We start from the raw sequence: 55,677 nt of genomic DNA on the forward strand, positions 1-55,677 counted from the left end.
TTGTCGCGGCCACGAACCATCCGCAGTTGCTGGACAACGCGCTGTACCGGCGATTCGACACGGTCATGGATTTCGTGCTCCCCGATGACGCGAATGCCCAAGCGGTTATCAAGAACCGTCTGGCGCTGTTTCACATCAGCAATCTGAGCTGGCCGCGGGTGCTCACAGCGGCTCGCGGACTCAGCCACGCCGAGATCGCGACGGCCGCAGAGAACGCCGCAAAACATAGCGTCCTCGCCGGCCGAACAAGGATCCTCACGAGCGATCTGATTGCGGCCCTCGACGAGCGGCCTCGTCTCACCGGTCAACGCAACCAGAGCGTGTAGGCGGCATGGCTGAACGTGACCGTCCGCACATCGTTGTGCCTGGGCTACCGCGCTCCGAACCCTTCACCATTCCTACGGGCGGCGGCGGTACCGATGGTTCCGGGTTCTCGGGGGATCGAGGTCGACACGGCTCGACCCTCGTCCAGCAATATGAAGCCGCGCTGGCGGCTCCGGTCGACGCGCCCGAAGTCTCGGGGACCTACATCTCGTTCCTCTCCTTCCCCGGCCTCGAACTGGCCCTGGAGAGCCTGGATGTGCAGCGCTCCGGCGAGCAGCCCGAGCTTGTCGCCGTCCGGGAGGCCGATTCTGTGGACGGTCCCGTCCAGATTGCGACTGTCTATGTCCCGGATGGCAAGAAAGAGTATTTCCTCAAGAAGTTGACTCAGTACGTCGAGTCATCCGGCGAGGACAAGGCGCGCAACGCCGCCCTAGTGGACGGAATCCAGGCCATCCGCCGGGCTACGATTCGGGAACTCTGGACCGACTCCGACGGGACCTACCCCACTGACCCGTCTGAGACTAGATGGTGGGAGGTGTGGCTGCGCAAACGCGACGGCAATGAGCTGCGCCGGTTCACCGAGTTCGTCGCCGCGCACGGCCTCCGCACCAGCGACCACTACCTCGGGTTCGGCGAACGAACCGTCGTGCTGCTGTACGCCACGGCGGATCAGCTCGCTGAGGCGTTTCACACGCTGGACGACATCGCCGAACTGCGGCAACCTCACGCCGTCGCAAGCTTCCTCACCGAACTGCCCGCCGCGGAACAGGCCGAGTGGGTCGAGGAGCTCCGTCAACGGCTTCGTCCGGCATCAGCTGGCGCTCCCGTCGTGTGCATCCTGGATACGGGTGTGCAAGACGGGCATCCGCTGCTGGCCGACTCAATCGCCGCCCCAGACCTCCATGTGGCAGATCCGTCATGGCAGCCTCCGCCCGTGCATGGGCACGGGACCGAGATGGCTGGGCTCGCTCTCTACGGCGACCTCCACGGCGCCGTGCTCGACTCGGGCGTGGTCGAACTCCGTCACCGCCTCGAATCCGTGAAGTTCCTGCCCGACAGGGGAGACAACGATCGGGACCTGTACGGCGCCATCACCGCTCGCGCGGTCGACCAGCCCGAGATCCAAGCCGTAGGCCGCCCACGGGTGTTCATGCTCGCCGTCACAGCGCAACGCTCGAGACCCGTCGCCGGTCAAGAAGATTCAACGGCGGTCCTTGAAGCAGGCAAGCCCACATCCTGGTCCGCATCGATCGACGCGTTAGCATTCGGCCGTGCCATCGACGACACCGACCCCAAGTTCACCTACCTCGATCGCGATGAACCCAGACGACCCAGACTGTTCGTCATCTCCGCGGGCAATGTCCGCGACGTCGTCGGCACCGACGACCACCTCAGCCGCAGCGACCTCGAACCAGTCGAGGACCCCTCCCAGTCCTGGAACGCACTGACCGTCGGTGCATATTCTTCCCACGACGACATGTCCGGGGCACCTGCCGGTTTCGCCGGCTACCAGCCCATCGCCCCGCGAGGCGAACTCTCCCCGGTAAGCCGTACTTCTGTCCTGTTCGACCGCAAGAAGTGGCCCTTCAAACCAGACGTCGTTGCCGACGGCGGAAACGTCGCCGCCTCACCGGACAAGACCGACGTGGACACCCCGCCCAACCTCGCGCTCCTGACTACGCGCTTCCGCACACTCGGCGAAGGCTTCTTCACCACAACTCGCGATACCTCCGCAGCCACCGCCTCCGTCGCCGCGATCGCCGCTGACATCTACGCCGCGTATCCCGGTCTGCGCCCTGAAACCGTGCGTGCGCTGATCGTCCACTCTGCGGAATGGACCGATCCCATGCGAGCGCGCTTCGACGCTGAATCGAGTAAGACAGGGCTCACCTCGCTCCTGCGCCGCTACGGGATGGGCGTTCCTGACTCGGACCGGGCTCTGTACAGCGCCACTGATGCACTCACGCTCGTCGCTGAAGCGCGCATTCACCCGTACCAGCGTGACGGTTCGAACAGCGCGGGCAAGACACGCGAGATGAGTCTCCATGAGCTGCCATGGCCGATCGAGCAGCTCGAGGAGCTCGGGGCCGCGAAGGTTCGGATGCGCGTGACTCTCTCGTACTTTATCGAGCCGAACCCCTCCAGCCGGGGATGGACCGGTCGCTACATCTATCCCTCTCATGGACTTCGGTTCGCGACCCGGCGACCCGAGGAAAGTGTGGACTCGTTCCGGCAACGTATCAACACTCGCGCCCGCATCGACGGCGAGAAGCCGCCGAGCCTCGACACCGAAGCAGGATGGCTGTTCGGCAGTAACCAACAGCAGGCTGCAGGCTCGCTCCATACCGACATCTGGTCCGGAACCGCCGCCGCCCTCGCCAGCAAGGGAGCCATCGCCGTCTATCCGGTCGCAGGCTGGTGGAAGAACCGCGCCAAGGACGACCAAAGTGATCAGGGCGTCGACTACTCCCTAATCGTTAGCATCGAATCACCCGAGGTCGACGTCGACCTGTGGACCCCCGTCTATCAGCAGGTCCAGCCGACTATCGAGATCACCACCTAACGCCAGCACGACCATCGGCCTGCAACGAGGGGGACAGAAGGGGGACCGCAACGTGTGCAAGGAGAGCAAGGAGAGCAAGGGCTGATGCCGAAAGTCGGCGAAAGTAGGCTGCTGCAAGGGCAATGAGGCCGATGGTCCTACCTGGGGGTCAAGGAGGTTCAAATCCTGTCATCCCGACTAGAACGGGCCGAGCGACGGGAGCTGCTGCCGGCATCCGTCGAAGCGCTTGCCAAGGTACCGGCGCCCGTCGAGCGCATGCAATATGGCAACCCGAATGGCTTCGACCTCGTGCTCGAATGCTCGGGCCACGACGGCGCAGCGCTCGCAGCGACGCGGATCGTTCGCGCCGGCGGCGAAGTCGTGCTGATCGGTGCACCGTGGATGCGGCGCACCGACGCCACGGCGCATGACGTCTTCACTGAGGTGTTCCACCGCTACGTGACACTGCGTAGCGGGTGGGAGTGGCAGCTGCCGGCCCGGCCGTCGCCGTTTGTGCACGGCAGCATGAGCGACAACGTCGAGCAGGCGATGCGGTGGCTTCGGGACGGCACGATTGACGTGGACGCGCTCGCTGATCGGCGCTCGCCGGCCGACGCGCAGGAGGTCTACAACGCCCTCGCGGGTGGTACGGCGCCGTTCCTGACCACCGTTTTCGACTGGACGCAGCCCGACTGAGCGCCCCCTGTTACTGCCGCAGAATCTTTGAGAGGGGCCTGCCCTTGGCGAGCTCGTCGAGGTGGTGGCGCTTGTTCATATGGCCCCTGTCGCCCAGGCGCTCAGCGATATATCGTTGAGTATCGTTGACGATCAATCAGGAGGACATCATGGGCACCTCGTTCAAGGCCGGCGGATTCGGCGGCGGCAACCCCGCCGAGGGCATGTGGCACACCATGGAGCAGGTGCGCTCGGAGTTTGAGAAGCGTGTCGGCCGGCGCATGGGTCGGGGCGACGTGCGGGCGGCGGTGCTCGCGCTTCTCGCCGAGAAGCCGATGCACGGGTACCAGATCATCCGCGAGATCGAGGAGCGCAGCGGCGGCAGCTGGAAGCCGAGTGCGGGGTCTGTCTACCCGACTCTGCAGCTGCTGGCCGACGAAGGGCTCATCAGCTCCGAGGAGTCGAACGGGCGCAAGACCTACGCGCTGACCGACACCGGCCGCGAGGAGGCCTCCAGCGCTGAGGCCTCCGTGCCGTGGAAGACCGACGAGAACGAGGGCACCGGCTTCACCGTGCTGCCCAAGGCGGGTATGGAGCTCGCGCACGCGGCCGCCCAGGTGCGCCGCACCGGCTCGCCCGAGCAGATCAAGCAGGCCGTCGCGGTGTTGGACGACGCGCGCCGCCAGCTCCACTCGATCCTCGCCCAGGACTGACCGAGGTGCCGCCGGTCCGTCAGGGTCGAGAGCCTTCGCCGGGCACCAAAGGCACGCGCGCCAGGTACCGCCGCATCCTTCGATTCGCCGGTTGGCAGCTCGCCGTCACCTGGTGGTACGAGCTGTTCTTGCCGCGCATCGGGCTTGCGCGGGTCGCCGAGCGCACCCGAGAGAAGCGGATGCGGCGCTTTGCGCGCCGTTTCCACGCCCTCGCCGTCGAGCTTGGTGGCCTCATGATCAAGGTCGGCCAGTTCATGTCCTCGAGGCTCGACGTGCTGCCGCCCGAGATCACGGCCGAACTGGAGGGGTTGCAGGACGAAGTTCCGCCGGTGCCGTTCGCCGAGATCCGCGCGCTCGCCGAGGCGGAGCTGGGGATGCCGCTGGAGCGGGCGTTCGAGTCGGTCGATGAGACGGCGGTGGCCGCGGCATCCCTCGGCCAGGCTCATCGAGCCGTGCTGGCGCCGGCAGACGCGGCGGAGACTGGCCTGAGACGGGCCGTGATCAAGGTGCAGCGGCCGGGAATCGGCGCCATCGTCGACGTGGACCTGGCCGCGCTGCGCAGGGTCGCCCGGTGGCTGACCCATGTGGGCGTGGTCGCCGACCGTGTGGACGCGCCGGCGCTCGTCGAAGAATTCGCCCACACAAGCCTGCAGGAGATCGACTACCTGCACGAGGCCGCGAACTGCGAGCGTTTCGCTGCCGACTTCGCCGACGACGAGCGCATGGCGGTGCCCGACATCGTCTGGGAGCGCACCACCCGACGCGTTCTCACGCTCGAAGACGTGACAGCCATCAAGATCACGGATGCGCAGGCTCTGCGCGCCGCAGGAATCGACCCGGCCGAGGTCGCCCCCGTCTTCGCGGAGGTCATGTTCGACCAGCTGTTCACCAACGGCTTCTTTCATGCGGACCCGCACCCCGGCAACATCTTCGTCACGCCCGCGGCGGACGGGGCCGACGGCCGCCCGTGGAAGCTCACGTTCATCGACTTCGGCATGATGGGCGAGGTCACCGCCGAGACGCGCCGAGGGCTGCGGAAGCTGCTGATCGCGGCGGCGTCGCGCGACGGCAGGGGCCTGGTGGGCGCCATGCGCGAGGTCGGCGTGCTGCTGCCCACGACCGAGACAGCCGAGCTGGAGCGGGCCATGACCCAGCTGTTCGCCCGATTCGGTGGCATGGGGTTCGCCGAGCTGCGCGAGGTGGATCCGCGCGAGTTCCGCGACTTCGCACTGCAATTCGGCCACGTGGTGCGATCGCTACCGTTCCAGATGCCCGAGAACTTCCTGCTCGTCATCCGGGCGATGTCGCTCACCTCCGGCGTGTGCAGCGCGCTGAACCCTGTCTTCAATCTCTGGGACTCGGTCGAGCCGTATGCAGCGCAGCTCCTTCGCGACGAGCGCGCCAACGCGGCGCGCGACTTCGCGAAGCAGGCCGTGGAGATCGGCGGCATCGTCGTGCGCCTGCCGAAACGGCTGGACGCGCTCGTCTCCAAAGTCGAGGACGGTTCGTTCGCTGTCGCCACGCCGAAGCTCGACAAGTGGGTCGCCCGGCTCGAACGCGTCGCGCGACGGCTCGTGGGTGCGACGCTGTTCGCCGGCCTGCTCATCGCCGGCGCCGTCGTGAGCGGCGCCCACGCGGTATTCGGCACGGTGCTGATGAGCGTGTCGGTCCTGCCACTGCTGTACGCGCTGTTCGCGCCGCGCCGCAATCGCTGACGGAGCACGTAGAGAAGATTCTGCGCCTCGCGGCTGTTAGCCGTCGGAGCAAGAAGGTAGCGGGTGTGCGTTAGCGAGCTCGTCAGTGCATGGAACGCAGTACCTGATCCATTGCCGTCACCAGTCGATTGGCCGCCTTTACAAGATCGGCGGAACGACCGTCAGCGAGTATTCCGGAGGAGTACTGCGTCTCCGTCTTGGTGTCGATTAGCCGTCGCAGCGACGGGGCAACAGCTTTGCCTGGTTTTGTCGAATTCAGAAGCGTGACGGCCTCGGCATGATCCTGCCCCGCTGCGCGCTCACTGAGAACTGCGCCGCAAATAGCGTCCGCAGCCGCGATTCCAGCGAGCACGGCGAGAGAGCCGATCACATTGCCTGTGGTGGAGATTCCCGCGTCCTCGCCGAGATCCGCGATAAGCATTGCGGCTTCGAGGAATGCGTGTGCGTGCTGAGCGCGGATCTGCGTCTCCGCCTTTGTCATCGACCGCGTTCGTGGAGTCATGTTGCGCGGGGATTCAGAAGTCGCTTGATTTCGACACCGGTCAATGAGCGTGCGTCGGTTCTGAGGGAGTGAATTAGCGGCGCGCCGTTCCCGATCAGCCGGTCCAACTCGGCGCGGGTTAGTGCAAACAGCTGGGCCCGATTACCGGTGAGCCTGCGAACGCGCTCTGCGGCCGCGTCGAGGATGTCGGCCTGCCGTTCCTCCGGGACGTCGTCGTTCCAGACAATGAGTATGTCGATATCAGAATGAGGACCGGCCTCGCCGCGGGCAAATGAACCGTAGAGGGCGGTACCTGCCGCATAATCGTTGACGATATCGCGAAGAATTTCGGCGACGCGCTGCTCCGTCACTGCAGACAGGGCCAAGATTTGCTCGATCGGCCCCCACATCACGTGATCGCGGTTCGCCTCGTAGACATTTGCTGAACCGACCGATCGCACGGAGGCCAATCCGATGCTGACGGCGTCTTCTAGGATGCGCTGTGTAGTTCGCAGTGTCTTCACGCCACTCAGCTGATGGATGCGACGACCAGAGGCGGGTTCTGCGAGGACGAAGAGCCGGTGGAGCACGCGCGCGCGATCCTCGCCGAGCACGGCATATTCCGGGTGAGAGAGATCCATTGTCTCCTCCAGGGGACGATTCGTCGAGCTAGCCGACTACATAATGCATCACGTGACTACATATTACGTCACCCGTTTGGCGCGTTGCAATGGCGCGAGCGGCGTTGTGGCGCCAAAACGGAACACATCTCGTCATGTAGTGCATCTGATACAGTAATAGACGTGAATCCTACGAGCGTCACGACGCCACACGGCGACGGGAGGGCCTTCGCAGCAGACCTGTTGCGGGGTCATACCGACACGATCGTGCTCGGCATACTCCGCGGCGGAGACAACTATGGCTACGAGATCCATAAGGCGATTCGGGATGCGGCCGGCGGCGACCACGAGATCAAAGAGGCCACCCTCTACGCCACCTATCGCCGGCTACAGCGAGACGGCCTCGTGGAATCGTACTGGGGAGACGAGACCCAGGGTGGTCGACGCAAGTACTACCGCATCACGGATGCCGGCCAGGCGGTCTTTCACAACAACGTCGCCGCCTGGGTGGCAACGCGGCGAATCATCGATTCGCTGCTTGGCGCGCGAGACCCGATGGAAGGACACGGGCAATGACTGACGAGACCATTCGCTCCACCGGCGGTGACGTTCACCGTCTGCTCGACGAAGCCTTCCTCGGTATCGAGATGACGGCCGATGCGCAGGATTTGAAGGAGGAGGTTCGGGTGAACCTGCTCGCTCGGATCGCCGAGCTGGCGGCCGGCGGGCACAGCCCGGATGACGCCGCGGTTCGCGCGCTCGAAGAACTCGGCGATATCAGAGAACTCCTCGGCGCGTCGGCTGCGGCAACCGCGACGGTACCACAGGGGTGGGCCGAAGCGGTCGAGAGACATCGAGTGCGCATCAAGCCCTCCTCCGTTGTCGGCGCGGGTATCGCTGCTTTGGCGGCAGCGGTGGGGCTCGTGGTTGCACTGCTAGGCGCGAGCAGAGCCCTTCCCCTGCCTGTCGGCGTGTTGTTCCCCCTGATTGGTATCGGCGCGACGGGCGTCGCGTGGATCGTCGGAGAGGCACTTGCCCGCGAGACGACCACGAAGCATCCGATGCCCATCAAGCGAACGAGCGGCTACTTCTTCGCAACGCTGCTTGCGGCCTACGGGCTCGGTGTCGGAGGGCTCATCGCGCTCCACGCAATTCCCCTCTGGGCGACCGCTCTGGCGGCGCTCGGCGTCGTGGCGGGGCTTGTTCTGTTCGCGATCCTCGGCGCGACACAGACGAACCGACGCAAGGCATGGGTGCGCATGATGCGGCGCGGTCGCCCGCGGCTGACGCGCCGCTTCGCCGACGAGCCTGAGGTTGCCGTTCGGTTCGGCATTTATACGACGGTAACGTGGGCCGTTGCGTTCGCCGGATTCGTGATGCTCGGCGCCACGATCGGCTGGGCGTGGTCGTGGCTCTGTCTGCTCGGCGGGTTCGTGGTGATGATGCTCACGATCGCGCGGATGCTGTTCCGTTCGATCTGACAACCAGGCCGACCGCGGTCACGATGCGCTGGCGCTGGCCGCCGGAATGGATGAGGTCTGCGCCGTCGACGGTGAGCTGGCTCGGGTAGCTGCGCAAGGCATCCGTCACGGTAGGCAAGTGTTGTGGAAGGTCGAACCACTCGGCATCGGCGGTGGGGGAGAGGGCGAGCTCGGCGAATGGCACGCCGAGTTCGCGGCAGGCGGCGACGGCGGCGTCGTGGACGCGAACGTGGTCGGGGTGGCCGTAGCCGCCTGACGCGTCATCGCCGATGACGAGCCGGGGCTCGAGGGCACGGATGGCCGCCACCATGTCTGCGACGACCTCGTCGAGTCGGGTGGCGGTGAGTGCCTGCGCCCCCACGTCGGCGGCGGGGCCGGCGAGCCCCGGTCGCAGCCAGCGCATGCCGGAATCCTTGTAGCGTCGTGGCGGGAGCCCGGCCGCCCGTGCCGGGGGAGTACCGAGCCACAGCCGCTCGCCGATGCCGAGCCGATCGCACGCGAGATCTCGCTCCCGCTCGCGCTGGGCGACAAGCTGCGGAGTGCCGACCAGCGACTGCAACGGCCCCGCGACGACCTCGCCCTGCTCGCCGCGGGTCGCCGTGAGCAGCGACACCGCCGCGCCGCGTTGCACGAATTCGGCGATGAGCGCCCCGCTCGCAATGGTCTCGTCGTCGGGATGCGCGCAGACGACCAGCACGCTGGCCGCCTCACGCACACTCACGAGCCGGGATCCTCCTCATCGTCGAGTCGTATACAGACAGCAGTCGCTCGGCCGAGCGCTTCCAGGTCGCGCGGACGGCCAGTTCGCGGCCGGCCTGGCCGAGGCGTGTGGCGAGTGCGTCGTCGTCGAGCAGGCGTGTGAGCGCCGCCGCCCACTGTCCGGGATCGCGCGTGTCGAGCACCGTGCCAGTCACCCCGTCGTGCACGGCCTCATCGAGGCCGCCACTCGCGGTCGCTAGCACCGGCACACCGCAGGCGGAGGCCTCCAGGGCGACGAGTCCGAACGTCTCGGAATGCGACGGCACGAGCACCGCGCGCGCCGTCGCGAACAGCGTGGCGAGCTGCTGCCGCGTCAGCGGGCCAGCCCAGCGAACCGTGACGCCGCCTCGGCTGGCACGCTCATGCAGGGTGTCGGCATAGTCGCGGTACTCATCGGCCGCCTCGCCGGCGACCACGAGCGACGGCCGCCTCGCGTCAGCCATGAGAGCCAGCGCATCGATGGCAAGCTCCAGGCCCTTGAGCGGGTGGATGCGCGCGGCCACGGCGACGTGGCCGGGCCGCGCATGCGGCGCGCCCTGCGGCCGGAACAGGCGCGAATCGACGCCCGGCTGCACGACGAAGACCCGATCAGCCCCCGCGCCGAGCCGGTCGACGGCAATGCGCGCCTCATAGTCGCTCACTGTGGTGACGGCATCCGAGTGCGCGGCGAGGTGGGCCTCGCCCGCCAGCCGGCCGGGCGATTCCGCTCGCTCGCCGGCGCTGAGCGGTGTCTCGTTCGCCGCAGCGATGCTGTGGAAGCTCTGCACGTGCGGGATGCCCCGGTGCCGGGCAACGGGCAGCGCGGCCATGCCCGAGAACCAGTGGTGCGAGTGCATGAGATCGAAAGGCCCCAGCCTCTCGAGGCCCTGCCGGAAGGCGACAATATGCTGCTCGTGCTCGCCCTTGCCGATGAAACGGGCGGGGCCGGCGGTGATGGCGTGCAGGGTGAGGTGCGCGGCGAGGTCGGTTGTGTCGGGCGAGGCGCCATCCGTTCGTCGTGTGATGAGGTGCACATCGTGCCCCAGCAGGGCAAGCTGCCTGGCCTGTTCGAGGACGACGACATTCATTCCGCCGGCGTCGCCGGAGCCCGGGGCGTGGGATGGAGAGGTGTGCATCGAGACGATGCCAATACGCAGAGGCATTTGCCTTCAGCCTACCGAGGGAACGCGCACGTGGCTTCGGGATCCGGCCTTGGGCTGCTCCTTGACGGGCGCCAGCGACGGTTACAGGCGCACGACCAGCTTCTGGGCGGAGACGCCGTGGCGCAGGCGGTCGAGCGCGACCGGGATCTGCTCGAGGCCGTCTCCGACGACGACCGCTTCGGGCGCAGCGCGGTAGGTGCCGCTTGCGAGAGCGGCGGGAAGGTAGTGCGCGTAGATGCTCGGCCCGACGGCGTTGTTTCGCAGGGTCCCGCCCCAGACGCCGGTGGTGTGCACGCCGCGCCGCCGCCGTGCCAGGAGCTGGAGGCGGATCGCCGCGGTCGGCTGCGCGCTCGTGAGACGACGCGGGCCGGATGCTGTGCTGGCGACCGCAAGCGTCGGTGCGAGCGAGCCGGAGCCGATCGCGTACGCGCCGGCGAGCACGTCGTCGCCGAGTGCGGCACGCAGTCGGCCGACTGCGTCGGGAGCGGTGCGATCGATGGCCGCGGCGGCGCCGAGGGAGCGCAGGTAGCCGAAGTTGTGCGGTGAGCATGTGGCGATAACCCGGTACCCGGCCGCACGGGCGAGTTGGATGGCGTTGCTGCCGACGCTGGTTGAGCCACCCCAGATGAGCACCGTCTCGCCGCGCTCGGACGGGTTGAGCGTGGGCAGCGGCAGGCCCAGGTGGTCCGGCTGAAACAGGCCGGTTGCCGCAGTCGAGAGCGCCAGCGGCAGCACGCATGCCTGCTCGAAGGGCAGATCGTCGGGAATCGGCGACACCATATGCTCGACCAGCACCACGTAGCGCTGAAAGGCGCCCTCAGCTGCGCGGTTTCGATCCTTTTCGACGCCGACCGCCATACCGAGAACCCGGTCGCCGACCTGGAGTCTGCCCACTCCCGCTCCGGTCTCCACCACCTCGCCGGCCACGTCGCTGCCGATGATCGCGGGGAATCGCAGCCATGGCAGGGCCAGCCGGTAGCCGATTCCGGGCAGGCCATCGATCGGATTGACCGAGACGGCACGCACCCGCACGACCACCTCGCCCGGGCCCGGCGGCGTATACGGCGGGTGGCCGACCTCGAACCGTGTGCCCGGCTTCGGCAGCCAGAGGGCGAGATTCTGCGGCGTCACGCCAGCGCCTCAGCGAGCACGTATTCGCCACCGCAATCCTCTGCCAGCGACGGGCCGAAGAGCGCCGCCGGCGTGTATGCCCCCGGGTGGCCCTGACCCGCCAGCAGCCGGTAGGCAACCTCAGACGCCACCGCCGCCGTGAATTCGCTGGCGGCCGGCAGCCGCAGCCACCCCTCGCGAGCCTCGCCGTTCGCCCACTCGGCACGCGCGTGCCCCCACGAATGCTCTCGCGGCTTCGGGCGATCGGGCAGCATCACGGCAGCGAGGCGGCGCGCGACAGAGCGACGCAGCGGTCCGACGTGCAGAAGAGGCAGAACTGCCGGAAGCAGCACCCGAGCGGCTCGGCCGGATGGGGCTTCGCTGGAGGCCGTGTCGACGAATCGCGCACGAGACGCGTTGTGGGCGGCGAGCAGCTCGCCGAGCGGCATCAGCGCGGTGGTCACGGCGTCGCCGTCGGGTGTCGTCAACTGCAACGGCCGGCTGAGAATGCGGGCGCGCGCGAGTCGGCCATCCGTGATGCGTCTGCTCTGGAACCGGCCGCCGCCGCCCACCCCGGGCAACCCCTCGACGAAGGATGCGGCGAGTGCCTCGCCGAGCCGGCCCGCGGTGCTCTCCATCGAAGGGATCATGTCGACGCGCACGCGCTCGGCGGGCGGACGACCCTCGGTGAGCCAGGTCACGACGCTTTCCGTGGCCGTGACGCCGAAGCCGGCACCCGTGACGAGCGTGTGGCCGAGCCGGCGGGCGGCCTCGTCGCGCCCCAGCAGCTGCGTGAAGGTCGAGATGTCGTTGGCGATGTCGCAGTAGTGGCCTGCTTCGAGGGCGGCGTCGGCGATCACCGAGCCGGTGTGCTGGAAGGGGCCGACGGTGTTCACAACGACGGCGGGACCATCGCGGCGGATCGCGGCCGCCATGTCGGCCGGGGTTGCCGCGACGACCGCACGCGCACCCAACTCGCGGGCGAGAGGCTCGAGTCTGGCCTGGTTTCGCCCGACGAGCACGAGGGGCGCGTCTCGGCCGGCGAGCAGGCTCGCAACACGGGCACCCGTGCGCCCCGTTGCTCCGAGCACCCAGATTTCGTTGGACATGTCGTGACTCCCTCTCGCCGCTGTGATGACACGTTGTGTCGTTGCCGACGATAGCATGACATGGGGTGTCATCGGCTAGGCTGGAGAAATGGGGAGATGGGTGCCGGATGCGCGTGGTCGCCTCGAGCGCGCAGCGCTGGAGCTCTTCACCGAGCAGGGCTTCGCCGAAACCACGGTGCCGCAGATCACCGAACGGGCGGGGCTGACGACTCGAACCTTCTTCCGCTACTTCGCCGACAAGCGCGAGGTGCTTTTCTCGGGCGAAGACGACATGCGCGAACAATTCGCCGAGATCGTGCGAAGCGCGCCGCGAGGACTGTCGCTCATGGAACTCGTCGAGCACTGTCTCGTTGAGGCGGCGACCGCCATCTTCGAGCCCCGGTTTGCGGTGATGCGCAGTTGGCGATCGGTCGTCGCGACCGATGATGGTCTGCGTGAGCGCGAGCTGCGCAAGCAGCAACTTGCTTCGGAGAGTGCGGTGGAAGTGCTGCGCGAGCGCGGTCTCGATGAGCCGACGGCCGAGATGATCGCACGGTTGGCGAGCCTGGTGCTGCAGACGGCGCTGTCGGGTTGGGTCGCGCAGGCGACCGAACAGAAGCACCTCGCCACGTTCGTTCGCGAGTCGCTCGTGCAGCTGCGCTCGATCGTCTCGCCCGCTGACGACGCAAAAAGTATCTTGACATCAAGATAAATTGTGGCAGAGTCATAAGTGAAGTTAGGTAACCCTGACCGCCCGATTGGGGCGCGGCTACCTGCTCAGAATCGCGGGTCGCATCATGACCGAAGTCCAGGATTTGGCGCGCTTTGTCGGCGGCGCATCGTTCGATGATCTCAGTGCCGACGCGGTCGCTCAGCTGAAGATCCGTGTGCTCGACACTCTCGGTGTCGCCATCGGCGCGCTCGATGCTGAGCCGATCATCGCCATCCGCACGCTCGTCGATGATCTTGGCGGCGCACCGCAGGCCGCGATGATCGGCGGCGGGAAGACATCGATCGATCGGGCGGCCTTCGTCAACGTGTCGCTCAGTCGCTATCTCGACTTCATGGACGCCTACCTCGCCAAGGGAGAGACCTGCCACCCGTCCGACAACCTCGGTGCCGTGCTGGCAGCGAGTGAATCGGTCGGCGGTACAGGAAGGGAATTTCTGACAGCGCTTGCCGTGGCCTACCAGGTGCAGGCGCGGCTGTCTGATGTCGCCCCGGTGCGGGCGAAGGGATTCGACCACACCGTACAGGGTGCGTACGCGAGCGCCGCTGGTGTGGCCAAGGCACTTCGGCTGACTGAGGCGCAGACCGCGAATGCGATCGCGATCTCGGGAACCGCCAATAACGCCCTCCGGGTGACCCGCACCGGCAATCTAAGCAACTGGAAGGGCCTGGCCTACCCGAACACGGCCAAAGAGGGCACCTTCGCGGCGCTGCTGGCCTCTCGCGGCATCACCGGCCCAGAACTCGTCTTCGAGGGCAACAAGGGCTTCAAAGACTCCATCGCGGGACCGTTCGAGATCGACTGGTCGACAGAGGATCTCGAGCGGGTGAACATGACGATCGTCAAGAAGCACAACGCCGAGATTCACTCGCAGTCCGCACTCGACGCGGCCATGGACATCCGCTCGCAGCCCGGGTTCGACGCGGCGCTCGTTCAGACGGTGCGGTTGCGCACGTTCGACGTGGCCTACTCGATCATCGGGGGCGGTGAGGAAGGCGACAAGCACAGCGTGCGCACCAAGGAAGAAGCGGATCACTCGCTTCCGTACCTGCTTGCCGCGGCGCTGCTCGATGGGCGAGTCACCCCGCGCAGCTTCGCCCCGGAGCGGATACGCGCGGAGGACATCCAGCGTTTGCTCGCCGTGGTGGAAGTGCGCCCGGACGATGGATTCTCCGCTCGCTTCCCTGCGGAAATGCCCGCGAGCCTCGAGGTCATTCTGTCCGACGGAACCGTGTTGCACTCGACGCAGAACTCGTACGAGGGTTTCCACACCGACCCGATGAGCTGGAACGTGGCACGCGCAAAGTTCGATGCCGTCGCCGGTCGGTTCGCCGACCCCCAGCTGCGTGAGGAGATCGCCGCCGTGGTGCGCGACCTTGATCACCACACGGTGCGCGATCTCTGCCAGTTGCTCGGCCGTGTCAGCACGCACCAACTCGAGCGCTGAATCGGCCGCCAGCTTCCTGCCCCACACGGCATTCACGAAGAGAAAGAAGGTCACACCATGACCATGACCACAAGCCCCGTCACCAGCCCCAGGAACTCTGAGGCCGGGCGGGCCGTCGCACCCCGCAGTGCCAACGCGATCGCGCAGGATGTCGCATTCAACTTCATTCCCCGCGCCTATCGGCCCCAAAAGCCGCGCACGCTCGGCATCACCGAGGTACGAGGGCCGTACTACTCCACCTACGGCATGCGACACCTCGCTGACGTGCTCGAGACTGCCGGCCAGTGGGTGGACGGTGTGAAATGGGCCGGCGGGTCGTTCGCCCTGCTTCCTCGCGAGCAGGTGCGTGCATTCAGCGACCTTGCCCACGAACATGACGCGTACATCTCCTCCGGCGGCTGGCTGGAGACGGTGCTGCGCTACGGACCGGACGCGGTCGACGCGTATCTGAAGGAAGCCAAGGAGGTCGGTTTCGACGTCATCGAGATCTCGGCCGGCTTCATCTCCGTGCCGACCTCGGGCCTGTTGCGGTTGATCGAACGCGTGACGAAGGCTGGGTTGAAGGCTAAGCCCGAACTCGGCATCCAGTTCGGCTCAGGCGGCGACTCGGGCGAGGCTGAACTGGCCGCAGAGGGCACGAAGGACGTCGGCGATCTCATCGCTCGCGCCAACAAGGCTCTTGAGGCCGGCGCCGACATCATCATGATCGAGTCGGAGGGCATCACAGAGAACGTGGTCGAGTGGAACACCCGGCCGGTAGCGGAGATCATCAACGGCGTCGGGCTCGAGCACGTGATGTTCGAGTCGGCAGACCCGCCCGTATACGAGTGGTACATCAAGAACTATGGCAACGAGGTGAACCTGTTCGTCGACCACAGCCAGATTCTGCAGCTGGAAGGGCTTCGACAGAACCTCTGGGGCAATAAGTCCACGTGGGGCCGCATCATCAACCCAGCCCCGCTGACCTACTAGAACGAGGGTCGCGCGGTATCGCCGCCGCTCAGGCGGCGTGCTGCACGATCAGGTCCCTCAGCCGCCCCGGCGTCTCGAGCTGCGGCAGGTGGCCGGCCGTATCAATGACCTCCAGCCTCGCTCCGGGAATGAGCTCGGCGTAGTCGCGACCGTGGTCAGGCGTGACGATGCGATCGGCGGCTCCCCACACGACCAGCGTGTGAGAGCGGATGCTGTCGATCCGATCCACGAGCGTGGCGTCTGCCATCGTCGTGCCCCCGTACGCGAGCAGCGCCGCGCGATTGCCTGCCATCGCGGCCCGCGCCGCAGCGGGCAGCGCGTCGAGGTCAAGACGGAACTTCGACGGCTCGTAATACGACAGCTCGCCGACCTCGGCCATGCTCAGGGAGAAGAAGTCGACGATGGGATGCTCTGCGTTGACCAATCCGACGGCATCGACCACAACCAGACCGGTGACCCGAGGCGAGTTGTGCGAAGCAATCTCGGCGGCGAGCCAGCCGCCGATCGAGTTGCCGACGAGCAGAACATCGTGGGCATCCAGTGCATCGAGCAGGCCGAGGTACGCGACGGCCAGCGTGCGGATGCTGTCGAGCCCCTCGGGCCGAGAGGTGCCCGCGAACCCGGGGTGTGTCGGAACGACTACCCGGAATCCGCTCGCGGCCAGGAGCGGCGCGAACGGCGCGACCGACTGCGGTCCAGCCCCGCCGTGTAGGAGGAGAACGGTTCGACCCGCCCCGTATTCGGAGAGGGCGAAATCGATGCTGCCGGCGGGGGAGTCGCTGCGCAGCATCCGCGATTCTGGTTCTGTCATTGTCATGGCCTCACCATAGCTAAGCATGTTGAACTAAGCAAGATGAGTTTATCGATTAGGCTGGCCTCGTGGATGGAAAAGAACTGCGGGACGCGGGGCTCGCGATCAAGCGAGTGCAGGCGCGGCACCACAAGGAACTCGACGCGCGCCTGCGCGCCCTCGGCCTGACGCTCGTGCAGTGGGATGCTCTGCGTCACCTCGACGAGAACCCGGATGCGTCGCTGCGCGACCTCGCGAACCTCACGTTCCAGAGCGAGCAGGCGTTCGGCACGCTCGCCACGCGCATGGTGAGACGCGGGCTGATCGAGCGAGTCGACGGGCCGGGCCGCGCCATCCGTCACCGCATCACCAAGACGGGTGCGGCCGCGCTCGTTGAGGGAACGGCGGTGGCCACCGCGGTGGTGCGTGCGTCGTTTGCGCCGCTGAGTGACGACGAGGTGCGAACCCTGAAGGCGCTGCTCGAACGGCTCGCGACGAGGTAGCGGCGAGGCGCTCAGACGGGCGGGGGCGTCTGGGAGCGGGCGGTCGCGACCATGCGGGCCTGCGGGTCCAGCTTGCTGAGCAGCTTGGCTGAGATCGTCGAGAGCTGGGTCAGTTCCTCGGCGGTAAGGGTGTCGATGACGATGCTGCGCACCAGGTCGACGTGCCCGGGCGCCGTTGCGACCACCTTCTGCCAGCCGTCTTGGGTGAGGGTGACGTTGGTGGCGCGGCGGTCTTCCGGGCACGGCTGGCGCTTCGCGTATCCGCGCTTCTCGAGGTTCGAGACGACTCGCGAGAGGCGGGCCAGGCTCGCCGTCGTGAAGCCCGCAAGCGCCGTCATTCTCATGGTTCGCTGCGGGGCCTCGGAGAGCATTGCGAGCGTGAAGTACTCGAAATGAGTGAGCTGCGCGTCCCGTTCCAGCTGTGCGTCGAGCGCCGCCGGGAAGAGTTGCAGCACCGCGACGAAGCGGGTCCAGACGACGAGCTGCTCGTCGTTCAGCCATTTCGCGTCGGTCATGCAGCGATTCTACTCGAAAAGTTGTAGCTACAACTAAATCACGCTATATTACTTGTAGATACAACCAATGGACACCCGTTTAGCGGAAATCGAGAAGGAGACCCCATGACTGCAGTGAGCATCATCGGAACCGGCGCAATGGCGAACGCGATCGGCGGCGTTCTCGCCGGCGGCGGTGCGACCGTCGAATATATCGGCCACTCCGAGAAGACCGACACCGTCTCGGGCGAGATTGTCGTTCTCGCGGTGCCGTACCCGGCCGTCTCCGGCATCATCGCCCAGTACGGCGACCAGCTGTCGGGCAAAATCGTCGTCGACATCACCAACCCGCTCAACTTCGAGACGTTCGACTCGCTGACCGTGCCGCAGGGCAGCTCTGCCGCGGCCGAGATCGCTGCCGTGCTTCCCGAATCCCGGGTGCTCAAGGCGTTCAACACCACGTTCGCCGCAACGCTTGGTGCGAAGAAGGTCGGGCCGTTGCAGACGACGGTGCTGATCGCGGGTGACGATGCTGAGGCCAAGTCGGCTCTCTCGGCGCTCGTCGCGGCAGGCGGAGTTGCCGCCATCGACGCCGGTTCGCTGCGTCGCGCGCACGAGCTCGAGGCGCTCGGATTCCTGCAGCTGACCCTCGCTGCGGGCGAGCAGATCGCGTGGACCGGTGGGTTCGGGCTCGTACGCTGATCGGCACGCGCCCCGCGCATCCGTAATCGGCCGCGCATCCGTAATCGGCCGCGCATCCGCAATCGGCCGCGCATCCGTAATAGGCCAGGTAATCGGCCAGGAAGGCAGACAATGAACACAACGACGGCAGAAGAAGAGTCAATGACGAAGCGAGACGTGATCAGCGCCGGCACCAGCATGAGTGCCGTCACGCTCAAGGTCGCCGACCTCGATGCGATGACCGCGTTCTACCGCGACGGCGTCGGGCTCTCGACGCTCGCGCAGGCCGGCGACAGCGTGGTACTGGGCTCCGCCGGGCAGCCGCTCGTGATTCTCGAGCACTCGCCCCTGCTGAAGCACGCCGCCGAGGGCGCGGCCGGGCTCTTCCACACGGCCCTGCTCTTCCCAAGCCAGGCAAGCCTCGCCCGTGCCCTCTATTCGGTCGCCACCAAATACCCCGGCGCGTTCACCGGCAGCTCCGACCACCTGGTCTCCGAGGCGCTCTACTTCGACGATCCCGAGGGCAACGGCGTCGAGCTCTACTGGGACCGGCCACGCAGCACCTGGCAGTGGAACGGCAACCACGTCGCCATGGACACCCGCTACCTCGACCCGAACGCCTTTCTCCAGGCCCATTTGACGGATGCCGCTGCCGGCGCCCTTCCCGCCGGCGCGACCGTTGGCCACGTGCACCTGAAGGTCGGCGACATCGCCAGCGCCCGCGCGTTCTACGCCGACACCCTCGGCTTCGAGGTTACCGCCGAGTTCGGCGCGCAGGCGCTGTTCGTCTCGGCCGGTGGCTACCACCACCATCTCGGCATGAACACGTGGCAGAGCAGGGGAGCGCTCGACCGCTCGCCGGCCCTCGGGCTCGGTCAGGTCGCCATCGAACTCCCGGATCTCGACGACGTGGGCGCTCTTCGCGAGCGGCTGTCGGCTCAGCGCATCGCGGTGCGTGACGACGGCCGAACGCTGCGCTTCGACGACCCGTGGAAGAACGAGATCGCCGTCAGCGTACGCTGAGAACCCAGGAGAGGGGCCGGCATGAAGGCATCGACGTCGACGGTGGAGGCGGCGCGGGCCGTGCTCGGTGGGCAGCAGGGGATTGCGGCGTCGCAGGAGGACCTCTATCGCGATCTGCACGCGCATCCCGAACTCGGCAATCACGAGACCCGCACGGCATCGAAGGCGGCCGCGTTGCTCCGCGAGTGGGGCTACGAGACGCACGATCGGATCGGCAGCACAGGAGTGGTCGGGATGCTGCGCAACGGCCCGGGCCCGGTGGTTCTGGTACGAGCCGACATGGACGCGCTGCCCGTGAAAGAGGAGAGCGGCGTGCCGTACGCCAGCACGCAGACCGCGACGGATGAGAACGGGGCCGAAGTGGCGCTCTCACACGCGTGCGGGCACGACGTTCATGTGTCGGCGCTGCTCGGCGCCGCGCGCCTGTTCGCGGAGTCGAGCGACCGGTGGGCGGGCACGCTGATCGCGCTGTTCCAGCCGGCCGAGGAGATCGCGAGCGGGGCACAGATCATGCTCGACGGCGGGCTCGCCGACCTCATTCCGACGCCCACCGTCGCCCTCGCGCAGCACGTGCTGCCGATTCCCTCGGGAACCGTGGGAACCCGTGTCGGGCCCGTGCTCACCAGCGCCGACAACCTGCGCATCACGGTGTTCGGCCGCGGCGGCCACGGGTCGGCCCCCAACCTCACGGTGGATCCCGTGGTGCTGGCCGCCATGATCGTGGTGCGGCTGCAGACGGTCGTCTCGCGCATCGTACCGCCGGGGGAGCTCGCGGTCGTGACGATCGGCAGGCTCGAGGCGGGCTCCAAGAGCAACATCATCTCGGATCGGGCGACGCTGGAGCTGAACATTCGTACGTACAGCGACGCCACGCGGCAGACGATCGTCGACGGCATCGAACGCATCGTGCGGGCCGAGTGCGCGGCATCCGCTTCACCGAAACCGCCCACCTTCGAGTACTACGAGCACTACCCGGTGACGGTCAACGACGCAGGCGTGACCGCGACCGTCGCCGCCGCGTTCTCGGAGTACTTCGGGCCGGCCGCGACCGAACTCGCGCAGCAGACGGCGAGCGAGGACTTCAGCGAGATTCCGGATGCGCTTGGCGTGCCGTATTCGTACTGGGGCGTCGGCGGGGCCGACCCGGAGGCATATGCCAGGGCGAAGGCGGCAGGGACGATCGAGCAGGACATTGCCTCGAACCACTCGCCGCGGTTCGCGCCGCCGATCGAGCCGACGCTGCGCACGGCGACGGCGGCGATCGTCGTCGCCGCCACCGCATGGTTGGCTGCCTGAGCGCGCGTAGTCTTGGCATGCCACGGAACGGAGTAGTGCGATGCCCGAATTCGGAACGATCAGCCATCTCGACCTGACGGTCTCGGACGCCGAGAAGAGCGCGGCCTGGTACGTCGAGACGCTTGGCCTGAAACGCGCGCGACGCGCCGACCTCGACAATCGCATCATGATCGTGCTCGTGCACCCGGCGACTGGCCTCGTGATCGGGCTGAACCAGCACAACGAACCCGCCGCCGACCGCTTCGACGAGCGTCGGCCCGGCCTCGATCACGTCGGCTTCTCGGTGTCGGAGCGCGCGGAGCTCGATGGCTGGGAAGAGCGGCTGAGCGAACTCGGAGTCGACCATTCGCCCGTGACCGACGCACCCTCCGGCTCTGGCACGGCCCTCGTGTTCCGCGACCCCGACAACATTCAGCTCGAGTTCTGGTGGACGAGGCCGCGCGGCTGAGACGGGGCGGTCAGCGCGGCGCGGTGCCGAGCACGGCGTCGACGAGCCTGGCCGAGGCCTGAGTGTCGGCGGGGGAGCGGCTGAGGGCGCGCAGGATGACGGCGCCGAAGAGCGCCTCACCCATCTCGGCGAGTGGCGCATCCGGCTGCAGTTGTGAGGCCTCGACCGCCTCCTGCAGGCGGTTGATCACCGACGAGGTGGCGCCGAGGCTCTCGTGCAGGCGGCGTCCCACGTCGACGTTTTCCGCGGCCGCGGCGATGAGGGACCGCAGTAGGTCCTCGCCGCCCGGCTGCTCGAGCACGCGGAAGATCGCCTGCAGCCACGCGAGGATATCCGCTCGAACGTCACCCGTGCTCGGCACGTTGAAGCGGTCGGGCAGAATGAGGCCCTCGAGCAGGCAGTCGGAGACGAGGGCACTCTTCGAGGGCCACCAACGGTAGATCGTCTGCTTGCTCACGCCGGCCTCGGCCGCGATGCCCTCCATGGTGAGCTGGTCGTAGCCGCGTGTCTGAAAGAGCGTGGCGGTCGCGCCGAGAATCGATGCGCGGGCGGCCTCGCTGCGCACCGGCCCCTGGCGATGCTCGGACATGCTCACATCCTACGTACATCTTTCTAGATGAGACGCTGCGTATGATCTTTTCCGGAGATCTTCGAGAGGATTCGCAGTGGCTGAATTGCTGTACCGCCTTGGCACGTTCGCGGCACGTCGAGCGTGGGTGATCATCGGTGCGTGGGTCGTCGTGCTCGCCATTGCCGCCGGCGGGTTCCTCGTCGGCTTCAAGGGGCTCTCCTCAAGCTTCGACGTGCCAAACACCGCCTCGCAGGAGGTCATCGACACCCTTCAGCACAGGCTGCCCGACTTCAGCGGCGCCTCAGGCACCGTCGTGTTCACCACCGACAACGGCTCGGCGCTGAATGCCGAGCAGAAGAACGAGATCGGCGACCTGATCGCCGACGCGGATGACCTGCCCGACGTCGCGACGGTCGTCAACCCGTTCACGGCCGAGCAGCAACGTGCCGACCAGAAGCAGCAGCTCGCGGCTGGGCGGCAGCAGATATCCGACGCCAGGGCGCAGCTGTCGGCCGGCGAGGCGCAGCTTGCGGCGGGTGAGCAGCAGCTCGATGCGGCCCAGGCGCAGCTGGACCAGGCGAGGGAGGGCGCGAATGGCGCGGGAGCGGCATCCGCTCGGCTGGATGCTGCGCAGCACCAGCTCGACGACCAGCGCTCGCAGCTCAACGAGAAGAAGTCGGAGCTCGCCGACGGCAAGAAGAAGCTCGAGGCGCAGAGCACGAAGCTTGAGAACGGGGCGACGCTGGCGTCGCTGTCCAAGGGAATCCGCGTGGTGTCGAAAGACGGTTCGACCGCGCTCGTGAACGTGGCGTTCACCAAGCCGCGGCTCGAACTCTCGGAGGACGCCAAGCAGGCCGTCGTCGACCACTTCGAGTCGAAGCCGATCACGGGTGTCGACGTGTCGTTCTCGACCGAGATCTCGCAGGGCGTGCCCCAGATCTTCGGCGTTGGCGAGGCGACCGGTGTGGTGTTCGCGGCGATCGTGCTGATCGTGATGCTCGGCTCGATCGTGGCCGCGGTGCTGCCGCTGGTCACCGCGATCGTCGGCGTGGCCATCGGCGTGGTCGGGTCGCTGGCGTTCTCCGGCGTCGTGCAGATGGCCTCGGTGACGCCGGTGCTCGGGGTGATGCTGGGGCTCGCGGTGGGAATCGACTACTCGCTGTTCATCATAAATCGGCATCGAAAGCAGGTGCTGCAGGGCGCGGACGTGCACGAGTCGATCGGGCTCGCGAACGGCACGGCGGGCAACGCGGTGGTCTTCGCCGGCACCACGGTGATCGTGGCGCTGCTCGCCCTGAACGTCACCGGAGTGCCGTTCCTCGGGCTCATGGGCACGGTGGGGGCGGTGTGCGTGGCGGTCGCGGTGCTGATCGCGATCACGCTCACGCCCGCGCTGCTGGGGCTCGTCGGCACGCGGCTGCTCAGTCGCCGCGCTCGATCGCGCATCGGGCACGAGAGCATGAAGCCGCCGGTCGTGCGGCCGATGTCGACGGTGCGGGCGGTCGTGACCGTGCTGGTGAGTGTGGTGGCGCTGCTGATCGTGGCGATGCCCGCGCTGTCGATGCGGGTGGGGCTGCCCGATGGGTCGACGGAGCCGGAGGGTTCGGCGTCGTACCGGGCGTTCACCGTGACCGAGCACGAGTTCGGGGCGGGGGCGAACGGCCCGCTTCTCGTGACGGCGACGCTGCCGCACGGCCTCGACAAGGATCAGCAGCTCGCGGAACAGGTGACGATTGCGCAGAAGCTCGCGGACCAGCGAGATGTGGACGCGGTCGCGCCCATCGCGGTCTCGGAGGACGGCAGGCTCGCCGCGTTCCAGGTCGTGCCTGCTCACGGGCCGAACAGCGTGTCGACCGAGCATCTCGTGCGCGACCTGCGCGATCTGCCGCAGATCTCCGACGGCGTCACGCTCGGTGTGGCGGGCCAGGCGGCCATCAACATCGACATCTCTGAGGCGCTGTCTGACGTGCTGCCCATCTATCTGGTTGTGGTGGTCGGTCTCTCGTTGCTCATCATGATCCTGGTGTTCCGGTCTCTGCTCGTTCCGCTCATCGCGACCGGCGGATTCATCCTGTCCCTGTTCGCGACATACGGCGCGACGGTTGCGGTGTTCCAGTGGGGGTGGTTCGCGAACGTGCTCGGCATTCACAGCACGGGGCCGATTCTAAGCTTCCTGCCGATCATCCTCATCGGCATCCTGTTCGGCCTCGCCATGGACTACCAGCTGTTCCTGGCCTCGGGTATGCGGGAGGCGTACGTGCACGGGTCGGAGGCGCGGCTCGCTGTGATGCGCGGCTTCCGGGCCGGACGCTCGGTCGTGATCGCGGCCGGCCTCATCATGGTGTCGGTGTTCGGTGGCTTCGTGTTCTCTGAGTCGACCATGATCCGCTCGATCGGCTTCGGGCTGGCGTTCGGCGTGCTGCTCGACGCGTTCGTCGTGCGCATGCTGCTCATGCCCGCCCTCATGCATCTGCTCGGGCGGGCGGCATGGTGGCTGCCGAGGTGGATCGACCGCATCCTTCCCAACGTCGACGTGGAAGGCGCGGCGCTCGAGAGGCGGCACCAGCACTTCTAGCTGCGGTGCGGCGCGGCGCGGGGCGGCGTGCGGCGACCGGCCAGCCGGTCGAATCGGTGACGACCGTCGACCCTCGCCCCGCAGCCCTGCTATGCGTCGGCCCGGGAGAACCGGCCGGCGTGATCGGTCGCGAACAGGGAGAAGCTGGTGGCGGGCCGGCCCGCAATGCGTTCGACGTCGGGGCTGGTCCAGTCGGAGTCGCCGTGAGCGAAGAGCTCAAGTGCCTGCGCGTTGGCGTGTGCGACGGGCGTCGGCAGGCCCAGCTCGACCATTGCGGCCTCTTGCTCTTCCGTGGTGATGCGCCGGTGGGTGATGGTGCGGCCCAGAATCGTGGTGAGTTGGTCGGCGACGTCGTCGTAGGAAACGCGTGCCGGCCCGCTGAGCCGATACGTCTTCCCGGCGTGTTCGGCGGGTGAGGGAGCGATGACTGCCGCGACCGTGGCGACGTCGCGGGCATCGACCATGCCGATGCGGCCGTCGCCGGTGGAGGACGTGAACTCCGAGTTGGCCGCAATGGCGGGTGCCAGGGCGAGGAGATTTTGCATGTACGCGTTCGCCCTGAGCAGCGTGTGCGGAATTCCAGACTCCGCTAGTGCCACCTCGATGCGGTAGTGATCCCGGCGGCGCTGGATGGGCGAGTCTGGCGCGGCGTCGCTGGTGATCTTCGTCACGTGCGCCACGCCGGCCTTGCGTGCGGCATCGATGACGGCGATCTCCTGCGCTGGCACGGCCGGCGATACCAGCACGGCCGACTGAACGTCGGCGAGCGCTTCGGCTATCGAATCAGGCTGGTCGAGGTTGCCGCGGAATAGCTCGATTCCGGCGGCCGCGAGATCCTGGTGCGCCTCTGGGCTCCGAACAATGACGCGCACGGGCTGGCCTGCCGAGGCAAGGATCCTAGCAGTGTGAGCGCCGACCTTCCCGGCCGTGGTGACGAGGATCATGACGGGGCCCCGATCGCGGTCGCGGTCTCGGTCGCGAGTCGGGCGAGGGCGCTGTCGACCTCATCCGGTCCGTGCAGGCCGATCGAGGCGCTCGGCGCCGTGCTGGCCGTGATCGCGACGGCCACCTTACCGACATCGCCCGCATCGACCGCACCCTCCGCAAGGCGGGTGGAGACCGGCCCGAGGACGAGGGAGAACACCCGCCGAGATTCTCCGGCCTCGGCGGCAGCGACGCGCTGCATCATCAGCAGTGCAGCCTGCTCCATGCTCACCAGGCCGCTGCCGGGAACGGGCCAGGTCGCAGAGTCGCCCACGATGATCGTGTAGGCGCCCTGGTCGTTCAGGCGCGGAAGTGCCGCACGCAGCACCGCCATGTGCGTGGTTGCCAGGCCGGTGAACGCGGCGTGCCAATCGTCCTCGGTGATCTCAGCAAGAGTTCGCCCCTGCCACCACCCCCCGATCGGCGCGACGACGGAATCGAGGCCGCCACGGAAGCGCACGATCTGATCGACAAGGTCCTGTGCTCCGGCGAACGTGGTGTAGTCGTGCACGATCAGATGCAGATGCTCATCGGCGATCCGGCCCAGCAAGGCGCGGAACTCGTTCGCCCGCTCCTCTGACCGCGTGGGAACAATCACCTCTGCGCCTGCCGCGAGGAACGCGCGTACGACGCCTTCTCCAACCGCCCCGGTGCCACCGGGCACCAGGACCCGGTGACCGATAAGTTCGGGTGTCTTCCAGTGGGCTTCACTCATCGGGTCTCCAAACCTCGAATCCGCTTCGTTGTATCCAGCAACGTTGTGCTCGACAACGATAACACATTCGTTGCCGGTAGCAACGGTTATGATGGCGGCGTGGCTGATAACGACGCGACCCAACCCCCGGCCCGACTGCGGGCGCTCCTGAGTTGGCAGGTGAACAAGGCCGACATCGTCGGAACACGACTGACCGGGGCACGGATCCCCGCGACGGGACGGGCCGACTTCGCCGTCTTGGCCGCTCTGGAGGAATACGGGCCCATCAGTCAGGCCGACCTCGGCCGCCGACTGGGCCTCGACCGCAACCGCATAAATGGCATTACCACGCGCCTCGACGACAACGCCCACATCAGCCGTACGACCGATCCTGCCGACCGTAGGCGCAACGTTGTCACGATCACTCCCAGCGGGCGGCGCTACCTGGAGGAGTTGCAGGCGGCAACTGATGTCGCGCAGGCAGAGCTCGCCATGAAGCTTTCCGCCGCGGAATCCGAGCAGTTGCAAAAGCTGCTGGAAAAGCTCCTCGATGCGCACCCTGGCCTGCCCGGATAGCGCGTGGCCTGGCAGGTGAGTGTGGCGAATTGGCGCGCCGGGCGATAGCGACGACCGCCGACGAGTCTCGAGGACCACAGCTGTGCTCGGCCTTGCGCGGCGCGTGTCGCGACGTAGCATGGGCGGCGAATGCACCAGCACGCACGCCCGCGTCGGTGCCGACGAAAGGCGGGAAAGCCGTGTTCGTGAAGAAGCTCATCGTGACAGGCACGCTCACGGCTGCGACGGCACTCGTCGGGTCGGTGGCGAGCCGCGGGGTCGACAGCCGCTGGTATCGCAAGCTGAACAAACCGTCGATCCAGCCGCCGCGCGAGGTGTTCCCCATCGTCTGGACCACCCTCTACACAGGCATCGCTCTGGCCTCCGCGGGAGTGCTGACCGCCCGCAAACGGGCCAAGGCGGCAGCGCGAGCCCTGAACGCGGCGAATGCGGCGCTCGCCGTCGACGTCGTCGGTGACGTACAGACGGATGCCGACGGCTTCGCCGTCAGTACGCAGCCCCACACGAGCGTCAAAGCGAGCCTCGAGCACCACCCCACCCGCGGCTACCGCAGCGCGTTGCTGCTGAACCTACTGCTCAACGGTGGCTGGTCGTGGGCGTTCTTCCGGTCGCGCAACATCCCGCTCGCCCTTGCCGCCGCAGCCGGACTGGCCGTGAGCAGCGGCGATCTCGTGCGCCGGGCGGGCAGGGTGTCGCCCGGGCTCGGCTGGGCGCTCGTGCCGTACGCCGCCTGGTGCGCGTTCGCCACCGTGTTGACAGCGCGCATCCGCCGTCTGAACCCCGACGCATAGTCGCAGGCGAGACAACGTCGCGGCCGCTCGCGGCTAGTCTCGAGGCATGGCTCTCCTGCATCGGGCCGAACTGCGGCCGAGCAAACTCGAACTCGTGGGCGGCTGGCTGCCGTCGCAGCCCTGGTACACAGCGGATGGCGCGAGCTGGCTCGCGCTCACGCGGGTTGCCGCCTTCCGCTTCGACGACCCCGACGGGCGGGTCGGCATGGAGACTCTGCTCGTGCGGCCCGAGAGCGGGGGGCTGTACCAGGTTCCGCTGACCTACCGTGATGCGCCGCTGGCCGGGGCCGAGCGGTGGCTCATCGGCACCATGGAGCACTCCGTGCTCGGCACCCGCTACACCTACGATGCCGGCGGTGACCCCGTCCATGCGAGTGCACTCGCCCTCACGATCCTCACCGGGGCGTCCGAGGCTGAGCTCTTCTACGAGGTCGACGGCCGCCGGGAGACCAAGCCGAGCGACACGCACGTCTGGGGCAGCGGCGACGCGGCAGAGATGGAGCCACTGCGTGCGGTCGAGCCCGAGACGCGCGGCGCGACGACCCAGATGCGCGCCGGCCCTCGCGTTGTGGCGATCGAGCGGATGCCGCTGGCCGCCCCCGCAGGGTCGCTCGAGCCCGGCGAACACGAACTCGTGGGCACGTGGGAGGGGCAGCCGACCCCGGTGCGGCTCGCGACGGCGCGTTGAGCCCGCGCGCCCGCGTGGGCTGCCGCCCTATTCGGGCCGCTTTCCCGACGTGCTCTCGCGGGCGATGAGCGAGTGTGGCGCCACGATTTCCTTGGTGGGCAGATCGGGGTCTTCGATTCGTGCGGCGATTCGGGCGACCGCCTGCTCGGCGATATACGGGGTATCGAGAGAGACGGTACTGAGTGACGGGCGAGCATATCGCCCTTCTTCGATGTCGTCGATTCCGATGACCGCCACGTCTTCCGGAACTCTCAAGCCGGCGTCGAAGATGGCTCGCACAGCGCCCATGGCAAGTAGGTCGGAGTAGCAGAACACCGCATCAGGGCGTGGCGATTCCGTAAGTAGGGATGCGGCGGCGGCATAACCGTCGGCTCGGCTGTAATGCGCGGCCGTTCGCACGAGAGCCGGCTCGTGCGCGAGCCCCGCCTCATTGAGCGCTTTGCTGAATCCTTCTGTGCGTTGAAGCGGCGTCGCGTAGTGCTCCTTCGGCTGCGCTCCGATGGCGGCGATCCGACGGCGGCCGAGCTGCAATAGATGCGACGTCGCATCGTGTGCCGCCTGCACATTGTCGATGGCAACATGATCGAATCGGCCGTCAAACGTGTGCTCGCCGAGGAGGATGAGGGGCATCGTCTGGGAAGCGTTGACATCGACCAGCTCATCCTCGGTTGCGAGCGGCGCAAAGAGCATCCCGTCGAAAAGCATGCTCCGGTCGGCGCCGCGAAGGAGATCCTGCTCACGATCGTGGTCGTGGCCCGTCTGATCGATCATCACCTGGTATCCGACGCGGGCTGCGGCATTGATGACGTCACGCGCGAGTTCGCTGAAGTATGGCACGTCGATCTCCGGCACGACGAGTGCGAGAAGTCCGGTGCGGCCCGTGCGAAGCGTGCGAGCGACAGGATTAGGCCGGTAGTCCAATTCCTCAATAGCGAGTTGAACCCGCTCACGCATCCCAGGGCTGACGTGGGTGTAACCACTGACGACGTTCGATACCGTTCGCACTGATACCTTTGCGTGCTCCGCGACGTCGCGAAGTGTTGCTGCCATCGTGCCCCCTGCCCTCTGCTTCTCAGCACATACTAGCGTTTGCAACGTATGCAAACATGCTGTAGCGTTTTGCACACGTTGGCAAACGGTCCTGCATCTGTGGGACGCGAGTACCCGAATTCGGGCCCGAGCATCCGCGCGGGTCCTCTGCACAAGGGAGTGTCATGAAGACCGCATTCACGGCGAGGCGCAGGATTCCTGTCGCGCGCCTCCTCGCTTTGGGAACGGCGGCGCTCGTCGCCGTGGGGCTCACGGGCTGCGGCCCGGAGATCAGCTCAGGAGACTCGAACGATTCCACCGCATCGGCATCGATGCTCACAGCGCCCTCTGCCAAGTCGCCGAAGGGAGAGATCACGATCTGGGACCGATCCGGTGATCTTTTCAACGTGTTCGACGCGGCGATTTCTGAGTTCAACAAGAAGTATCCGGGAATCACCGTGCACCATGAGGCCGTCGACATCGACGCGAAGCTGCAGAACACGCTCATCACCGGTACCGATGTGCCCGACGGCGTGTTCCTTGACGACGCGAAGGTGGGCGGTTACGCGGACTACCTCTGGAACCTCAAGGTTGTGCTCGCGCCCTACACCAAGGACATCGCGCCGCAGAAGGTCGACGTTAACACGGTGAACGGCGGCATCTATGGCGTACCGTTCGACCTGGACCCGGGGCTGCTCTTCTACAACGCCAAGGCGCTGGAGGAGGCCGGAATCGACGCTGCAAGCATCAAGACGTACGACGATTTGATCGCTGCCGCAAAGCAGTATCAGTCGTTCAAGCCGTCGTCAAAGCCGATTCACCTTGAGCAGAGCGCTTTTCTCGGCCAACTGCAACTCGAAATGTACGCGAACCAGCTGGGCACCAGCCTTGCAGACAAGAACGGGAAGCTGAGGCTGGATTCTCCTCAGTACAAGCAGATCCTGGGCTGGCTCGATGGCGTGCAGAAGCAGGGTCTGGGAACTCGGGCGGAATATCTGAGCCCAAGTGACGTCGGCGCTCTTGACTCGTCCGACGAAGTCTTCTACCCGTGGTCGATCTGGTTCGATTTCGCACCACAGCAGCAGCTGACCAAGACAAAGGGAGATTGGCGGGCAATGCCGCTTCCGGCTTGGACCGCGGGTGGTGCCAGAAGCGGCGCAATGGGCGGATCATCATTTGTGCTACCCAAAGCGGGCAAGAACTCGCAGCTGGCGTGGCTCTTCTACAAGTTCCTGATGTATGACAAGGCTGGCTACACGGCGGTGTACGGGCCGAACGATATCTACCCCGGTGGGCTGAACACGTCGATACCGGCGTACGAGCCGGCCGCGGATCCTGACCAGCCGCTCTTCCAGCCCATCAAGGAGATGGGCAACCAGGACCTGTGGTCCACTGCGATCAAGGCAGGCAAGGAGATCCCGGGTGGTGCGCCAATCCCGTCATGGTGGTCCGGTGCCGTCGACTACCTCGGCAACAACATCCAGAAGATGCTCGACGGCTCGCTGACGCCTCAGCAGGTGATCGATCAATCATCGAAGGACATCCAGGCGAACCTGATCGATCGCCAGTGAAGCCCCGAGACCGATCCACTCACTGCACCCATCGCTGCACCAAGGAATACCAGTGACGACAACGACAGCCGTACCTCTCGAAACGTGGAAGTCACGTCGGGGCTACTCCATGCGCAGGGCGGTCGCGCCGTATCTGTTCGTGTTGCCGTTCATCGCCATCTTCCTCGCGTTCAGTGTGTATCCGCTGCTGTTCACGTTGCGATTGAGCTTCACGAACTGGCACGGCTCGGGAGCGGCGCAGTGGGTCGGTCTCGGCAATTACACCTACCTGCTGAGAAGTGATGCGTTCTGGGGATCGCTCGCGAACTCGGGCATGCTCTGGCTGCTGATCGTTCCGGTTCAGATCGTGCTCTCTGTCATCGTCGCTGTACTACTCGACAATGCAAAGCTGCGGCTTCGCGGCTTCTACCGTGTCGCGTTCATTGTGCCGTTCGTCACCCCGCTCGTCGCGGTCGCCCAGATCTGGATCGTTCTCTTCGACCAGAACTATGGGGCAGTCAACGGGCTTCTGAATCTGATAGGCCTGCCGGATGTCGGGTGGCTGGTCACGAGCGTATGGGCCAAGCCGACTCTCGCACTGCTCTTCCTCTGGAAGACAAGCGGCTTCATCATCATCATTCTTTTATCGGGGCTTCAGGCGATCGATTCGAACGTCTATGAGGCGGCCTCGATCGACGGAGCGAATCGACCGCGGCAAGTGTGGAGCATCACCGTTCCGCTGCTGAGGCGAACGATCATGTTCGCCGTCGTGCTCCAGACCCTCGCGGTGTTCCAGATGTTCGCTGAGCCATTCGTCGTGACCAAGGGCGGCCCCTACAACTCGACCACGACGGCAGGCCTCTACCTGTACAACCACATCAACCGAGCTGACCTCGGAACCGGCGCGGCCAACTCGTTCCTTCTCGTGATCATCGTGATGGCTCTGTCGTTGGGCTTCGTGCGGCTGCTGAGGGCGAAGGACTGAACAATGACTGCCACCGCCGTGCCAACACGTCGAGCGCACCGCAGACCACTCGTCGGCTCGAACGTCTTCCTTCTCATTCTCACGCTCGCATTCCTCGCGCCGGTGGCCTGGGCGCTCGTCTCGGCCTTCAAGCCGGCGGCCGAGATCATCAGTGACCCGCTCGGCCTCGACCTCAGAGGTCTCACCCTCGACAATTTCCGCGGCATGTTCCACGACGTTCCGATCGGCTCGGGATTCCTCAACACGGCCGTTGTGCTCGTCATCAAGGGCGCGATCACCCTGTTCTGCGCGCCTCTGGCGGCCTACGCCTTCGCGAAGTACGACTTCCGCGGCAAGAACGCGATCTTCGGCACCGTGCTGCTCACGCTGATGTTGCCGACCATCGTGCTCATCATCCCGCTGCTGCTCGAGATGAAGCAGCTTGGCTGGGTGAATACGTACCAGGCCCTGATTCTGCCCGGGTCGGTAGACGCCTTCGCGATCTTCTGGATGAGGCAGGTCATCTCAGCCGTTCCGGACGAGCTCCTCGACGCCGCGCGGGTCGATGGATGCGGTGAATTCGGGATCTTCTGGCGTGTCGTCGTCCCAGTGATCCGACCGGGCCTGGCCGGGCTTGCCGTGCTCACCATCATGAACATCTACAACGACTTCGTATGGCCAGTCGTCGTTGCGAGTTCAAGCAAGATGGCCACCTTGCAGGTCGTGTTGTCGACGCTTGCGCAGAACATCACAGGACACAAGGTGGGAGCGGACTATGCGACCGTCACCGGGGAGTTGCTCGCCGCGAGCTCCATCGCGCTCGTTCCCCTTCTGATCCTGTTCATCGTGCTCCAGAAGCACTTCATCAACGGCATTCTCGCCGGCAGCGTCAAAGGCTGACCACGGTGCCGAACACTGAACCGAAAGGCTCCCCCTTCATGTCCGTTCCCAAGCCCGAGTACCCGAGGCCCGATTTCGATCGCTCTGACCGCTGGCTCACTCTCAACGGTGAGTGGAGCTTCGAGCCGACCGCAGGAGGCGCAGAGACGATTCTCGTGCCGTTCGCCTGGGAGACGGAGGCCTCGGGCGTTCGCAGAACGTGGCTTGAAGCTGCGACCTACAGTCGGTCACTCACCGTGCCGCAGGAATGGGCGTCGTTCCGCGTCGTGCTGAACTTCGGGGCAGTGCATCATTCCGCTCGCGTCTTCATCGACGGAGCTCTCATCGGGACTCATTCAGGCGGGTACACATCGTTCGAGTTCGACATCACCGAACTCGTTGTACCAGGCCGATCTGCCGAGCTTGCCGTCGAGGTGCACGCGCCCGCGGATAAGCGACAGATCCCGCATGGCAAGCAGAGATCCATTCCTCGCGACGACTACGACGGCGTCTCGTTCACGCCGACATCAGGAATCTGGCAGTCGGTGTGGCTGGAGGCGCGAGGACGCACCTACCTCTCCGCCGCGCAGCTGCGAGGCGACTCCCTGACCGCGATAGCGGTGCACGGCTCTCTCGTCGGTGATCGCCCGGCAGATACCGTGGTGATCGCGCGGGTAGATGGACAGGAAGCGGCCTTTCGCACCGACGCCGAGGGGCGCTTCGGGGGGCAGATCGAGTTGCGTGATCCGAAGACGTGGAGCCCCGAGCATCCGTATCTCTACGAGGTCGACTTCACCGTGGGCACTGGTGCCGGCGCGGATCATGTGCGGGCCACAACGGGGCTGCGGCGCATCGAGACGCGGGGAGAGGAGTTGTACCTGAACGGAGATCGGCTTTACGTGCGCGGTGTGCTCGACCAGGGCTATTGGTCAGAGTCCGGGCTCACTGCTCCCACAGACGCGGCGCTGCTGCACGACCTCGAACTCGCGCAAGAACTCGGCTTCAATCTGGTGCGCAAGCATCTCAAGTTTGAAGAACCGCGTTGGCTGCACTACGCCGACCAGATGGGCATGCTCACCTGGTGTGAGCCCGCCTGTCCGAGCCGATACTCGCCCGCGGCAGCAGCGGCATTTGAAGCGCAGCTTCCTGATCTCGTGCGGCGCGACGGCAACCACCCGTCGATCGTGGTGTGGGGCCTCTACAACGAAGAGTGGGGCCTGGATTGGGACATTCCCGGCAGCCCTGAGCGGGCGGCGGCGGCAACCCATGCGTATGACGTGATGCGAAAGCTTGATGACAGTCGGCCGATCGTCGAGAACTCTGGGTGGGGCCATGTTCGAACTGATCTTGTCGACTGGCACTACTACGACGAGGATCCTGCCGCGTGGGCGACGAACGTCGCCGCGCTGGCGAGCGGCGAGAGCGAGAGCTTCGAGGTTAAGCTCGGGCCTGACTTCATCGTCGACAAGGGGTTCTACGGAGACGAGGCCATGCCGCGCACGGGGATCCCGATCCTGAACAGCGAATTCGGTGCCGGTTTCACCAGCCTCGAGCGCGCGTGGCACGTGCGCTGGCAGACGCAGGAGATCCGGCGCCACGACCGGTTCGCGGGATACGTGTACACCGAACTGGCCGACGTCGAGCATGAGATGGCGGGGCTGCTCGACGCGGAGAGGCGCCCGAAGGATTGGGGCGGACTGACGCCGGCGCTGGTGAATGCGCCGACCGTGATCATCGTCGATCTGGTTCCGGAGAGGGCGGGAGCCGACATTCCCGTTCCCGGCGCGCCTCTGCGTCTCGACGTTCGTGTCTCTCACCATGGACCGAATCGCATAGCGGGCGTGGTTCGGGCGGCATGGGGCGCGGCAGGCTCACAACTAGCCTCTGTCGTGACCGGTGCCGTGGCGGATGAAGTGCACGCTGCTGTCACGCCGTATCGGGTAAGCGAACCGGTAGCTCTGAAGCTGCCGGCGCCTGGCGGACCCGCGCGACTGCATATCTGGCTCGAGGTCGATGAGCGGCGCATCGCAAGCACGTTCATCGATGCCGCTCCCGTCGAGCAGCCGAACCGCCGGGGCGCTCGAACGAACTGACTCCGGTGATGCGCGGCGGCACGCGCTCTTCTTGCCAACGTGAGCGCGTGCCGTCCTTGCGACGCGGCAGACTGTCGACGAACTGACATGCTGGCTGCAAGACTTGGTGACGCACCCGACAGGTGCACTGACCAAAGGGAAGGCGAGGTCGGCATGGCACAACGCACGACGACACTCGCGCCGCGCATCGACCCGGTCCGGCTCTCGGGACTGGTCGATGACGATGGCGCCGAGCTCGGGCACTCGGCGTTCCAAGAGGAGGGCAAGCGGTTCTCAGGCCTCGACCTCACCGGGCGCGATCTGAGCGACGCCACATTCAGTGAGTGTGAGTTCATCGACGTGAGCCTGCATCAGGCAGACCTGCAACGCGCATCCGTCATCGAAACCACGATGGAGCGCGTGAACGCCCCGGTGCTCAGCGCCGCCCGCTCCCGGTTTCGGGACGTGGTCGTGAGCGGCTCGAGAATCGGGTCGGGCGAGCTCTACGACGCGAGCTGGCAGTCGGTTCGCGTCGAGAACTGCAAGCTCGGCTTCCTCAACCTGCGCGGGGCGAGACTGCTCGATGTGCTCTTCGTCGACTGCGTGATCGACGAGCTCGACCTGGGCGGCGCGAAGGCCAAGCGGGTGGCCTTCGCTGGCACGAGCGTCGCGAGCCTCGACGTGACGCAGGCCGAGCTGAAGAACGTCGACCTTCGGGATGCGCAGCTGCACGCCATCAGAGGAATCATGCCCGGCCTGCGCGGCGCGACGATGAGCTCCGTGCAGGTTGCTCAGCTCGCCGACACCTTCGCCGCTCACCTGGGCATCGTCGTCGACGAGTGAGCGCGAGCGGGCCCGGCACCTGATCGTGTGCCCGGCGCGCCGGGCCTTCTGTGCGTTCGCCGGGTCTTCTGTGCGTTCGCCGGGTCTTCTGTGCGTTCGCTGGGTCTTTTGTGCGTTCGCCGGGTCTGGTGGCGTGACATTCGCGGTGGTACTTTGCCCCACATGACCATCGCGGCTTTCCCCAGTGTTGTTCTCGACTGCCCGGATGCGCCCGCGCTCGCCGCCTTCTATGGCGACGTGCTCGGCTGGAACGTGAGCGTCGGTGACGACGGGTGGGCAGACATCCGACCCGAAGACGGCAACAACTGCATCTCGTTTCAGCAGGTGGAGGACTACCGCGCGCCCGAGTGGCCCGGGCAGGCCGTGCCGCAGCAGATGCACCTCGACCTCATGGTGCGCGACCTGGACCAGGCCGAGGCCGCGGTACTCGAGCGTGGCGCCACGAAGGCCGAGCTGCAGCCGGGAACGACGTTCCGGGTCTTTCTCGACCCCGCCGGGCACCCCTTCTGCCTCTGCGTCCAGTAGCGGTTACGCGCGGCCTCACCCTCGAGGCGACGGCCTCACCCTCGAGGCGACGGCGACTGCAGATCGTGCAGGCGAGCGGATGCGTCCGCCAGCGGCACGGTCGACCACGAGGCGGCGAACGTTCCCTTACGGGCCGAGCACGTGAGCCGCAGCCGGTGCGGCGTCTCGAGGAAGATGACGTCGAAGCGCAGGGTGTCGCCGTCGCCGTCGTGGCTATCGCTGTCGTTGCGGCCATTGCCGTTGCCGCTGCTCCAGCCGCCCTCGACGGCAACGGGGGGAGCGGGCGCCTCGTGGGTCACAGCCCAGTCGCCGTTCCCGAGCCGCGCCTCGATGCGCCCGCTGGCGTCAACGAGAGCGATCCGCCACTCGTCGCCGACGCGGAGCACCTCGACGGCCTCCGGCGTCGGCGCGTTCCGCGGGGCGGACGGCAACGGCTGAAGGTGGGCGTGCTCCCAGTCGGCGCTGCGGGCGGGGTGCGGCTGCAGCATCCGCTTGGGTGTTGAAACGGGGGCGACGCGGAGGTCCGCCAGGCGATCGAGCAGCCGCTGGTCGGCGCCCGTGCGCTCGCGCGGTTCGCTGCCGAAGGCGGGCACCAGATGCTGCCAGAACAGCTCGAGCGTGCGCTGCATCTCGACGGTGGCGCCGGTGAAGGCGATGACGGCGTCGTGCTCGGGCAGTACCACGCAGAACTGGCCGAAGGCGCCGTCGCCGCGGTAGCCGTGCTGCGAGATCCAGAACTGAAAGCCGTAGCCGAGCGACCAGTCGGGCAGCGGCGGGGTGGTGGGCGTGATGCCGGGTTCGGCGGCGGTCGGAATGTGGGCGTGCGTGGCATCGTCGACCCACTCGGCGGGGATCAGCTGCGTCTCGCCCCAGCGGCCGCGCGACAGGTACAGCTGCCCGAGGCGGGCAATGGCGTCGGTGGGGGCATGCAGGCCCGTGAAGCCGAGATTGCGGCCGGCCGGCACCTCCTGCCAGCCGAGGGGCGGCAGGTCGAGCGGGTCGAACAGGCGCGGGCGCAGGTACTCGACGAGCGTCTGCCCCGCCCGCTTCTGGATGATGGCCGCGAGCGTGTATGTCGCCGGCTGGTTGTAGGCGAAGATCGTGCCGGGGTCGCGATCGGGCGGCACGAGCAGGAACCCTCGCACCAGGTTGGTCGGATCGTTCGCCATCGCCGCGTCGAGTGTGTCGGACGTGTGGCCACTCGACATGGAAGCCACGTGCCGCACGAGCATCGAACGGCTGCGCGGGTCGACGATGTCGTCGGCGAACTCGGGAAAGTAGTCGATGACGGGCGTATCGAGATCAATCAGCCCCTCGGCAACGGCGAAGGCGGCGGCCGTCGACGTGAAGCTCTTGCTCAGGGAGTACAGCAGGTGCGGCCGATCCCTCGCGTATGGCGCCCACCAGCCGGATGCGACGATCCGCCCATGCCGAACGATCATGAGGCTGTGCGGGTTCTGCCCGGGGTCGGCGTCAAGAGCGTCGATAAGGCGAAGGATGCCGTCGGCGTCGACTCCCTGCTGGCTGGGGCTGCTCGTCTGCATCACCCCAAACTAGCGCGTGCGTCGGGATCACTCCCGGCCGTGCAGTATTCAGGAGGAATCGGGGCCGTCGCGGCGTGTCGCGCGTTCCGCCGCGGCGTGTTGCCCGGTTTCTCCTGCGCTATGCACGAGGGCGCGGCTGAGGGCTGAGGAGGGCACGGCTGAGGGCCGAGGGCTGAGGGCTGAGGACTCAGGCCCCCGGCCAGACGCCGGAGCTGCCGCGGCGGTGGCTCGTAACCAGGTGCGTATCGACCATGCCGATCGCCTCCATGAGCGCGTACATGGTCGTCGGTCCCACGAACACGAAACCCTCCCGGCGCAGGGCCTTCGCCAACGCAACCGACTCGGGTGAGCTGGTCGGGATGTCGGTGATCGTGCGGGGCGCTGGGGTCGCATCCGGTTGAAAAGACCAGACGACGTCGACGAGGCCGCCGCGCTCGCGCAGGTCGACGGTCGCGCGTGCGTTCGTGATGGCCGCGCGGATCTTCAGCCGGTTGCGCACAATGCCGGCGTCGGCGAGCAGCCGGTCGACATCGGCATCGGTGAAGGCGGCCACGCTCTCGGGGTCGAAGCCGGCGAACGCGGCCCGGAACGCAGGCCGCTTGCGCAGGATCGTCGCCCACGACAGCCCCGACTGGAACGCCTCCAGGCTGATGCGCTCGTACAGTCCGTGCTCATCGCGCACGGGCATGCCCCACTCGGTGTCGTAGTACTCGCGCAGCAGGGGGTCGGTCGCGGCCCAGGGCGGTCGGGCCAGACCGTCGTCGCCGATGATGGTCGTCACGACACCAAGCCTGTCACGACACCCGGCCTGCACGGCACCAAGCCTGTCACGACGCCCGGCCGCTCATCCCTTCAACACCTGGTGCGTCGGCGTGAACGTGATGGAGTCTGCGGTGACGCCCACCAGCCCGAGGTTCACGGTGAGCAGGCTCGATGGCAGTTGCGGTGTCGGGCTCGTGGTGTCGGTGCCGAGGGCGATCGTGGTTCCGTCGCCGAGGGTCGCCGAGAGCGAGTCGACGTACACCTGCACGTGGCCGCGCAGCTGCATGCGGTCGGCGTGCGTGACCAGCACCGGGCCGGTCTGCTTGCCGACGTCGAGGCTGAAGCCGTCGATCTGGATGCTGTCGGCCGACAGCTTGAGCACCGGGACGGTTCGGCCGTCGATCAGCTGCACCGTCACGAGCTGCACGGTCGGGATGCCCGTGAACGAGATCGACTTGCCTCCCAGCCGGGCCGCGGGCAGCGTGAAGATCGGCGCCCCTGCGTCGCGGATGGCCGACCCCTGCGGCGCCGGCGTCGCGGGCGTCGTGCCGTCGGAACTCGCACCGCCGCCCGTGGCGCCTCCCGCGCTGCCGCCCCCGTCGCCGGGCCCCGGATCGTTCGTGGCCGACCCTCCCGTCGACGCGCCGCCGCCCGTGGGCGAGTCGGAGGGTGTGGGGGAGGGCGCTGGGGAGGAGCAGTGCATGAGGATCGGGATACACAGGCCCGCCCGTGCCTGGTCCGGAGCTGCGGCCGCGCCGACTCCCGTGAGGGAGGCGGCGAGCACGAGTGCGACGGCAGCACGGCCGTGCGCGCCGCGCCAGGGTGTGCGCGGGCGCATCCGGGCCAGACGGCGAGACTCGTGCCCAGCGTTCGCGTCCCGCTCATGGTCATCGTCGCCACCGTCGCCACGTTCGGCACGTTCGGCACGTTCGGCACCCTCGCCACCCTCGGCGGCTCGATCGCCCGCAACCCCGTCGCCCGCAACTCCATCGCCCGCAACCCCGTCGCCTGAGGCGACCATGTTGCCGCGTTTCGGCATCCATGCCACGGTGATCACGCCGCCGACGGCGCCGAGCAGCATGCCGATGAAGAATCCGCCGAGGTTCACGCCGACGAGCGAGTAGACGGAGACGACAAGCGCGATGACGCCGTAGAAGATGCGGTGCGCCGGCATGGCGATCACGAGGATACCGAGCAGCACGAGCAGCACCGGAATGATGGTGGCCTGCAGCCCCTCGATGCCCACATGAACGTGGATCTTGCCGATGTCGAGCTGGCCCGAGAAGAAGATCTCAATGCCGGCGAGCACCGTGAGAACGCCGCCGAGGAAGGGGCGACGCCGGCGCCAGGCGGCGAACGCGCGCCATCGTCCGCCGGTCGCTTTTGAGTCAGCCCCGTCGCGGTCAGCCCCGTCGCGCGCCGGCGCCGCTCGCCTCCGCGCCCGCTCAGCAGGCTTGCCAGAAAGACGCATCGGCTAGAAGCATCCCTTGCTGCCGTCAGTCAGCTGCACGTGCATGCCGTTCAGCGTGAATACCGAGGCCTGCGTGCTCCACGCGGTCTGCTGAAGGTTGGAGATCGAGATGCTGTCCGCATCCTGCGCAAAGTCTCCCGCGGCCCCCTTGTGGCTCGTGTTGACCGTGGAGGCGTCCACGCCGATGCGAATGTTGTTGAAGCTGGCGTTGCCCGCGAGGTCGGTCATGCCGATCTGCAGGTCGGTGGCCGTTGCCGGCGTGCCGCCGCCGCCCGCCGTGATGAGCATGCCGATCTTGCCCATGGGGGTGTCGGTGACGACGGACTGGCACAGGTCGGTCAGCTTGGCCGAAGCGATGTTCGCCACCGCGACCTGGTGAGGCTTGCCCGCCGTGTCATTCATGACTCCCGCGTACTGAGAGAACCCGGTGCCGTCGAGTTGGGAGGCGCCGATCTGGAACTGGCTGCCCGAGACCGCGAACGACACGGGTACGTCGCCGTGCGCCACGCCGGCCATCATCACGGTCGAGACGACCGCGACGGGAACGGCCGCGAGCAGAATGCGGCCGGTGTGCGTTGTCGTGAGCTTCTTGAGCTTCATAGATCCCCTTCGATCTGTCATCGCCTTCGATCCACGGGTGGTGTACCCCCAATCAGGGTACAACCTGTTGACGGTTCGTCAATAGGCAGCGAGGGCCGCGTCCCGTCGCCGTCGGCGAGCCCGAAGGTAGGCTCGCAACCATGCAAGCGGATCGGCGAACCCGGCTCACTCCGCACGAGCGCCGCGCGCAGCTGATCGCACTCGGCGTCGCCTTTCTCGCCGATCACCCGCTCGACGAGCTCAGCATGGAGTACCTCTCGTCGAAGGCGGGCGTCTCGCGCACCCTGCTCTTCCACTACTTCGACTCACGCAAGGGGTTGCACCGCGAGGTCGTGCGCACAGCTCGTGACAGCATGCTGCACGCCACCGAGCCCTCGCCGCATCTGGCGCCGCTCGACCGGCTGCGCGACACCTTGACGCGCATCGTCGCGTTCGTGCGGGAGCATCGCGGCACGTTCTACTCGCTCGTGCGTGGCGTCGCGAGCGGCGATTCAGAGGTGCGCGAAGTCATCGATCAGGCGCGGGCGCAGCAGGCCGAACGGGTGATCGCGGTATTTCTGGAACAGGGCGCCGGCGATTCCGAGATGCTGCGCATCGCCCTGCGCTCGTGGGTGGCGTTCGCCGAGGAGGTGCTCGTCGAGAGCGCGCTCGGCTCAGAAATGCCGAGTGCGCAGATCGTGGCGTTCCTGGAACGCAGCGCCGTGGCGGTCGCGGGGGCGGTGGAGGGGGAGGGGTAGGCGCAGTCGTCGGCGGGACGGGTTTCGAAACGCCGGCTTTGCCGGCTCCTCAACCGGCAGAGGGCGGGACGGGTTTCGAGACGCCGGCTTTGCCGGCTCCTCAACCGGCATGGGGCGGGGTTGCCAAGCGGCGGCGGTGGGGTTGACTGGGGGCACGGCGACGAAAGTGAGTCTCACGTTGGATTCCATTCCCACCCTGCCCGGCATTGACAGCACGCTCGCGTTCCTGAAAGACGGCTACCTGTTCGCGTCAAAGCGCTGCGCGCGCCTCGGCTCCGACGCGTTCCACACCCGGCTTGGCGGACGCCCTGTCACGTTCATGCTCGGGGCGGATGCCTCGCGCACGTTCTGGTCGGGAGGTCGCTTCGACCGCCACGGCTCCATTCCGCCGACGGCGACGCACTTGCTGCAGGACAACGGAAGCTCGCAGACGCTCGACGGCGAGGAGCACCGCCACCGCAAGCGCATGTTCCTCGAGATGATGGAGCCGCCCGAGCGCGACCGGCTGCGAGCGGTGTTTGCGGCGGAGTGGGACGACGCCGCAGGGCGCTGGCAGGAGCAGGGCGAGATCGTGCTGCACGACGAGCTGCAGAGCGTGCTCACGAGAACGGCCATGCTCTGGGCCGGACTCGACCTGCGGGAGAACGACGCGGCATCCCGAGCATTCGAACTGGGGGAGATGGTCGAGAACGCCGGCCGGTTCGGGCCACGGAACTGGATGGCGCGCACCCTGCGCTTCCGCACGGAGTGGTGGGCGCGCGGTGTCATCGACGGGGTGCGAGAGGGCAGCCTTGACGTGCCGGAGGGGTCGGCGGTGCACCGACTGGCTACCCAGACGAACCTGGACGGCACGCTGCTCGATCGGGCGGTCGCCGGGGTGGAACTGCTGAACACCGTTCGACCCATCGTGGCCATCTCGCGCTTCATCGTCTTCGCGGCGTTGTGCCTGAACGAGGTGCCGCGTTGGCGCGAGACGTTCGCCGCGGGCGACGACAGCGATCTCGCCCACTTCGTGACCGAGGTGCGCCGACATGCACCGTTTTTCCGGGTGATGGGCGGCAGGGTTCGCCGCGCGTTCGAGTGGCGGCAGCATCCGTTCTCAATAGGGCAGTGGGTGCTTCTCGACCTGTACGGAACCAACCACGACCCGCGGCTGTGGCCCGAGCCGTACCGGTTTCGGCCGGAGCGCTTTCGCGACTGGCCGGGCGACCCATACACGCTGATTCCACAGGGCGGCGGCGAGTACCTGCACGATCATCGGTGCGCGGGCGAGCCGGTGACGATCGAGCTCATGCGGGAGGGCGTGCGCGCCCTGAGCCGCAGCATCGAGTACGGGGTGCCGCCGCAGGACCTGCGCGTGAGCCTGCGGCACTTCCCGGCGGGGCCGGCGAGCGGCTTTCGGATCAACCGCGTGCGGCGGTCGCGCGCCACCTGGACGGTGTAACAGCGGCAAGCGGGGGCGCCTATACGGGGAGGCTCGCCTTGTCGGCGCGGAAGGCCGCGCCGCGATGATCGTCGGCGAGGCGCGGCCCTTTGCCGAGAACCGCCTCGCGGAACGTCTGCCCGGTCTGGGGCTCGGCGAGTATGCCGCGTCGGCGCAACTCGGGCGAGACGAGCCTCACGAAATCCTCCTCGCCGGTGGGGCGGATCACGCTTGACAGGTTGAAGCCGTCGACATCGGCCTCGTCGGCCCAGCGCTCCAACTCGTCTGCGACGGTTGACGGTGAGCCGACGATCACGGGCCCGCGACCGCCGATGCTGATGAACTTCGCCATCTCGCGCGCCGTCCATACCCGTGTCGGGTCGAGCTTGGTGAACGTCGAGAGCGCCGACTGGTGCGCCTCTGACTCCACGTACTCCAGCGGCTGGTCGAGGTCGACGCCGGCGAGGTCGACGCCGGTCCAGCCGCCGAACAGGGCGAGCGCGGCATCCGCATCGACGTATTGCTGGTAGTCCTCGTATTTGGCGATGGCCTCCTCATCGGTGTCGGCGACGATCACCGTGGCCATCGTGAAGATCTTCACCGCGTCAGCAGACCGTCCCTTCTCGACAAGGTTGCGGCGCACCGTGTCGACCCACCCGCGAACCAGGCGGGTGGAGTAGCCGTTGAAGAAGATCGCCTCGGCGTTCTCGGCCGCGAACGAGAGCCCGCGCGGTGAGGCGCCTGCCTGAAAAAGCAGCGGTGTGCGCTGAAGCGACGGCTCGGCCAGTGCCGGGCCGGGAACCGTGAAGTACTCGCCCTCGTGGTCGATGCGGTGAACCTTCTCGGGGTCGACGAAGACGCCGGTGGTGCGGTCGGCAACGATCGCCCCGTCTTCGATGGAGCCCTCCCACAGCTTGTAGACGACGTCCATGTACTCGTCGGCGCGGTCATACCGTTTGTCATGCGGCGGCTGCTCCGTGAGCCCGAGGTTGCGCGCGGCCGAATCCTGGTAAGACGTCACGATGTTCCAGCCGACGCGGCCGTTCGAGAGGTGGTCAAGTGTCGTGAAGCGGCGCGCGAGCAGGTACGGGTGCTCATACGTGACGGATGCCGTCACGCCAACACCGATGCGCTCGGTGGCGGCCGCGAGCGCGCTGATAACGAGCGTGGGGTCGAGAATCGGGTACTGGACGCCGCCGCGCATTGACGCGTCGGCGTTGCCGCCATAGACGTCGTATTGGCCGAGGATGTCGGCGAGGAAGATTCCGCTGAAGCCGCCTGACTCCAGAGTCTGGGCGAGCTCGGTCCAATACGACAGCTGGGCGTAGCGGCGGCTCTGATCGTGAGGGTGGCGCCAGAGCCCGGGTGACTGGAATGCCGGCACCATCATCTCGAAGGCGTTCAGCATGATGGGCTTGCTCATTGGTTCTCCTCGAACACGTCGATGGTGGGTCGCCCCTTGAGGCGGTCGTGAATGGGGTCTTTGGCTGCGAGAGCGGCGACGAATGAGAGGGCGCACAGCACCGTGATGTACGCGCAGATGAGCCACGGCTGGTTGCCGGCGGCCAGAAGAAGCGCGGCCGCGATCACCGGCGTGAGGCCCCCGGAGAGAACGGTGCCGATCTGGCAGCCCATCGAGACGCCGGAGTAGCGCAGGTGAACGGGGAATTGCTCGGCGAACCAAGCAGCCTGCGGGCCATATATTGCGTCGTGCAGGATATTCATGCCCAGAATCATCATGACGGGCAGCAGCACGAGGGAGCCGTGGTCGAGAAACCAGAAGAACGGCCAGATGAAGACGGCGATGCCGATGATCGCCGCGATCGCGATGGGGCGTCGCCCCCACTTGTCTGATGCCCATCCCCACAGCGGGCCAGAGGCGAGGCCGATCGCTGAACCGATGGCGACGGCGGCGACGCCCGAGGTGCTGTCACCCCGCCTGCTTGCGAGGTAACCGATCATGTAGATCGCGAGAATCGCGAAGAGTCCGGGCTGGGCGAGCCGCAGGCCAATGGTGACAAGCAGGCCGCGCCACTCATGCCGAACGACATCGAGTGCAGGCGCTCGGACGACGCGGTCTTCGATCTTGAGCTTCTTGAAGGCGGGAGCGTCTTCAACGCCAAGCCGAATGTAGAGACCGACGCCCACCAGCAGGGCACTCGCCAGGAAGGGTATCCGCCAGCCGTATGCCTGAAACTGCTCGTCGGTTGTGAGTGCCTGTACGAGTGCGAATGAGCCGGTTGCGAGCAGCATTCCCGCAGCAGAGCCAACTTGCGTGAAGCTGCCGAAGAAACCCCGAAGCCCGCGGGGAGCGTGCTCGACTGAGAGCAGGGCGGAGCCACCCCACTCGGCGCCGCATGCAAGGCCCTGAAGCAGCCGCAGAATGACGAGGCCGATAACAGCGGCCATGCCGATGCTGGCGTAGTTGGGCAGCAGGCCGATTCCGGTGGAAGCCAGGCCCATGAGCACGAGCGACACGGCCAGGAGCGCCTTGCGGCCGATGCGATCGCCGAGGTGGCCCGCGATGATGCCGCCGAGGGGCCGAGCGATGAACCCCACAGCAAAGGTCCCGAACGACGCGAGAGTTCCGGCGGCGGGCGAGTCGGTGGGAAAGAACTGCGCGTTGAAGATGAGCGCGGCGGCCGTGCCATAGGCGTAGAAGTCGTACCACTCGACGGCGGTGCCGACGAACGCCGCAGCGAGAACGCGCTTCTTGCCGTGCAGAACCGGTGGCCTGGTCTCGAGAACGGTCATGGTGCCCTTCGACTGCTGGGGAGTGGACTGCCGCCGAGGCTATTCGCGAGGCACGCACCTGAGGAACCGTGGGCCGTCACAAACCGACACAGAACCCGTCACATTTCGACACAGTGAGCGGCCGCGAGCGCCCATGATTACCGGCGCTGAGAAACCTGCGATTAGGTGGACGCCATGAGCGACATCGTGCAGCAGCAACGAACGACCCTGCGCCCGGAACGAGAGCCCTGGATCAAGTCGGTCCGCGCGGGCGGCTCGTGGCAGAGATCGATGACCACTGACCTCACGGTGCGCTCCTTCGCGTTGCGCACGGATGAGCCCGAAAGCGCCGGCGGCACCAACAGCGCGCCAACTCCGATGGAAATGATTGCGGCCGCGGTCAACGGCTGCATCACCGTCGTCGTCGAGACTGTCGCCGCAGAGTTGGGCATCAGCATCCGCCGTATCGAAACCGCGTCAGCCGCCCACATGGACGTTCGCGGCTTTCGCGGCACAGCCGAGGTTTCGCCCCACTTTGTCGACTACACGCTGACGGTCAGTGTCGGGACGGATGCCGCACCGCACATCACCGAGGAGCTGCGCCGTCTCTCAGAGAAGCGGTGTCCGGCAGTGAACCTTGTGCGCGATGCCGGTGTCGCCTTCACCTTGATTTGGAACTTCGGCTGAGCGGTCTCGGCTGAACGCCCTGGCGAATAGGGTCGGGTCATCCCGCGGGTGCTTCCCGCGGGCGACCCGCGATTCGGCCCGACGCGAGGGGCCTGATCCCGTTCGCGATTCGGCGCGACCCGCGATTCGGCCCGACGCGAGGGGTGGCGAGGTGGCAGCATCGGTGCGGTGGAGACGTTCCTGATCATTGCCGTGCTCGGCCTCATGGTGATCGCGGCGTCGTCGGCGATCAGCGAGCGCATTCGCGTGGCGGCCCCGTTGCTGCTCGTGGCGGTCGGCCTCATCGTCAGCCTGCTGCCGTTCGTGCCGGCCGTGCCCGTGGAACCCGAGTGGATTCTTGCGGGCGTGCTGCCGCCACTGCTCTACTCGGCCTCGGTGTCGATGCCGTCCATGGATTTCCGGCGCGAGTTCACGGCCATCGGCGGACTCTCGGTCGTGCTCGTCGTGGGCAGCTCCGTGCTGCTCGGCCTGCTCTTCGCCTGGCTCATCCCGGGCCTCGGCCTCCCCTGGGGCATCGCTCTCGGCGCCATCGTGAGCCCCACCGATGCGGTGGCGACCTCCATCGTCAAACGCGTCGGCGTCTCCTCCCGCGTCGTCTCGATCCTCGAGGGTGAGAGCCTGCTGAACGACGCCACCGCGCTCGTGATCCTGCGTTCCGCGATCGCCGGGGCCGCGGCATCCGTCTCATTGTGGAGCGTCGCCGGCACGTTCCTGTACTCGGCGGCGGTTGCCGTCATCATCGGCTTCGTCATCGGCAAGGTCAACCTGTGGGTGCGTTCGCGGGTCACCGACTCCACCGTGAACACGGTTCTCTCGTTCACCGTGCCGTTCGTCGCATCGATCCCCGCCGAGCTGCTCGGCGCCTCCGGCCTCGTTGCCGCGGTGGTCGCCGGCCTGGTCACCGGCCACGGCGCAGCCCGCGTGCTCTCGCCGCGGCATCGGCTCTCTGACGCTCAGAACTGGCACACCATCGAGCTCGTGCTCGAGGGCGCGGTGTTTCTCGTGATGGGCCTCGAACTTTCGGCCGTCATTCAGGACGTGCAGGCGGATGACGCAGGAATCCCGATCGCGCTCGGTCTCGCCGGCGCTGCCCTTCTCGCGACGATCCTCGTGCGGGCCGCGTACGTGGCGCCGCTGCTGCGCGGGCTCGGACGCAGGGCGAAGCGGGGCGCAGCCATGAAGGGGCGCATCGACTCGCTACAGGGCCGCCTTGCGACGGACAGCGGAGGGAGGCAAGGCTCGCCCAGCCGTGTACAGCGCCTCACCACCCGCCTCACGAGACTCTCGGCCGACATCGACTATTTTCTCGACGAGCGCCTCGGCTGGCGCGAGGGCGTCGTGGTCGTCTGGGCCGGCATGCGTGGAGCCGTCACTCTCGCGGCGGCCCAGACGCTTCCCGAGAACACGCCCAATCGCTCGCTGCTCGTGCTCATCGCATTCCTGGTGGCGACAGGTTCGCTGCTACTGCAGGGCGGCACGCTCACCTGGCTCGTTGCGCTCGTCAAGCCGCGCACGCCCGACCTGATCGACGAGACCGAGAAGCGCGGCCGGCTCCTGTTCGTGCTCGAGCAGGCCGCCCTTGCGGTCGACGAGGCTGCCGAAACCGGCACGCCTGCCGCACACGGCTTGCGAGCCGCAATCGGCTCACCTGCCACCGGCTCGCCCGCCGCGACCGACTCGCCAATCGACGAGGCGCGCGGCGAGCACGGCGGCAAGCGCCGCACCCTCGCCGTGATCCAGGCCCAGCGCCGGGCGCTGCTCGACGCGCGCGACGACGGGGAGTTCAGCGCCGACATGCTGAACGCCGCGCTCGCCGTGCTCGACGCCGACCAGATCAGCATCGAGCTGAAGGGCGCCCCCGTCGACGAGCTCTGACGCGTGGTCTCAATACGCGCTCCGCGCTACTCGACCGCCGGCACTCGCCGTCATGTCCGATTTCCGCCAGTCAACCGGCTCGGCATGGCGCAGACTTGACCTGTGCCCGACCTCTCGATCCTCGACCCAGACGCCTGCTACCGCGCCACCGCGGGCCGCGATTCACGGTGGGATGGCCGCATGTACCTCGGCGTCGTCACGACGGGCATCTACTGCCGCCCGTCCTGCCCGGCCCGCACCCCGCTGCAGAAGAACTGCCTGTTCTTCGCCACCGCCGCGGCCGCCGTCGCGAGCGGGTTCCGGGCGTGCAAGCGCTGCCGGCCGGATGCGCTGCCGGGCTCGCGCGACTGGGACACACGCGGCGACCTGAGCGGGCGGGCGGTGCGCATGATCCGCGACGGCGTCATCGACGAGGTGGGGGTCGCCGGCCTCGCGTCCCGCCTCGCGGTCAGCGAGCGCCACCTGCTGCGCGTGCTCGTCGAGGAGGTCGGTGCCACGCCGCTGCAGCTCAACACGACCCGGCGCGCCCACGCCGCCCGCACGCTCATCGAGCAGACCGCCATGAGCCTCGCCGACGTGGCGTTCGCCTCCGGCTTCGGCAGCGTCAGGCAGTTCAACGACGTCATGCGCAGCGAGTTCGGGGTGGCGCCGTCGACGTATCGCCGGCCGCGCGGCAGTGAGCCGGTCGAGGGGGCGGCAGCATCCGATCGCCTGCCCGAGATCGTGCTGCGTCTGCGTTACCGGCCGCCGTTCGAGACCGCGGCGCTGCGACGCTTCCTCGCGGCGCACGCCGTCGCGGGCCTCGAGACGAGCGACGAGCAGGCGGGGGAGCACTCCCGCGTGATCGCCGCAGCCCACGGGCCTGCCCTCGTCACGATCGCGTGGGACCGCTCGGGCGGCAATCACCTCGTGGTGCGCATGCGCCTCGCGAGCCTCGCCGACCTCATGCCCGTGGTGAGCACGGTGCGCCGCTGGCTCGACCTCGACGCCGACCCCGCGCTCACGGGCGACGCACTCGCGGCAGACCCGCTGCTCGCACCGCTCATCGCCAAGCGGCCGGGCCTGCGTCTGCCCGGCGCGATCGACGGCTCCGAGACCGCGCTCTTCACGGTGCTCGGCCAGCAGGTCTCCCTCGCGGCGGCGCGCACGTTCCAGGCGCGCCTCGTCGCACGGTTCGGCACACCACTGCCGGGAGGCTTCATGACCAGCCCGGATGCCGCCGCCATCGCCGCCGCCGAGACCGAGCCGCTGCGGGCCGCTCTCGGCCTCACCACGAGCCGGGTGCGCGCCCTGCAGGCGCTGGCCCGCGCGCTCGCCGACGGCCTGCGCCTGGTTCCCGGCCAGGACCGCAAGCAGGTTCGCGCCGCACTGCTCGAGCTGCCCGGAATCGGCCCTTGGACGGCCGACTACGTCACCCTGCGTTGCCTGGGTGACCCTGACGCGTTTCCCGCCGACGACCTCGTGCTCAAGCGCGCCCTCGGCGTCTCGAGCGCACGCGCCGCCCTCGACCGATCCGCCACCTGGAGCCCCTGGCGCGGCTACGCCCTCATGCACCTCTGGACCGAAAGCGTGTACTCATGACCACCACCCTCACCACCCTCACCACCCGCGCCACCCGCGCCACCGAAACGACCCTCGACCTGCTGCGCGCCGAGACGCCCGGCGGCGTCTTCACTGTGCTGCGCACGCCGGAAGACGGCGTGGTGCGGGCGGGCGGCTACGGCTCGCCCGACACGCTCGTCTCCCGGCTCGACCCCGGTCTTCGCGAACGTGGGGTACGCGAGCGAACGGGAGCCGACCCGTTGTTCGACCGCTTCGCCGCCTACGCCGACGGCGAGCTGGCCGCCCTCGACGACATCCCGGTCCACCAGCCCGGTGGCGCGTTCCACCAGCAGGTGTGGGCGGCGCTGCGGCACGTCGAGCCCGGAGTCCCCGTGACGTACAGCGAGCTCGCCGCTCGGGCGGGGCGTCCCGCGGCCGTGCGGGCCGCGGCATCCGCCTGTGCACGCAATCTCGTTGCGCTCATCGTGCCGTGCCATCGCATTGTGCGTCGCGACGGAACCCTCGGCGGCTACCTCTTCGGGCTCGACACGAAGCAGCGCCTGCTCGACCACGAGGCTCCGGCCGCCGCCTGAGCCCTGCCGGCTCACTCGGCTCGGGCCTTATCGCGGGCGCACGCTCGTGTCACCCGCGATAAGGCCCGACCCTGCGTGAACTTTCCGCCAGCACCGTGTGCCGCCGCCACCCTCCCTCGCGAACCGGCCGCCATCGGCACAGGATGAGGGCATGGATGCTGCCGCCGCCCTCGACGAGATCGCCTTCCGTCTCGAGCGTGAACTCGCGCCCTCGTTCAAGGTGAAGGCGTTCAGGGGAGCGGCCGCGAGCATCCGCGATTTCAGCGCTGACGAGCTGGCCGACCGCGTGCGCGACGGCCGGCTGAAACGCATGAAGGGCATTGGCGCCCGCACCCTGGAGGTCATCAGCCAGGCGGTCGCGGGCGACGTGCCCGACTACCTCGCCGACCTGCGCGAACGTGAGCCGCAACCGCTGACCGGCGCCGCCGGCGAGCTGCTTTCCCAGCTGCGCGGCGACCTGCACGCCCACACCGACTGGTCAGACGGCGGCTCGCCCATCGAGGTCATGGCCGAGGCGGCGAGAACGCTCGGCCGCGAGTACCTCGCGATCACCGACCACTCGCCGCATCTCACGGTCGCGCACGGACTCAGCGCCGAGCGACTGACTGAGCAGCTCGGCGCCGTCACGGCCGTCGATGACGAGCTCGACGAGCCGCGCCTGCTCACCGGCATCGAGGTCGACATTCTCGAGGACGGCACGCTCGACCAGACGCCCGAGCTGCTCGACTGGCTCGACGTTGTCGTCGCCAGCGTGCACTCCCACCTCCGCGCCGACAAGCGCACCATGACCAGCCGGATGCTCGCGGCGATCCGCGATCCCCATACGAACGTGCTCGGCCACTGCACCGGCCGCCTCGTGACGGGAGGTCGCGGCACGCGCCCGCCCTCCCACTTCGACGCCGAGGCGGTGTTCGCGGCGTGCGCCGAGAACGATGTGGCCGTCGAGATCAACTCGCGGCCCGAGCGTCAGGACCCTCCTGACGACCTGATCGCCGTGGCGCTCGACGCCGGCTGCCTCTTCAGCATCGACACCGACGCCCACGCGCCGGGACAGCTCGACTTCCTGCGCCTCGGCGCCGAGCGGGCGGCCTCGTGCGGGGTGCCGGCCGAGCGCATCATCACGACCTGGCCCGCGGAGCGCCTGACGCAGTGGCTCCGGTAGATTGGTATGCGGCATCCGCTCATTCACGAACGAAAACCCCAGGGAGTCAACGCGCGCATGGCGAAGATCATCTACACCCACACTGACGAAGCACCGATGCTGGCAACGCACTCTCTGCTCCCCATCATCCAGGCGTATGCGTCGACGGCGGGTGTCGAGGTCGTCACGCGTGACATCTCCCTCTCGGGCCGCATCATCGCCGCATTCGGCGACTACCTCACCGAAGAACAGAGAGTGCCGGATGCGCTCGCCGAGCTCGGCGAGCTGACCGCTGACCCCGAAGCCAACATCATCAAGCTCCCCAACATCAGCGCGTCGGTGCCGCAGCTGAAGGCCGCCGTCGCCGAACTGCAGCAGCAGGGTTACGCGCTTCCGGACTACCCGGACGAGGCGGTGACCGACGAGCAGAAAGACGTTCGCGCTCGCTACGACAAGATCAAGGGCAGCGCGGTCAACCCTGTGCTGCGTCAGGGCAACTCGGACCGCCGGGCCCCCGCATCCGTCAAGAACTACGCGCGCAAGCACCCGCACTCCATGGGTGCCTTCAGCAGCGATTCGAAGACGAACGTGGCGCACATGACCGCAGACGACTTCCGTTCGAGTGAGAAGTCGGTCGTCATCGACGGCGACGACACGCTCACCATCCGCCTCGTCGGCGACGACGGGGAGACGACCGTGCTGAAGAGCGGCATCGCCGTGCTCGATGGCGAGATCGTCGACGGCACGGTCATGCGCGCCGCCGCGCTCGAGCGATTCCTTCGCGAGCAGATCGAGCGCGCCAAGGCCGAGGGCATTCTCTTCTCGGTGCACCTGAAGGCCACCATGATGAAGGTCTCAGACCCGCTCATCTTCGGTCACGTGATCGAGGCGTTCTTCCCCGAGCTCTTCTCGACCTACGGCCCGCAGCTGAAGGCGGCCGGCCTCAATCCGGCCAACGGGCTTGGTGCGATCGTGAGCGGGCTCGACGCGCTGGACGCCGACGTGCGCGACGGCGTCAAGGCCGCCATCGAGAAGGGTCTGGCGGATGGCCCGGCTCTCGCCATGGTCGACTCGGACAAGGGCATCACGAACCTGCACGTGCCGAGCGACGTGATCGTTGATGCCTCGATGCCGGCGATGATCCGCACTTCGGGCAAGATGTGGGGCCCGGATGGCGAGCCGGCCGACACTCTCGCCGTGATCCCCGACAGCAGCTACGCCGGTGTCTACCAGACGGTTCTCGACGACTGCCGTGCTCACGGCGCGTTCGACCCCACCACCATGGGCTCGGTGCCGAACGTGGGCCTCATGGCGCAGGCCGCCGAGGAGTACGGCAGCCACGACAAGACGTTCGAGATTCACAAGGCCGGCACGGTTCAGGTCGTCGACTCCTCCGGCACCGTGCTCATCGAGCACCACGTTGAGCCGGGCGACATCTGGCGTGCCTGCCAGACCAAGGACGTGCCGATCCGCAACTGGGTCGAGCTCGCCGTCGCCCGCGCCCGCGACTCGAAGACGCCCGCCGTGTTCTGGCTCGACGAGACTCGCGCCCACGACGCAGAGCTCATCGCCAAGGTCACCGAGCAGCTCGACTCGCTGGACACCTCCGGGCTCGACATCAGGATCATGTCGCCAGAAGACGCGACCGCCTTCTCGCTCGAGCGCATCCGTCGTGGCGAAGACACCATCTCGGTCACCGGCAACGTGCTGCGCGACTACCTGACCGACCTGTTCCCCATTCTCGAGCTCGGCACCAGCGCCAAGATGCTCTCCATCGTGCCGCTCATCGCGGGCGGCGGGCTGTTCGAGACCGGCGCGGGCGGCTCCGCCCCGAAGCACGTGCAGCAGCTGCTCAGGGAGGACCACCTTCGCTGGGACAGCCTGGGGGAGTTCCTCGCGCTCGCCTCGAGCTTCGAGCACCTCGCGAAGGGCACCGGCAACGCCCGGGCGCAGGTGCTGGCCGACGCGCTCGACCGCGCGACCGGCACGTTCCTCGACGAGAACAAGTCGCCGAGTCGCAAGGTCGGCGAGATCGACAACCGCGGCAGCCACTTCTACCTGGCGCTGTACTGGGCCCAGGAGCTCGCCGCACAGACCGAAGACCCGGAGCTCGCCGCGGCGTTCTCTACGGTCGCGGAGGAGCTGGCGAAGAACGAGACCGAGATCAACGCCGAGCTGCTGGCCGTGCAAGGGTCGCCCGTCGACATCGCCGGCTACTATCACCCGGATGAGGCCAGAGCCTCGCGGGTGATGCGCCCGTCCGGCCTGCTCAACACGATCCTGGCCGGCCTCTCCGCCTGAGCCGGCTCGGCAGGCGGAGCGCGCCAGGCGCCGCCTCGGTACGGAGCGATGTCGGCATAGACGTGAAATTTACGAGGGCAGAGCTCGAGGCCTTTCGTGACGCGAGCGTCCCCGACCTGGTCGGGGACGGCATCCGTTTGCTGTTCGTCGGCATCAACCCGGGGCTCTGGACGGCGGCGACCCAGACGCCGTTCGCGCATCCCGGCAACCGCTTCTACCCGGCGCTGGCGGCGGCCGGCATCATCGAGCGGGTGCCGCCGTTCGCCGACGGCTTCAGCGACGCCGACCGCGCCTCGCTGATCGCGGCGGGAATCGGCATCTCGAACCTGGTGAAGCGCGCGACCGTTCGCGCCGACGAACTGTCGCGCGACGAGTTGCGGGCGGGGGCGGTACGTCTCGAAGCGGATGTCGCCGCGTGGCGCCCGCGCGTCGTGGCCATCGTCGGCCTCACCGCCTACCGGCAGGGCTTCGGCCGCGCCAAGGCGCGTGCCGGCCGGCAGCCCGAAACGCTCGCGGGCGCCCAGCTGTGGGTGGTGCCGAATCCGAGCGGCCTGAACGCGCACGACACTGTCGCCACGCTCGCGGAGGCGTACGCCGGCCCCGCACGTGCCGCGGGTGTGCTCAAGGACAGTTGAGAACGGGCGGCCCGTTGTGGGCCGCCCGTCATCCGCTCAGTGGTTCGTGCCCATGGCACGAGGGGCGTCACGCGTCGTCGAACGCGTCCTTGATCTTCTCGCCGGCCTGCTTGACGTCGGCTTTGCCCTGGTCAACCTTGCCTTCGGTCTCCATACTCCTGTCGTCGGTCGCGTCGCCGACCGCCTCCTTGCCCTTGCCCTTGAGCTTCTCGGCTTCGTTCTCGATCTTGTCGTCGAGGCCCATGACGTCTCCTCTCGTCGGTTGGCGTCTGGCGGCATGTGCCGCCGCCGTTGCACCCCGGTCTACCACCCGACTCGCGGGCTCGCTTGCGCTGCGGCGCAGAGATGAGAGACAGCGCGTAGAGTAGTTAGCCGATGTGAACTATCGCGTGTCCGAGCGCGAATCGTGATCGCCCGCACGATGTGATCGCCCGCACGATGTGATCGCCCGCACGATGAGGAGAGCAATGGCCGAGACCCGAGAAGCGTCACGACCCGCCGGCGACAACCAGCCCGGCGGCAACCAACCCGCCGCCAACCCGCGCGCCGACCGCCGGCGCGAGCGCGCTGCCCGCGACACCGCGAGCCCGCACTACAAGTGGATCGTGCTCTCGAACACCACCCTCGGTGTGCTGATGGCGACGATCAACATGTCGATCCTGCTGATCGCGCTGCCCGACATCTTCCGCGGCATCGGCGTGAACGCCCTCGACCCGGGCAACACGAGCCTGCTGCTCTGGCTCATCATGGGCTACATGGTTGTCACGGCCGTGCTCGTCGTGAGCTTCGGCCGCCTCGGCGACATGTTCGGCAGGGTGCGCATGTACAACGCGGGCTTTGCGGTCTTCACGATCTTCTCGATCCTGCTCTCGGTCACGTGGATGGACGGCACGGACGGAGCCCTCTGGCTCGTCATCATGCGCATCCTTCAGGGCGTGGGCGGCGCCATGCTCATGGCCAATTCGAACGCCATCATCACGGATGCCTTCCCCGTCAACCAGCGCGGGCTCGGCCTGGGTCTCAACCAGGTCGCGGGCATCGCGGGCTCGTTCATCGGCCTCATCATCGGTGGTCTCCTCGGGCCCGTGGACTGGCGCATGGTGTTCCTCGTCTCGGTTCCGGTCGGCGTGTTCGGCACCGTCTGGGCCTACATGAAGCTGCACGACACCGGTGTTCGCCGCCACGCACGCATGGACTGGTGGGGTAATGTCACGTTCGCCGTCGGGCTCATCGCCGTACTCGTCGGCATCACATATGGCATTCAGCCGTACGGCGGCCACACGATGGGCTGGACCAATCCCTGGGTGCTCTCAACGCTCATCGGTGGAAGCATCGTGCTCGTCGCCTTCTGCATCGTCGAGACGCGCGTGGCGGAGCCCATGTTCCGCATCGACCTCTTCAAGATCCGAGCCTTCACCGCGGGCAACCTCGCGTCGCTGCTGAGCGCGCTCGGCCGCGGCGGCCTCATGTTCATCCTCATCATCTGGCTGCAGGGCATCTGGCTGCCCCGGCACGGCTACAGCTTTGAGTCGACGCCGCTCTGGGCCGGCATCTACATGTTGCCGCTGACCATCGGATTCCTCGTGGCCGGGCCCGTCTCCGGCTGGCTCTCTGACCGATTCGGGGCTCGCTCGTTCGCCACCGGCGGCATGCTCGTGGCCGCCGCCAGCTTCGTGTGGCTGCTCCTGCTGCCCGTGGACTTCAACTACTGGTCATTCGCCGCGGCCCTCCTCATCAACGGCCTCGGCATGGGGCTCTTCGCCTCGCCCAACCGCGCTGGCATCATGAACAGCCTTCCCGCCCACCAGCGCGGCGTGGGTGCGGGCATGAGCACGACATTCCAGAACTCCGCCATGGT

The 55,677-nt window shown here is 67.3% G+C and carries 54 protein-coding genes (2 of these 54 running past the window's edge); 35 read left to right on the forward strand and 19 right to left on the reverse strand.

From position 1 onward, the window contains the following. The 5 genes from OSC27_RS03660 to OSC27_RS03680 form a co-directional block, all read left to right on the forward strand. Positions 1–326, forward strand: partial view of an AAA family ATPase gene (locus OSC27_RS03660; RefSeq protein ID WP_267180043.1) — the 3' portion only. The gene continues 673 nt to the left of window position 1, outside the view; the window shows 326 of its 999 coding nt (coding positions 674–999); the start codon falls outside the window, past its left edge; its stop codon occupies positions 324–326. A gap of 5 nt (positions 327–331) precedes the next feature. Then, the gene (locus OSC27_RS03665) at positions 332–2,887 is read left to right on the forward strand and encodes a S8 family peptidase (protein ID WP_267180044.1); all 2,556 of its coding nucleotides are present in this window, start codon (positions 332–334) and stop codon (positions 2,885–2,887) included. Positions 2,888–3,142: 255 nt separating this feature from the next. Further along, positions 3,143–3,562: a hypothetical protein gene (locus OSC27_RS03670; protein WP_267180045.1), complete on the forward strand. Its 420-nt coding sequence runs from the start codon at positions 3,143–3,145 to the stop codon at positions 3,560–3,562. A 149-nt stretch (positions 3,563–3,711) separates the two neighbouring features. Further along, positions 3,712–4,254, forward strand: a complete 543-nt coding sequence (locus OSC27_RS03675; RefSeq protein ID WP_267180046.1) for a PadR family transcriptional regulator — start codon at positions 3,712–3,714, stop codon at positions 4,252–4,254. Next, positions 4,251–5,969 (forward strand): ABC1 kinase family protein, encoded by a 1,719-nt coding sequence (locus OSC27_RS03680; protein ID WP_416348821.1) that lies wholly within the window; start codon positions 4,251–4,253, stop codon positions 5,967–5,969. The genes OSC27_RS03675 and OSC27_RS03680 overlap by 4 nt, the downstream gene beginning before the upstream one ends. A gap of 82 nt (positions 5,970–6,051) precedes the next feature. Here the strand turns inward: OSC27_RS03680 and OSC27_RS03685 are convergent, their stop codons facing one another. Together OSC27_RS03685 and OSC27_RS03690 are read right to left on the reverse strand one after the other, a co-directional pair. Next, positions 6,052–6,450 carry a hypothetical protein gene (locus OSC27_RS03685; protein ID WP_267180048.1) on the reverse strand — a complete coding sequence of 133 codons (399 nt, stop codon included), beginning with the start codon at positions 6,448–6,450 and terminating at the stop codon, positions 6,052–6,054. 17 nt (positions 6,451–6,467) lie between these two features. Beyond that, positions 6,468–7,091, reverse strand: coding sequence for a nucleotidyltransferase domain-containing protein (locus OSC27_RS03690; protein WP_267180049.1), 624 nt, complete (start codon positions 7,089–7,091; stop codon positions 6,468–6,470). A 162-nt stretch (positions 7,092–7,253) separates the two neighbouring features. Between OSC27_RS03690 and OSC27_RS03695 the strand changes: the two genes are divergently transcribed. Together OSC27_RS03695 and OSC27_RS03700 are read left to right on the forward strand one after the other, a co-directional pair. Beyond that, a complete protein-coding gene (locus OSC27_RS03695; RefSeq protein WP_267180050.1) occupies positions 7,254–7,646 on the forward strand; it encodes a PadR family transcriptional regulator in 393 nt (130 codons plus the stop codon). After that, a complete protein-coding gene (locus tag OSC27_RS03700; protein WP_267180051.1) occupies positions 7,643–8,551 on the forward strand; it encodes a permease prefix domain 1-containing protein in 909 nt (302 codons plus the stop codon). The genes OSC27_RS03695 and OSC27_RS03700 overlap by 4 nt, the downstream gene beginning before the upstream one ends. On the opposite strand, the gene OSC27_RS03705 is transcribed toward OSC27_RS03700, so the two are convergent. From OSC27_RS03705 to OSC27_RS03720, 4 genes are all read right to left on the reverse strand, one after another. Then, on the reverse strand, positions 8,517–9,272 hold the full coding sequence (locus OSC27_RS03705; protein ID WP_267180052.1) for a PIG-L deacetylase family protein: 756 nt from the start codon (positions 9,270–9,272) through the stop codon (positions 8,517–8,519). The two genes, OSC27_RS03700 and OSC27_RS03705, sit on opposite strands and share 35 nt — an antisense overlap. Further along, positions 9,259–10,452: a glycosyltransferase gene (locus OSC27_RS03710; RefSeq protein ID WP_267180053.1), complete on the reverse strand. Its 1,194-nt coding sequence runs from the start codon at positions 10,450–10,452 to the stop codon at positions 9,259–9,261. The genes OSC27_RS03705 and OSC27_RS03710 overlap by 14 nt, the downstream gene beginning before the upstream one ends. Positions 10,453–10,533: 81 nt before the next feature. Beyond that, positions 10,534–11,583 carry a zinc-binding alcohol dehydrogenase family protein gene (locus tag OSC27_RS03715; RefSeq protein ID WP_267180054.1) on the reverse strand — a complete coding sequence of 350 codons (1,050 nt, stop codon included), beginning with the start codon at positions 11,581–11,583 and terminating at the stop codon, positions 10,534–10,536. Next, positions 11,580–12,671, reverse strand: a complete 1,092-nt coding sequence (locus tag OSC27_RS03720; protein WP_267180055.1) for a hypothetical protein — start codon at positions 12,669–12,671, stop codon at positions 11,580–11,582. Before OSC27_RS03720 ends, OSC27_RS03715 begins: the two co-directional genes overlap by 4 nt. A gap of 88 nt (positions 12,672–12,759) precedes the next feature. Between OSC27_RS03720 and OSC27_RS03725 the strand changes: the two genes are divergently transcribed. From OSC27_RS03725 to OSC27_RS03735, 3 genes are all read left to right on the forward strand, one after another. Beyond that, positions 12,760–13,362: a TetR family transcriptional regulator gene (locus OSC27_RS03725; protein ID WP_267180056.1), complete on the forward strand. Its 603-nt coding sequence runs from the start codon at positions 12,760–12,762 to the stop codon at positions 13,360–13,362. An 85-nt stretch (positions 13,363–13,447) separates the two neighbouring features. After that, a complete protein-coding gene (locus tag OSC27_RS03730) occupies positions 13,448–14,827 on the forward strand; it encodes an MmgE/PrpD family protein (protein WP_267180057.1) in 1,380 nt (459 codons plus the stop codon). Positions 14,828–14,884: 57 nt separating this feature from the next. Next, positions 14,885–15,799: a phosphosulfolactate synthase gene (locus OSC27_RS03735; RefSeq protein ID WP_267180058.1), complete on the forward strand. Its 915-nt coding sequence runs from the start codon at positions 14,885–14,887 to the stop codon at positions 15,797–15,799. Between the two features lie 28 nt (positions 15,800–15,827). Here the strand turns inward: OSC27_RS03735 and OSC27_RS03740 are convergent, their stop codons facing one another. Then, positions 15,828–16,616: an alpha/beta fold hydrolase gene (locus tag OSC27_RS03740; protein WP_267180059.1), complete on the reverse strand. Its 789-nt coding sequence runs from the start codon at positions 16,614–16,616 to the stop codon at positions 15,828–15,830. A 62-nt stretch (positions 16,617–16,678) separates the two neighbouring features. Between OSC27_RS03740 and OSC27_RS03745 the strand changes: the two genes are divergently transcribed. Further along, positions 16,679–17,092, forward strand: a complete 414-nt coding sequence (locus OSC27_RS03745) for a MarR family winged helix-turn-helix transcriptional regulator (protein ID WP_267180060.1) — start codon at positions 16,679–16,681, stop codon at positions 17,090–17,092. Between the two features lie 11 nt (positions 17,093–17,103). Here the strand turns inward: OSC27_RS03745 and OSC27_RS03750 are convergent, their stop codons facing one another. Beyond that, complete coding sequence (locus OSC27_RS03750) at positions 17,104–17,607, reverse strand: MarR family winged helix-turn-helix transcriptional regulator (protein WP_267180061.1); 504 nt, start codon at positions 17,605–17,607, stop codon at positions 17,104–17,106. A 105-nt stretch (positions 17,608–17,712) separates the two neighbouring features. Between OSC27_RS03750 and OSC27_RS03755 the strand changes: the two genes are divergently transcribed. From OSC27_RS03755 to OSC27_RS03770, 4 genes are all read left to right on the forward strand, one after another. Then, positions 17,713–18,288, forward strand: a complete 576-nt coding sequence (locus OSC27_RS03755) for an NADPH-dependent F420 reductase (protein ID WP_267180062.1) — start codon at positions 17,713–17,715, stop codon at positions 18,286–18,288. A 141-nt stretch (positions 18,289–18,429) separates the two neighbouring features. Further along, positions 18,430–19,290 carry a VOC family protein gene (locus OSC27_RS03760; protein WP_267180063.1) on the forward strand — a complete coding sequence of 287 codons (861 nt, stop codon included), beginning with the start codon at positions 18,430–18,432 and terminating at the stop codon, positions 19,288–19,290. 21 nt (positions 19,291–19,311) lie between these two features. After that, complete coding sequence (locus OSC27_RS03765; RefSeq protein ID WP_267180064.1) at positions 19,312–20,586, forward strand: amidohydrolase; 1,275 nt, start codon at positions 19,312–19,314, stop codon at positions 20,584–20,586. 40 nt (positions 20,587–20,626) lie between these two features. After that, complete coding sequence (locus OSC27_RS03770; protein WP_267180065.1) at positions 20,627–21,034, forward strand: VOC family protein; 408 nt, start codon at positions 20,627–20,629, stop codon at positions 21,032–21,034. 10 nt (positions 21,035–21,044) lie between these two features. Here the strand turns inward: OSC27_RS03770 and OSC27_RS03775 are convergent, their stop codons facing one another. Continuing rightward, on the reverse strand, positions 21,045–21,623 hold the full coding sequence (locus tag OSC27_RS03775; RefSeq protein WP_267180066.1) for a TetR/AcrR family transcriptional regulator: 579 nt from the start codon (positions 21,621–21,623) through the stop codon (positions 21,045–21,047). A gap of 76 nt (positions 21,624–21,699) precedes the next feature. Between OSC27_RS03775 and OSC27_RS03780 the strand changes: the two genes are divergently transcribed. Next, positions 21,700–24,180: an MMPL family transporter gene (locus OSC27_RS03780; protein ID WP_267180067.1), complete on the forward strand. Its 2,481-nt coding sequence runs from the start codon at positions 21,700–21,702 to the stop codon at positions 24,178–24,180. Positions 24,181–24,269: 89 nt separating this feature from the next. Here OSC27_RS03780 and OSC27_RS03785 read toward each other — a convergent pair whose 3' ends face one another. Both OSC27_RS03785 and OSC27_RS03790 read right to left on the reverse strand, forming a co-directional pair. After that, positions 24,270–25,124 (reverse strand): NmrA family NAD(P)-binding protein, encoded by an 855-nt coding sequence (locus OSC27_RS03785; RefSeq protein WP_267180068.1) that lies wholly within the window; start codon positions 25,122–25,124, stop codon positions 24,270–24,272. Next, on the reverse strand, positions 25,121–25,879 hold the full coding sequence (locus OSC27_RS03790; RefSeq protein WP_267180069.1) for an SDR family NAD(P)-dependent oxidoreductase: 759 nt from the start codon (positions 25,877–25,879) through the stop codon (positions 25,121–25,123). Before OSC27_RS03790 ends, OSC27_RS03785 begins: the two co-directional genes overlap by 4 nt. Positions 25,880–25,978: 99 nt before the next feature. On the opposite strand from OSC27_RS03790, the gene OSC27_RS03795 reads away from it, so the two are divergent. The 3 genes from OSC27_RS03795 (at position 25,979) to OSC27_RS03805 (ending at position 27,913) form a co-directional block, all read left to right on the forward strand. After that, a complete protein-coding gene (locus OSC27_RS03795) occupies positions 25,979–26,434 on the forward strand; it encodes a MarR family transcriptional regulator (RefSeq protein WP_267180070.1) in 456 nt (151 codons plus the stop codon). Between the two features lie 179 nt (positions 26,435–26,613). Next, positions 26,614–27,225: a TspO/MBR family protein gene (locus OSC27_RS03800; protein WP_267180071.1), complete on the forward strand. Its 612-nt coding sequence runs from the start codon at positions 26,614–26,616 to the stop codon at positions 27,223–27,225. 46 nt (positions 27,226–27,271) lie between these two features. Continuing rightward, positions 27,272–27,913, forward strand: coding sequence for a CG0192-related protein (locus tag OSC27_RS03805; protein ID WP_267180072.1), 642 nt, complete (start codon positions 27,272–27,274; stop codon positions 27,911–27,913). A gap of 27 nt (positions 27,914–27,940) precedes the next feature. On the opposite strand, the gene OSC27_RS03810 is transcribed toward OSC27_RS03805, so the two are convergent. Next, complete coding sequence (locus tag OSC27_RS03810) at positions 27,941–28,963, reverse strand: LacI family DNA-binding transcriptional regulator (protein WP_267180073.1); 1,023 nt, start codon at positions 28,961–28,963, stop codon at positions 27,941–27,943. Between the two features lie 218 nt (positions 28,964–29,181). Between OSC27_RS03810 and OSC27_RS03815 the strand changes: the two genes are divergently transcribed. From OSC27_RS03815 to OSC27_RS03840, 6 genes are all read left to right on the forward strand, one after another. Then, the gene (locus OSC27_RS03815) at positions 29,182–30,513 is read left to right on the forward strand and encodes an ABC transporter substrate-binding protein (protein WP_267180074.1); all 1,332 of its coding nucleotides are present in this window, start codon (positions 29,182–29,184) and stop codon (positions 30,511–30,513) included. Positions 30,514–30,565: 52 nt separating this feature from the next. Next, positions 30,566–31,477 (forward strand): carbohydrate ABC transporter permease, encoded by a 912-nt coding sequence (locus tag OSC27_RS03820; protein WP_267180075.1) that lies wholly within the window; start codon positions 30,566–30,568, stop codon positions 31,475–31,477. 3 nt (positions 31,478–31,480) lie between these two features. After that, a complete protein-coding gene (locus OSC27_RS03825) occupies positions 31,481–32,356 on the forward strand; it encodes a carbohydrate ABC transporter permease (protein ID WP_267180076.1) in 876 nt (291 codons plus the stop codon). Between the two features lie 38 nt (positions 32,357–32,394). Then, positions 32,395–34,428, forward strand: coding sequence for a glycoside hydrolase family 2 protein (locus tag OSC27_RS03830; RefSeq protein WP_267180077.1), 2,034 nt, complete (start codon positions 32,395–32,397; stop codon positions 34,426–34,428). Between the two features lie 153 nt (positions 34,429–34,581). Next, complete coding sequence (locus tag OSC27_RS03835) at positions 34,582–35,250, forward strand: pentapeptide repeat-containing protein (protein ID WP_267180078.1); 669 nt, start codon at positions 34,582–34,584, stop codon at positions 35,248–35,250. Between the two features lie 162 nt (positions 35,251–35,412). Beyond that, positions 35,413–35,775 carry a VOC family protein gene (locus OSC27_RS03840; protein ID WP_267180079.1) on the forward strand — a complete coding sequence of 121 codons (363 nt, stop codon included), beginning with the start codon at positions 35,413–35,415 and terminating at the stop codon, positions 35,773–35,775. A 35-nt stretch (positions 35,776–35,810) separates the two neighbouring features. Here the strand turns inward: OSC27_RS03840 and OSC27_RS03845 are convergent, their stop codons facing one another. From OSC27_RS03845 to OSC27_RS03860, 4 genes are all read right to left on the reverse strand, one after another. Further along, positions 35,811–37,319, reverse strand: coding sequence for a serine hydrolase domain-containing protein (locus tag OSC27_RS03845; protein ID WP_267180080.1), 1,509 nt, complete (start codon positions 37,317–37,319; stop codon positions 35,811–35,813). 187 nt (positions 37,320–37,506) lie between these two features. Then, positions 37,507–38,100, reverse strand: coding sequence for a DNA-3-methyladenine glycosylase I (locus tag OSC27_RS03850; RefSeq protein WP_323373909.1), 594 nt, complete (start codon positions 38,098–38,100; stop codon positions 37,507–37,509). Positions 38,101–38,163: 63 nt separating this feature from the next. Beyond that, on the reverse strand, positions 38,164–39,390 hold the full coding sequence (locus OSC27_RS03855; RefSeq protein WP_416348806.1) for a DUF6114 domain-containing protein: 1,227 nt from the start codon (positions 39,388–39,390) through the stop codon (positions 38,164–38,166). A gap of 165 nt (positions 39,391–39,555) precedes the next feature. Then, positions 39,556–40,152, reverse strand: coding sequence for a DUF6230 family protein (locus tag OSC27_RS03860; protein WP_267180082.1), 597 nt, complete (start codon positions 40,150–40,152; stop codon positions 39,556–39,558). Between the two features lie 140 nt (positions 40,153–40,292). Here OSC27_RS03860 and OSC27_RS03865 point away from each other — a divergent pair, with 140 nt between their 5' ends. Together OSC27_RS03865 and OSC27_RS03870 are read left to right on the forward strand one after the other, a co-directional pair. Continuing rightward, positions 40,293–40,889 carry a TetR/AcrR family transcriptional regulator gene (locus OSC27_RS03865; RefSeq protein WP_267180083.1) on the forward strand — a complete coding sequence of 199 codons (597 nt, stop codon included), beginning with the start codon at positions 40,293–40,295 and terminating at the stop codon, positions 40,887–40,889. A 166-nt stretch (positions 40,890–41,055) separates the two neighbouring features. Next, on the forward strand, positions 41,056–42,333 hold the full coding sequence (locus OSC27_RS03870; RefSeq protein ID WP_267180084.1) for a cytochrome P450: 1,278 nt from the start codon (positions 41,056–41,058) through the stop codon (positions 42,331–42,333). 19 nt (positions 42,334–42,352) lie between these two features. Here OSC27_RS03870 and OSC27_RS03875 read toward each other — a convergent pair whose 3' ends face one another. Beyond that, positions 42,353–43,735 carry an LLM class flavin-dependent oxidoreductase gene (locus tag OSC27_RS03875; protein ID WP_267180085.1) on the reverse strand — a complete coding sequence of 461 codons (1,383 nt, stop codon included), beginning with the start codon at positions 43,733–43,735 and terminating at the stop codon, positions 42,353–42,355. Next, positions 43,732–45,066: an MFS transporter gene (locus OSC27_RS03880; protein ID WP_267180086.1), complete on the reverse strand. Its 1,335-nt coding sequence runs from the start codon at positions 45,064–45,066 to the stop codon at positions 43,732–43,734. Before OSC27_RS03880 ends, OSC27_RS03875 begins: the two co-directional genes overlap by 4 nt. A 174-nt stretch (positions 45,067–45,240) precedes the next feature. Between OSC27_RS03880 and OSC27_RS03885 the strand changes: the two genes are divergently transcribed. From OSC27_RS03885 to OSC27_RS03915, 7 genes are all read left to right on the forward strand, one after another. Beyond that, complete coding sequence (locus OSC27_RS03885) at positions 45,241–45,732, forward strand: OsmC family protein (RefSeq protein ID WP_267180087.1); 492 nt, start codon at positions 45,241–45,243, stop codon at positions 45,730–45,732. Positions 45,733–45,900: 168 nt separating this feature from the next. After that, the gene (locus OSC27_RS03890) at positions 45,901–47,607 is read left to right on the forward strand and encodes a cation:proton antiporter (RefSeq protein WP_267180088.1); all 1,707 of its coding nucleotides are present in this window, start codon (positions 45,901–45,903) and stop codon (positions 47,605–47,607) included. A gap of 102 nt (positions 47,608–47,709) precedes the next feature. Continuing rightward, positions 47,710–49,188, forward strand: coding sequence for a DNA-3-methyladenine glycosylase 2 family protein (locus OSC27_RS03895; protein WP_267180089.1), 1,479 nt, complete (start codon positions 47,710–47,712; stop codon positions 49,186–49,188). Then, a complete protein-coding gene (locus tag OSC27_RS03900; RefSeq protein ID WP_267180090.1) occupies positions 49,185–49,742 on the forward strand; it encodes a methylated-DNA--[protein]-cysteine S-methyltransferase in 558 nt (185 codons plus the stop codon). The genes OSC27_RS03895 and OSC27_RS03900 overlap by 4 nt, the downstream gene beginning before the upstream one ends. 151 nt (positions 49,743–49,893) lie before the next feature. Further along, positions 49,894–50,904, forward strand: coding sequence for a PHP domain-containing protein (locus OSC27_RS03905; RefSeq protein WP_267180091.1), 1,011 nt, complete (start codon positions 49,894–49,896; stop codon positions 50,902–50,904). A gap of 57 nt (positions 50,905–50,961) precedes the next feature. Continuing rightward, a complete protein-coding gene (locus tag OSC27_RS03910) occupies positions 50,962–53,184 on the forward strand; it encodes an NADP-dependent isocitrate dehydrogenase (RefSeq protein WP_267180092.1) in 2,223 nt (740 codons plus the stop codon). A gap of 62 nt (positions 53,185–53,246) precedes the next feature. Beyond that, on the forward strand, positions 53,247–53,819 hold the full coding sequence (locus OSC27_RS03915; RefSeq protein ID WP_267180093.1) for a mismatch-specific DNA-glycosylase: 573 nt from the start codon (positions 53,247–53,249) through the stop codon (positions 53,817–53,819). A 67-nt stretch (positions 53,820–53,886) separates the two neighbouring features. On the opposite strand, the gene OSC27_RS03920 is transcribed toward OSC27_RS03915, so the two are convergent. After that, entirely contained in the window at positions 53,887–54,063 is a 177-nt protein-coding gene (locus OSC27_RS03920; protein ID WP_267180094.1) for a CsbD family protein, read from the reverse strand. Between the two features lie 223 nt (positions 54,064–54,286). Here OSC27_RS03920 and OSC27_RS03925 point away from each other — a divergent pair, with 223 nt between their 5' ends. Next, positions 54,287–55,677 carry the 5' portion of an MFS transporter gene (locus tag OSC27_RS03925; RefSeq protein WP_267180095.1) on the forward strand. It continues 427 nt past the right edge of the window, so only the first 1,391 of its 1,818 coding nucleotides appear in the window; it begins with the start codon at positions 54,287–54,289; the stop codon falls past the right edge of the window.

Source organism: Microbacterium sp. STN6, assembly GCF_026410545.1.
Lineage (GTDB): Bacteria > Actinomycetota > Actinomycetes > Actinomycetales > Microbacteriaceae > Root112D2.

Bases quoted from the DNA above. Each gene is read 5' to 3' on its own strand.
- OSC27_RS03710 (WP_267180053.1), bottom strand. From the start codon at position 10,452: ATGCCTCTGCGTATTGGCATCGTCTCGATGCACACCTCTCCATCCCAC.
- OSC27_RS03840 (WP_267180079.1), top strand. From the start codon at position 35,413: ATGACCATCGCGGCTTTCCCCAGTGTTGTTCTCGACTGCCCGGATGCG.
- OSC27_RS03765 (WP_267180064.1), top strand. From the start codon at position 19,312: ATGAAGGCATCGACGTCGACGGTGGAGGCGGCGCGGGCCGTGCTCGGT.
- OSC27_RS03785 (WP_267180068.1), bottom strand. From the start codon at position 25,124: ATGATCCTCGTCACCACGGCCGGGAAGGTCGGCGCTCACACTGCTAGG.
- OSC27_RS03675 (WP_267180046.1), top strand. From the start codon at position 3,712: ATGGGCACCTCGTTCAAGGCCGGCGGATTCGGCGGCGGCAACCCCGCC.
- OSC27_RS03920 (WP_267180094.1), bottom strand. From the start codon at position 54,063: ATGGGCCTCGACGACAAGATCGAGAACGAAGCCGAGAAGCTCAAGGGC.
- OSC27_RS03880 (WP_267180086.1), bottom strand. From the start codon at position 45,066: ATGACCGTTCTCGAGACCAGGCCACCGGTTCTGCACGGCAAGAAGCGC.
- OSC27_RS03685 (WP_267180048.1), bottom strand. From the start codon at position 6,450: ATGACAAAGGCGGAGACGCAGATCCGCGCTCAGCACGCACACGCATTC.
- OSC27_RS03755 (WP_267180062.1), top strand. From the start codon at position 17,713: ATGACTGCAGTGAGCATCATCGGAACCGGCGCAATGGCGAACGCGATC.
- OSC27_RS03670 (WP_267180045.1), top strand. From the start codon at position 3,143: ATGCAATATGGCAACCCGAATGGCTTCGACCTCGTGCTCGAATGCTCG.
- OSC27_RS03885 (WP_267180087.1), top strand. From the start codon at position 45,241: ATGAGCGACATCGTGCAGCAGCAACGAACGACCCTGCGCCCGGAACGA.
- OSC27_RS03875 (WP_267180085.1), bottom strand. From the start codon at position 43,735: ATGAGCAAGCCCATCATGCTGAACGCCTTCGAGATGATGGTGCCGGCA.
- OSC27_RS03810 (WP_267180073.1), bottom strand. From the start codon at position 28,963: ATGGCAGCAACACTTCGCGACGTCGCGGAGCACGCAAAGGTATCAGTG.
- OSC27_RS03730 (WP_267180057.1), top strand. From the start codon at position 13,448: ATGACCGAAGTCCAGGATTTGGCGCGCTTTGTCGGCGGCGCATCGTTC.
- OSC27_RS03690 (WP_267180049.1), bottom strand. From the start codon at position 7,091: ATGGATCTCTCTCACCCGGAATATGCCGTGCTCGGCGAGGATCGCGCG.
- OSC27_RS03725 (WP_267180056.1), top strand. From the start codon at position 12,760: ATGGGGAGATGGGTGCCGGATGCGCGTGGTCGCCTCGAGCGCGCAGCG.
- OSC27_RS03865 (WP_267180083.1), top strand. From the start codon at position 40,293: ATGCAAGCGGATCGGCGAACCCGGCTCACTCCGCACGAGCGCCGCGCG.
- OSC27_RS03760 (WP_267180063.1), top strand. From the start codon at position 18,430: ATGACGAAGCGAGACGTGATCAGCGCCGGCACCAGCATGAGTGCCGTC.
- OSC27_RS03845 (WP_267180080.1), bottom strand. From the start codon at position 37,319: ATGCAGACGAGCAGCCCCAGCCAGCAGGGAGTCGACGCCGACGGCATC.
- OSC27_RS03770 (WP_267180065.1), top strand. From the start codon at position 20,627: ATGCCCGAATTCGGAACGATCAGCCATCTCGACCTGACGGTCTCGGAC.
- OSC27_RS03900 (WP_267180090.1), top strand. From the start codon at position 49,185: ATGACCACCACCCTCACCACCCTCACCACCCGCGCCACCCGCGCCACC.
- OSC27_RS03790 (WP_267180069.1), bottom strand. From the start codon at position 25,879: ATGAGTGAAGCCCACTGGAAGACACCCGAACTTATCGGTCACCGGGTC.
- OSC27_RS03700 (WP_267180051.1), top strand. From the start codon at position 7,643: ATGACTGACGAGACCATTCGCTCCACCGGCGGTGACGTTCACCGTCTG.
- OSC27_RS03830 (WP_267180077.1), top strand. From the start codon at position 32,395: ATGTCCGTTCCCAAGCCCGAGTACCCGAGGCCCGATTTCGATCGCTCT.
- OSC27_RS03720 (WP_267180055.1), bottom strand. From the start codon at position 12,671: ATGTCCAACGAAATCTGGGTGCTCGGAGCAACGGGGCGCACGGGTGCC.
- OSC27_RS03825 (WP_267180076.1), top strand. From the start codon at position 31,481: ATGACTGCCACCGCCGTGCCAACACGTCGAGCGCACCGCAGACCACTC.
- OSC27_RS03665 (WP_267180044.1), top strand. From the start codon at position 332: ATGGCTGAACGTGACCGTCCGCACATCGTTGTGCCTGGGCTACCGCGC.
- OSC27_RS03750 (WP_267180061.1), bottom strand. From the start codon at position 17,607: ATGACCGACGCGAAATGGCTGAACGACGAGCAGCTCGTCGTCTGGACC.
- OSC27_RS03905 (WP_267180091.1), top strand. From the start codon at position 49,894: ATGGATGCTGCCGCCGCCCTCGACGAGATCGCCTTCCGTCTCGAGCGT.
- OSC27_RS03910 (WP_267180092.1), top strand. From the start codon at position 50,962: ATGGCGAAGATCATCTACACCCACACTGACGAAGCACCGATGCTGGCA.
- OSC27_RS03860 (WP_267180082.1), bottom strand. From the start codon at position 40,152: ATGAAGCTCAAGAAGCTCACGACAACGCACACCGGCCGCATTCTGCTC.
- OSC27_RS03775 (WP_267180066.1), bottom strand. From the start codon at position 21,623: ATGTCCGAGCATCGCCAGGGGCCGGTGCGCAGCGAGGCCGCCCGCGCA.
- OSC27_RS03805 (WP_267180072.1), top strand. From the start codon at position 27,272: ATGGCTCTCCTGCATCGGGCCGAACTGCGGCCGAGCAAACTCGAACTC.
- OSC27_RS03740 (WP_267180059.1), bottom strand. From the start codon at position 16,616: ATGACAATGACAGAACCAGAATCGCGGATGCTGCGCAGCGACTCCCCC.
- OSC27_RS03735 (WP_267180058.1), top strand. From the start codon at position 14,885: ATGACCATGACCACAAGCCCCGTCACCAGCCCCAGGAACTCTGAGGCC.
- OSC27_RS03835 (WP_267180078.1), top strand. From the start codon at position 34,582: ATGGCACAACGCACGACGACACTCGCGCCGCGCATCGACCCGGTCCGG.